48 protein-coding genes (2 of these 48 cut by a window edge) are annotated in these 57,671 nt (G+C 46.5%); 6 read left to right on the top strand and 42 right to left on the bottom strand.

Going from position 1 to position 57,671, the window contains the following annotated elements:
* From MHI37_RS03345 to MHI37_RS03335, 3 genes are all read right to left on the bottom strand, one after another.
* Positions 1-536: the start of a DUF5605 domain-containing protein gene (locus tag MHI37_RS03345; RefSeq protein ID WP_076335135.1), read on the bottom strand. Its footprint begins 1,210 nt before the window's first position; only the first 536 of its 1,746 coding nucleotides appear in the window; the start codon lies at positions 534-536; the stop codon falls past the left edge of the window.
* Positions 537-553: 17 nt separating this feature from the next.
* Positions 554-2,110 carry a DUF5597 domain-containing protein gene (locus MHI37_RS03340; RefSeq protein WP_083676069.1) on the bottom strand — a complete coding sequence of 519 codons (1,557 nt, stop codon included), beginning with the start codon at positions 2,108-2,110 and terminating at the stop codon, positions 554-556.
* Positions 2,111-2,568: 458 nt separating this feature from the next.
* The gene (locus MHI37_RS03335; protein WP_342556531.1) at positions 2,569-2,739 is read right to left on the bottom strand and encodes a hypothetical protein; all 171 of its coding nucleotides are present in this window, start codon (positions 2,737-2,739) and stop codon (positions 2,569-2,571) included.
* A gap of 98 nt (positions 2,740-2,837) precedes the next feature.
* On the opposite strand from MHI37_RS03335, the gene MHI37_RS03330 reads away from it, so the two are divergent.
* Entirely contained in the window at positions 2,838-3,707 is an 870-nt protein-coding gene (locus MHI37_RS03330) for an HAD family hydrolase (protein WP_076335133.1), read from the top strand.
* Positions 3,708-4,341: 634 nt separating this feature from the next.
* Here the strand turns inward: MHI37_RS03330 and MHI37_RS03325 are convergent.
* The 10 genes from MHI37_RS03325 to speB (MHI37_RS03280) all read right to left on the bottom strand — a co-directional run bounded on the left by MHI37_RS03325 (position 4,342) and on the right by speB (MHI37_RS03280) (position 15,772).
* Positions 4,342-5,970, bottom strand: a complete 1,629-nt coding sequence (locus MHI37_RS03325) for a family 10 glycosylhydrolase (protein WP_076335132.1) — start codon at positions 5,968-5,970, stop codon at positions 4,342-4,344.
* Between the two features lie 187 nt (positions 5,971-6,157).
* Positions 6,158-6,673 carry a DUF2569 domain-containing protein gene (locus tag MHI37_RS03320; RefSeq protein ID WP_076335131.1) on the bottom strand — a complete coding sequence of 172 codons (516 nt, stop codon included), beginning with the start codon at positions 6,671-6,673 and terminating at the stop codon, positions 6,158-6,160.
* A gap of 116 nt (positions 6,674-6,789) precedes the next feature.
* The gene (locus MHI37_RS03315; RefSeq protein WP_076335130.1) at positions 6,790-8,064 is read right to left on the bottom strand and encodes an MFS transporter; all 1,275 of its coding nucleotides are present in this window, start codon (positions 8,062-8,064) and stop codon (positions 6,790-6,792) included.
* 45 nt (positions 8,065-8,109) lie between these two features.
* Positions 8,110-8,997 carry an oligopeptide ABC transporter permease gene (gene opp4C / locus MHI37_RS03310; protein WP_144023602.1) on the bottom strand — a complete coding sequence of 296 codons (888 nt, stop codon included), beginning with the start codon at positions 8,995-8,997 and terminating at the stop codon, positions 8,110-8,112.
* A gap of 74 nt (positions 8,998-9,071) precedes the next feature.
* On the bottom strand, positions 9,072-10,022 hold the full coding sequence (locus MHI37_RS03305; RefSeq protein ID WP_076335128.1) for an ABC transporter permease: 951 nt from the start codon (positions 10,020-10,022) through the stop codon (positions 9,072-9,074).
* Entirely contained in the window at positions 10,015-11,052 is a 1,038-nt protein-coding gene (locus MHI37_RS03300) for an ABC transporter ATP-binding protein (protein WP_076335127.1), read from the bottom strand. Before MHI37_RS03300 ends, MHI37_RS03305 begins: the two co-directional genes overlap by 8 nt.
* A 20-nt stretch (positions 11,053-11,072) precedes the next feature.
* The gene (locus tag MHI37_RS03295; RefSeq protein ID WP_076335126.1) at positions 11,073-12,080 is read right to left on the bottom strand and encodes an ABC transporter ATP-binding protein; all 1,008 of its coding nucleotides are present in this window, start codon (positions 12,078-12,080) and stop codon (positions 11,073-11,075) included.
* A 30-nt stretch (positions 12,081-12,110) separates the two neighbouring features.
* Positions 12,111-13,748 carry an ABC transporter substrate-binding protein gene (locus MHI37_RS03290; RefSeq protein WP_076335125.1) on the bottom strand — a complete coding sequence of 546 codons (1,638 nt, stop codon included), beginning with the start codon at positions 13,746-13,748 and terminating at the stop codon, positions 12,111-12,113.
* 41 nt (positions 13,749-13,789) lie between these two features.
* Positions 13,790-14,767 carry an agmatinase gene (speB, locus tag MHI37_RS03285; RefSeq protein ID WP_076335124.1) on the bottom strand — a complete coding sequence of 326 codons (978 nt, stop codon included), beginning with the start codon at positions 14,765-14,767 and terminating at the stop codon, positions 13,790-13,792.
* Between the two features lie 21 nt (positions 14,768-14,788).
* Complete coding sequence (gene speB / locus MHI37_RS03280; protein ID WP_076335123.1) at positions 14,789-15,772, bottom strand: agmatinase; 984 nt, start codon at positions 15,770-15,772, stop codon at positions 14,789-14,791.
* A gap of 303 nt (positions 15,773-16,075) precedes the next feature.
* Between speB (MHI37_RS03280) and MHI37_RS03275 the strand changes: the two genes are divergently transcribed.
* Positions 16,076-16,684: an ANTAR domain-containing protein gene (locus MHI37_RS03275; protein ID WP_076335122.1), complete on the top strand. Its 609-nt coding sequence runs from the start codon at positions 16,076-16,078 to the stop codon at positions 16,682-16,684.
* Positions 16,685-16,687: 3 nt separating this feature from the next.
* A complete protein-coding gene (locus MHI37_RS03270) occupies positions 16,688-17,296 on the top strand; it encodes a transglutaminase family protein (protein ID WP_076335121.1) in 609 nt (202 codons plus the stop codon).
* Positions 17,297-17,410: 114 nt separating this feature from the next.
* On the opposite strand, the gene MHI37_RS03265 is transcribed toward MHI37_RS03270, so the two are convergent.
* The 10 genes from MHI37_RS03265 to MHI37_RS03220 form a co-directional block, all read right to left on the bottom strand.
* The gene (locus tag MHI37_RS03265; RefSeq protein WP_256709774.1) at positions 17,411-18,352 is read right to left on the bottom strand and encodes a glycosyl hydrolase; all 942 of its coding nucleotides are present in this window, start codon (positions 18,350-18,352) and stop codon (positions 17,411-17,413) included.
* 61 nt (positions 18,353-18,413) lie between these two features.
* Positions 18,414-19,238 carry a carbohydrate ABC transporter permease gene (locus tag MHI37_RS03260; protein WP_076335120.1) on the bottom strand — a complete coding sequence of 275 codons (825 nt, stop codon included), beginning with the start codon at positions 19,236-19,238 and terminating at the stop codon, positions 18,414-18,416.
* Entirely contained in the window at positions 19,235-20,116 is an 882-nt protein-coding gene (locus MHI37_RS03255; protein ID WP_076335119.1) for a sugar ABC transporter permease, read from the bottom strand. The genes MHI37_RS03260 and MHI37_RS03255 overlap by 4 nt, the downstream gene beginning before the upstream one ends.
* A gap of 71 nt (positions 20,117-20,187) precedes the next feature.
* On the bottom strand, positions 20,188-21,477 hold the full coding sequence (locus MHI37_RS03250) for an extracellular solute-binding protein (protein ID WP_076335118.1): 1,290 nt from the start codon (positions 21,475-21,477) through the stop codon (positions 20,188-20,190).
* Positions 21,478-21,588: 111 nt separating this feature from the next.
* Positions 21,589-23,100, bottom strand: a complete 1,512-nt coding sequence (locus tag MHI37_RS03245; RefSeq protein WP_076335117.1) for a response regulator — start codon at positions 23,098-23,100, stop codon at positions 21,589-21,591.
* A 30-nt stretch (positions 23,101-23,130) separates the two neighbouring features.
* Positions 23,131-24,942 carry a sensor histidine kinase gene (locus tag MHI37_RS03240; RefSeq protein ID WP_076335231.1) on the bottom strand — a complete coding sequence of 604 codons (1,812 nt, stop codon included), beginning with the start codon at positions 24,940-24,942 and terminating at the stop codon, positions 23,131-23,133.
* Positions 24,943-25,564: 622 nt separating this feature from the next.
* Entirely contained in the window at positions 25,565-25,765 is a 201-nt protein-coding gene (locus MHI37_RS03235) for a hypothetical protein (protein WP_076335116.1), read from the bottom strand.
* An 87-nt stretch (positions 25,766-25,852) separates the two neighbouring features.
* Positions 25,853-26,890, bottom strand: a complete 1,038-nt coding sequence (locus MHI37_RS03230) for an NAD(P)/FAD-dependent oxidoreductase (protein ID WP_076335115.1) — start codon at positions 26,888-26,890, stop codon at positions 25,853-25,855.
* Between the two features lie 139 nt (positions 26,891-27,029).
* Positions 27,030-28,640, bottom strand: a complete 1,611-nt coding sequence (locus tag MHI37_RS03225) for an AraC family transcriptional regulator (RefSeq protein ID WP_076335114.1) — start codon at positions 28,638-28,640, stop codon at positions 27,030-27,032.
* Between the two features lie 123 nt (positions 28,641-28,763).
* A complete protein-coding gene (locus MHI37_RS03220; RefSeq protein WP_076335113.1) occupies positions 28,764-29,771 on the bottom strand; it encodes an ABC transporter substrate-binding protein in 1,008 nt (335 codons plus the stop codon).
* A 407-nt stretch (positions 29,772-30,178) separates the two neighbouring features.
* Here MHI37_RS03220 and MHI37_RS03215 point away from each other — a divergent pair, with 407 nt between their 5' ends.
* Positions 30,179-30,337: a hypothetical protein gene (locus MHI37_RS03215; RefSeq protein WP_179090139.1), complete on the top strand. Its 159-nt coding sequence runs from the start codon at positions 30,179-30,181 to the stop codon at positions 30,335-30,337.
* Between the two features lie 20 nt (positions 30,338-30,357).
* On the top strand, positions 30,358-30,720 hold the full coding sequence (locus MHI37_RS03210; protein ID WP_076335112.1) for a hypothetical protein: 363 nt from the start codon (positions 30,358-30,360) through the stop codon (positions 30,718-30,720).
* A 233-nt stretch (positions 30,721-30,953) separates the two neighbouring features.
* Here MHI37_RS03210 and MHI37_RS03205 read toward each other — a convergent pair whose 3' ends face one another.
* From MHI37_RS03205 to MHI37_RS03165, 9 genes are all read right to left on the bottom strand, one after another.
* Positions 30,954-31,091 (bottom strand): hypothetical protein, encoded by a 138-nt coding sequence (locus tag MHI37_RS03205; protein ID WP_179090138.1) that lies wholly within the window; start codon positions 31,089-31,091, stop codon positions 30,954-30,956.
* Positions 31,092-31,872: 781 nt separating this feature from the next.
* Positions 31,873-32,316: an OsmC family protein gene (locus tag MHI37_RS03200; protein WP_076335111.1), complete on the bottom strand. Its 444-nt coding sequence runs from the start codon at positions 32,314-32,316 to the stop codon at positions 31,873-31,875.
* Positions 32,317-32,467: 151 nt separating this feature from the next.
* Positions 32,468-33,325, bottom strand: a complete 858-nt coding sequence (locus MHI37_RS03195; protein ID WP_076335110.1) for an NAD(P)-dependent oxidoreductase — start codon at positions 33,323-33,325, stop codon at positions 32,468-32,470.
* A 15-nt stretch (positions 33,326-33,340) separates the two neighbouring features.
* Complete coding sequence (locus MHI37_RS03190; protein WP_076335109.1) at positions 33,341-34,282, bottom strand: aldo/keto reductase family protein; 942 nt, start codon at positions 34,280-34,282, stop codon at positions 33,341-33,343.
* Between the two features lie 237 nt (positions 34,283-34,519).
* Positions 34,520-36,118 carry a response regulator gene (locus MHI37_RS03185; protein ID WP_076335108.1) on the bottom strand — a complete coding sequence of 533 codons (1,599 nt, stop codon included), beginning with the start codon at positions 36,116-36,118 and terminating at the stop codon, positions 34,520-34,522.
* Positions 36,093-38,006 carry a histidine kinase gene (locus MHI37_RS03180; protein ID WP_076335107.1) on the bottom strand — a complete coding sequence of 638 codons (1,914 nt, stop codon included), beginning with the start codon at positions 38,004-38,006 and terminating at the stop codon, positions 36,093-36,095. Before MHI37_RS03180 ends, MHI37_RS03185 begins: the two co-directional genes overlap by 26 nt.
* A 133-nt stretch (positions 38,007-38,139) precedes the next feature.
* Positions 38,140-39,807 (bottom strand): extracellular solute-binding protein, encoded by a 1,668-nt coding sequence (locus MHI37_RS03175; protein WP_076335106.1) that lies wholly within the window; start codon positions 39,805-39,807, stop codon positions 38,140-38,142.
* Between the two features lie 79 nt (positions 39,808-39,886).
* Entirely contained in the window at positions 39,887-40,774 is an 888-nt protein-coding gene (locus tag MHI37_RS03170; protein ID WP_076335105.1) for a carbohydrate ABC transporter permease, read from the bottom strand.
* Between the two features lie 18 nt (positions 40,775-40,792).
* Positions 40,793-41,695, bottom strand: coding sequence for an ABC transporter permease subunit (locus tag MHI37_RS03165; protein ID WP_256709849.1), 903 nt, complete (start codon positions 41,693-41,695; stop codon positions 40,793-40,795).
* 512 nt (positions 41,696-42,207) lie between these two features.
* Here MHI37_RS03165 and MHI37_RS03160 point away from each other — a divergent pair.
* Positions 42,208-43,269, top strand: a complete 1,062-nt coding sequence (locus MHI37_RS03160; protein WP_076335104.1) for a LysM peptidoglycan-binding domain-containing protein — start codon at positions 42,208-42,210, stop codon at positions 43,267-43,269.
* Positions 43,270-43,375: 106 nt separating this feature from the next.
* On the opposite strand, the gene MHI37_RS03155 is transcribed toward MHI37_RS03160, so the two are convergent.
* The 10 genes from MHI37_RS03155 to MHI37_RS03110 form a co-directional block, all read right to left on the bottom strand.
* On the bottom strand, positions 43,376-44,110 hold the full coding sequence (locus MHI37_RS03155; protein WP_076335103.1) for an SDR family NAD(P)-dependent oxidoreductase: 735 nt from the start codon (positions 44,108-44,110) through the stop codon (positions 43,376-43,378).
* 66 nt (positions 44,111-44,176) lie between these two features.
* Complete coding sequence (locus MHI37_RS03150) at positions 44,177-44,767, bottom strand: Crp/Fnr family transcriptional regulator (protein ID WP_076335102.1); 591 nt, start codon at positions 44,765-44,767, stop codon at positions 44,177-44,179.
* Between the two features lie 25 nt (positions 44,768-44,792).
* Positions 44,793-46,046 carry a hypothetical protein gene (locus tag MHI37_RS03145; protein ID WP_076335101.1) on the bottom strand — a complete coding sequence of 418 codons (1,254 nt, stop codon included), beginning with the start codon at positions 46,044-46,046 and terminating at the stop codon, positions 44,793-44,795.
* Positions 46,039-46,575 carry a sigma-70 family RNA polymerase sigma factor gene (locus MHI37_RS03140; protein ID WP_076335100.1) on the bottom strand — a complete coding sequence of 179 codons (537 nt, stop codon included), beginning with the start codon at positions 46,573-46,575 and terminating at the stop codon, positions 46,039-46,041. Before MHI37_RS03140 ends, MHI37_RS03145 begins: the two co-directional genes overlap by 8 nt.
* 869 nt (positions 46,576-47,444) lie before the next feature.
* Complete coding sequence (locus MHI37_RS03135; protein ID WP_076335099.1) at positions 47,445-50,198, bottom strand: alpha-mannosidase; 2,754 nt, start codon at positions 50,196-50,198, stop codon at positions 47,445-47,447.
* 26 nt (positions 50,199-50,224) lie between these two features.
* A complete protein-coding gene (locus MHI37_RS03130; RefSeq protein ID WP_076335098.1) occupies positions 50,225-53,350 on the bottom strand; it encodes an alpha-amylase family protein in 3,126 nt (1,041 codons plus the stop codon).
* Entirely contained in the window at positions 53,347-54,666 is a 1,320-nt protein-coding gene (locus tag MHI37_RS03125) for a glycoside hydrolase family 125 protein (protein WP_076335097.1), read from the bottom strand. The genes MHI37_RS03130 and MHI37_RS03125 overlap by 4 nt, the downstream gene beginning before the upstream one ends.
* A 32-nt stretch (positions 54,667-54,698) precedes the next feature.
* Positions 54,699-55,616: a carbohydrate ABC transporter permease gene (locus tag MHI37_RS03120; RefSeq protein WP_076335096.1), complete on the bottom strand. Its 918-nt coding sequence runs from the start codon at positions 55,614-55,616 to the stop codon at positions 54,699-54,701.
* Positions 55,617-55,670: 54 nt separating this feature from the next.
* On the bottom strand, positions 55,671-56,609 hold the full coding sequence (locus tag MHI37_RS03115) for an ABC transporter permease subunit (RefSeq protein ID WP_179090137.1): 939 nt from the start codon (positions 56,607-56,609) through the stop codon (positions 55,671-55,673).
* Positions 56,610-56,689: 80 nt separating this feature from the next.
* Positions 56,690-57,671, bottom strand: partial view of an ABC transporter substrate-binding protein gene (locus MHI37_RS03110; protein WP_076335095.1) — the 3' portion only. It continues 485 nt past the right edge of the window; only the last 982 of its 1,467 coding nucleotides appear in the window; its start codon lies off the right edge, out of view; its stop codon occupies positions 56,690-56,692.

Below are 57,671 nucleotides of genomic sequence, written 5' to 3'. Positions count from 1 at the left end.
GCAATTCCATGTAATGAACGTGCATTGCTGATCGTTTCGTAGCGCCATTCACCCTCATGCTCAGGCATGAACCGGATGCGGTATATCCCTTCGCCATCATAGAAGCCGCTGACTTGAACGGAGCGCTCTTCACATGTAAAGACGGCGCTAATAGCGACATCTACAAACGGGTTGCCGTGATTTGGCCCCTTAAGCAATATCTCGAATATGCCCCACTTCTCCGCCCAATCAGGTGCCTTCGTATAGGCCGAGCCCATAGATACGAGATCACTTTCATAGTCAGCTGACTGTCTTGGCTCTTCATCCCGTACAGCCTCGTCTTCAATTAGCGCAAGCTCCTTTAGAATGCTGCTGAGCAGCTCCGCTGGCCATATCCATGCCTCGTTGGACACGGCGAGCTGCGGCAGCGTTCTCATTTTCATAAACGATAAATACGGTGATTTTTCCAGCTCTGGAACATGCTTCAGCAGCACTTTTCGTGCCGACTCATTCGCCCAAATATGACCAATTTTCGTCTGATCGTTAAATGCTGGCATGCCTGCTTTCCTCCCGTTTATTCATATTTATAAGCTTCAATCATCAAAGCAGATGCGCTTCTCTTCACGGATATTTTGTACGCTGACTCATCACCGTTCAGCACACGCCCTCTAATCCATTGATCGTCCTCGAATACGCCCTCTTCGATGCGAATATATCCAACCTTGGCGCTCTCGCCTATTTTTGGAAGCACCTCGACAGAGAATCCAATGCCAGCCAAAATAAATTGATTGTCCGAAAGCTCTATGACCAGCCCTCCCGAAATCGGTTTCCCCTCAACCGGCTGCTTATAGCTTAGCTTAAGATCATAGTGAGTAAAGCTGAGAATACATCCGCTATCCTGATTTTGCAGGAAGCCCTTCATCTTGCCTGTTCCGCGGTACTGATGAATAATACCGAGCATATTCCCAAGCAGCTTGTAGCTTTCCGCCAGATAGGGTCCTGTACCATTCAAATGAAAGGCTGACATATTAATGTTTAATGCTGTTAGTACATTCGGATCAAATATCGTATCCGAGTTAGGGTCAATCGGAGCGAGAAAGGCTTCAATTCCAAATGGAGCAAAGCACAGCGCGTTATGCTGCCCAATCGCATAGAACACGTTGGTTGCTGACACGATATCTCTTCTTGCCTCCGGAATGAATAGCGGATTTCCGCTCGCCGTATACTCCTCACAAATCTCCGCAAAATTCGGCAAATAAATATCAGGCGCATACAAGCAGATCGTAGGTGCCGCAGCCTTCCACACCTTCATCACTTTGGCAATTGGCCCTCCGCTCGGATATGAGCCTGCTCGCCAAGGATACTGCTCTAACCAAGCATTTACGAACATCGGCAAAGGATATACCTCTGCACCTGCCTTGGCGATCTGTTCCACCGCAGAGGCGTAATGATACGCCATAAAATATTCGCCTGCTTCTTCGCCAAACACCTCGCTCCAATTGCCGCTTTTACCGTATATATCGCCTATCGTATTTGGTACAGGCTTTGAAAATTGCTGATTTGCCTCATTAGAATAATCTCTATCACTATTTAAGAAGCCCATTTCATTCTCGATCTGAATCATAATAACAGTATGCTGCTCACCATCAATTTCCTTCAAATAAGCCATAAGCGCCTTAAAAGCGGCCCTATCAGCTTTAACTGCTGCTTGGCACAATGGCGATATCGTATCTGTCGTTATTTGCCCAAGGTAGCACGCTCTAAAGTAAGTAAGACCATCTTTCTTCACCCAGCCTGGAACATAAGATGATTTCCCATTTTTCCACAAGCCGAACCATAAGAGCACCAAACGAACATTTTCAGATCTTGCCTGCTTAATAATGCCCTCAACTAGAGTAAAATCAAATTGACCTTGCTTCGGCTCAATCAATTCCCAGAAGACCGGAATAATTACTGTATTCAAATGCAATCCCCTCAGATGAGGCCATACATTCTGTTCCATGTAGCTCAAGCTTGAAGAGCTGGAATTGTGAAGCTCCCCACTCAAAGCGATAAATGGCTTATCATCCACATATAATGTGTGCACACCGTTCTCTTCTGCCAAATAAGGCAACTGCTTCATCTGTTTCATTGAATATCCCCCTGCCGCATGATGAACTGGCACGCTATCGCAATCAGTTCAAATTAGAGTACTTTTATCCATATTAAACCCTGCTAGTTTCTATCACTGCCCTTGATCCGACTCTTAGCTGCTGTTTTACCGACTTTTTTCGCCGCTATGCGTGCTGTGTTCATCAAAATAGCAGGTCCAATAACAAATGAGGCTGTCTTTCGCATAAGGCCATTGACCAAGGGCGAACAACCATGATGAGATCGAATGAGTGGCGGGAGATGGGCAGTTCGTGCGGATAAGAGCACATAGGTGCTTAATGTCACTAAGTGGCAGGCAGTCGGGGACAATAAGCACATATATGTGCTTATGAGGTGAAATTAGTGGCGGAAGGCGGCCTTTTCGTGCGGATAAGAACACATAGGTGCTTAAAGTCACTAAGCGGCAGGCAGTCGGGGACGATAAGCACATATATGTGCTTATGAGGTGGAATTAGTGGCGGAAGGCGGCCTTTTCGTGCGGATAAGATTTCTTACGAGCTGGCCATCGGTCTTGACGCAGACACCAAGCATGATCTGGATGATGTCGATTCGCTTTGCAGCCGATTGCTTATCGTACAGCAGCAGCATCTCTTCAACGATCACACTCATCCTTATGCTAAAATTATAAAATAGGATAGATTGACCATCTAATAACCATTCGAAAAGAATCAAATTCCCGCAGCCCAACCTAAAGAGGAGGAGCACTCTTGAATAAATATTTTCTTACCGATCTTGATGGAACGCTGCTGAGATCCGATGCTGCTTTATCCGACTACACGATACGGATCATTTGTGACGCTTTGAATAAAGGCATCGTCATCAGCTATGCAACTGCACGAAGCTATATTAGCTCACATAAAATTGTTTCTATCATACCTTGGAAGCATCCTATTATTTTGTACAATGGCGCAGCTATCTACGATCCGCTGACTAAGACATTTATAGGCGGCCGATGGCTCGATATGGAAACAACCAATCAAGTGATAGAGTTGGGAAGAAAGCATCGTCTGTCTCCTTTTTTGTTCGCTTTGGACCAAGAGGACAACGAACGAGTACTTCACGAGCCGCTCACCAGAGATGGGGATTTGCAATTTTTCAAAAGCCGGCCTAACGATCCACGCTTCAATGAGCTAGCCTGCTTGGAATGTCCTGCAACGATACGTACGCTTATCATTACCTATATTGGGCGGTTGGAGGAGCTGGAGCCTCTTCGGGGTGATGTCATTCAGCAATTCGGCGAGCATGTGCATGTTCACCTTATGAAGGACAATTATATTGAGGATCATTATTTTCTAGAGTTCAGTCACCAGCAGGCGAATAAAAAAGAAGGGCTTAAGCAGTGGGCTGCTCTTACCGGCTGCGAGCTTCATGAAATCACCGTATTTGGTGACAACCTGAATGATATGGGCATGTTTGAAGCCGCTGGAACCAAGGTTGCAGTTGCCAACGCCCATACCCACTTATTAGAGCTTTCGAGCCTTGTCGTAGAGAGCAACGATGGAGATGGTGTAGCTCGTTATATTGCTCGGGCCCTTGATAGCTTATCGGTGAGTCGTACCGATGGCTTCGATCAATGATTTGAACAGGTTGCTCCATTGAGGCATCTAGTTCAACGTGAAAATGAATCCCGAACTTAAAAAATGAAGATTTAGCGAAGCGCGAAGATCGCTTTGGAGAAACGAAGTGTTCGACTTGTCTCGTTGGGTTACTTTAGCTTTCTTTCTCCGGTTCTTAGATTGGGCTTGCTAGCTCGATGGGTTCAGCGCTATAGGATGATGAGGCTACGTTGCAGTTTGTACAACATAATCGACGTTGCTAGCCTAACCAAGGCACGTACACTGTAGTTTGTACAATAGATTACCTATTCTAGAACGATATTCGTTGGTTTGAAGCTCATTCTAGTGCAATAGTACAATGTAGCCGTCTGAAACAGCTCTCATGTGAGGTTTTCATTGTAATAAGTGCAGTGTAGGCACCTTTCCTTAATCTAGCGGAGACTTTAGTGTAATACTAGATCATCAGCAACTGCATTGTTTAGGTATCACTCATTATTAAAAATAAGGTCTTTCTCATCCGCAATACGATCAACTAACCTTATATTTCGAAAATAAGTGCAATGGTGGCCGCTAACATCATTCACCAAAAAAAGAAAAAACGTTCATGCTTAGCTGCGAGTTAGCAGCAAGCATGAACGTTTTATAATTCCAGCCATTATTTCGAATAATAAGTCCGCAGCGCATCCTTGATTCCTAGCTGATTATTGCGAATATCCTTGGCGCTAAAAAAAACATCGCCTTTCACTTCGGTATACTTTTTATTATATTTTAGCTGATTAACAATCTCCTGCGCGCTTTGCCAGCCCGCTTCCTTCGTTCCCAGCTTGTAAGGTGCGTGGCCGATATAGAGATCAACCCCCGTATTCTTCACCTCTTGCGCCCACCAATCAACTAACGTATCGTAACGAGCAGCCGTAAAGGATAAACTCCAATAAATTTGAGGTGTCACGTAATCGATCCACCCGTTCTTGATCCAGGTCCGTACATCTGCATACATATTGTCATAGGCTGTAACGCCCGCCTTAGTATTTGACCCCGTCTTGTCGACTGACTGATTTCTCCACACGCCAAACGGGCTGATTCCATACTCTACCTGTGGCTTAGCCTTATGGATGGATTCACCTAGCTGACGAACAAAAGCATTAATATTGCTGCGGCGCCAGTCTGCCTTTGTTTTTATTTTATCCGTGTTATAGCTCTTAAAGGCTGCATCATCAGCGAACTCCACATTCGACGGATAGAAATAATCATCCAAATGCACACCATCAATTGAATAGCCATTCACAACCTCTAAAATGGTATCGATAATATGCTGGCGCGCCTGCGGAATGCCTGGATTAATGTAGAGCTTGCCGCCTGCATTCACAATCCAATCCGGCTGCTGCTTCACCACATGATTGGCAGCGAGCAGATCTGATTTTGTATCCACGCTTGCTCGGAATGGATTAAACCACGCATGGAATTCCATACCTCGTTTATGCGTCTCCTCGATCATGAAAGCGAGCGGATCATAATTGGGCGCCAAGCCTTGGAAGCCTGACAAATATTTTGACCATGGCACGATTTGGGACGGATATAACGCATCACCTGCAGGACGTACCTGTACGAACACCGCGTTCATACCCATATCCTGCAAATCATCGAGCAGACTGATGTATTCTCCCATTTGCTTAACGGGATTTAGATAGGAGGATTGAGACGGCCAATCCAAATTATACACGGTAGACACCCAAGCCCCGCGAAGCTCCGTTCGTTCCTCCGAGCCTGTACCTGGTGGGATAGGCTCCGGATCTGGCACCTGCACTGGCGGCGAGGTGCTGCCTGGCGTATCATCAATCACAGCGCTCAGCAGCGTAATCGTCTTGTCTGCTTGGTTCCAGTTGACGATTAGACCGAGCTGCTCGCTGACGAACCGAAGCGGTACCATCGTTCTTCCTGCTTTAACCGCAACGGAAGCACCTAGACTAATGCGCGCCCCATCAACTGTCGCAAAGGTGCTGCCGCTGTTCATCGTAATGGTTTTGTTAGCTTTGCCTTTAATCGTAACGAGCCGCTCCGAAGAGCTCCAATTGACACTTGCTCCCAGCTCCTCACTGATCACTCGCAGCGGAACCATCGTTACGTTCGCCTTTGGAACAATATAAGGCGCCACTTCACTTTCAATCGCTTTGCCATTCATAAATATGCGAATATCTGCTGCCTGAGCTGCCTGACTCGTTGGCGCTGCTATCACCATGCAAATAGCTGCAAGCAGCAGCCAGATTGTCCATTTTCTTAATTTCATACTTTCCGATTCTCCTATCCTCATACGATGAAAAAAATGATCTCTAAAAATTAGACGCTACCTAAAGGGCATTGGTTGCGCTTAGCAGCAAAACAGATGTTAAAACCTCGCCTAATGCCAGCAGAGTCTAATTCACAAAAAAACAGCGCGCCTTTCCCGGTCACTATACCGTAAAGGTCGCGCTGTTTTATTTTACAAACGTATTTTTCACTCGCACAGATTTTAGGAAATAAGGAATCCAAATGGCGCAGGTTAAAAATGGACGTACAGCATCACTTATTATGGTACTATCCTCCATCTCGCGAGCAAGCGGGATTTGGTACAGCAATACGGAGTCAATAACGCCAACGATAAAACTTACGCTATAGAAAATAATCATTAAACGAGGAAAAATTGCTTTCTTACGATAAAACTGAATCAGTGAATATACTGAAAACAATATTAACAAGATATTATATACTAGCTCAAAGATAATGGCTGGTCCCCATAAGGCATGATACACCTCCGAGCTTTTTGAAGTAAGAAACTCCCACGTTTCTGGATAAATCGCTGGCAATGAATATTGAAAAAGTAGAACAAACAAGCCTACAATTGAGCCATACAGGCCTATATGTACGAGGACCAGCCAGCCTCCCAGACCGGATATTCCAAGCGGAACTTGATGCTTCTCTCTAACGATTTGTTCCGATGTACCACTTTCCAAAATAAATGTCCTCCTCCGCTATCTTCCAGAAGCACAAAAGACCGGTTCACCTCAACAAAGAGGAGCCGGCCTTCGTAAACCATCAACTAATCGATAAGGTGTTGCATTTGGGGAAGTCAAATAGAGGTGCTTAGCTTTAGCTCGGCACTTTGGTCTGAATCTTTGTTCAAATTCGCATGAATAAAGAACATGAGCAGTGCAGCGAGCGCGGCGAGCGTACCGATGAGAAATACGGGCGCAATCCCCCACCAATCGAAAACATGGCCAAATACCAAAGGACCGATCATTCTTCCGAGATTGGCAAAGCCGCCGGCTAGGCCCATATAGAAAGGAGCATACACACCCGTACGTTCAGAGAAGAAGGTCGGAATGGTAGGCAGGAGCATCATCTCTCCTAGCGTAGCTAAGATCATTCCAATAACTAAATAGAAGTAATAATCATGGAAGATGAGAACGAAGGAAAACGCCGTTACAGTAAAAGCTGCGCTTATCACCATTTGCTTGACGATATCCTGCGCAAACCGCTTTTTGATCCAGCTCGTAAGCGGCTGCCCTGCTAGAATAACCACACCGTTAACCGTCCACAGCAGACTGTAATATTTTAAGTCAAGACCCTTCTCGTCAATATACGGCGCTACGCCGGTCGACCACTGCGTGAAGGATAGCCAAAAAAACATAGAACCGAATGCCAAAAATAGATAGGTTCGAAAATTGCCAAGCAGCTGCTTCCTATTCATTACAACCTGCGGAGCGGCCTTCTTCGGCTTGCTATCCAAAGAGCCATCAATAAGATCGCTTGCTTTGCTTTCCTTCATAAAGTAAAACAAAAATATCGCAAACACCAGAGTAGTCCCGCCCGTCAGCATATAAGTTAGCGAAAACGATATTGAAGCAATTAACCCGCCTACCATAGCTCCAATAGAGAGGCCAAAGTTGTTGCACACATACATGACGTTATACAGCTGGCGTCGATGCTCCTTCCAACGAAAGCCTACGTAAGCATTCATAGAGGGCATAGATATCCCATTGGATACGCCCAGCATACAGACCAGTATCACATACAAGGTCCAACTGTCTGTCAAAGCAATCGCAAACAATGCTGACGCAGATACAAAAAATGCTCCCGTAATCATCGCCTTCGGGCCTACACGGTAATACAGATTTCCACCGATAAACTCGCCAAACACACTAAATAATGCCTGATATAATAAAACAAGTCCTGCCTCACCGTACGATTTACCCATTACATTATGGACATAAATCGTCGTAAGCGGCCACATAATCGCTTTGCCCGTGGAGTTGACGAAGCTCGCCATGAGAAAGAATATCGCATCTCTAGGCAAAGTACTCAGTCCCGCCAGCAGCTTTGGCAGTTGAAGTTTTGCTTGCATGAATGACCACCAGCTTCGATTAATTTTGCCGTTCTCTCCTTATCGTTAAGCATTGATTTTCTTCGGATCCATCGCATCTCTAATGCCATCGCCAATAAAGTTAATAGACAGCACCGCAACAACAATGATCATGCCAGGCGGAATCCACAGCCATGGCTGGCTTTGCAGCGCCGTAATCGACTGCGCAGCATTAAGCATATTGCCCCAGCTCGCCGTGGGTGGCTGCACACCCATGCCCAAAAAGCTAAGCGAGGATTCAGATAGGATAGCCGCAGCCGCTCCGAAGGTCGCATTGACCAAAATCGGCCCCATGCAGTTCGGAAGAATATGGCCGAATATTAGCCGCGGTGTGCTTAAGCCAAGCGTAACGCCAGCCTTTACAAATTCGCTCTCTCGAAGCGTAAGTACACTGCCGCGCACCAGTCTGGCAACGGAAGGCCAGCCCAGCAAAGCAAGTACAATAATAATATTGGATAAGCCTGTCCCTAGTACCGTAACTAATACGAGAATGACCATCAAGCTTGGAAACGACATGAAGATATCAATGATGCGATTAATGACCATATCTACCCATCCGCCCAAATAACCAGCAACAGCTCCCACGATAACTCCAATTACCATGTAGATTACTACCGTTACAACCCCAACCATTAAAGATACCCTTGTTGCATGAATGAGACGGCTGAGCACATCGCGCCCAACCTGGTCCGTTCCCAGCCAATGCGCAGAGGATGGTGAAGCTGAGAAGGCATTGCCAATTAAGTTCGGATCTTGCGGGGCAATCCAAGGCGCAAATATACCGATTAAGACCAGTAGGATAAACGCAACTAGTCCCGCAACCGCCATTTTATGCTTAACAAAACGTTTGGCAATCAGCTTCGCATAGCTGTCCGACTTATAGATAACAGGCTCGGGGCGTATAAACGCCAGCATCGAGTCCGATGCGTTGAGATCCTTTTGCACACTGCCATAAGACATGTACGTTCCCCCTTTCTCCTCTACGGTCCTTAATTATATTTAATACGCGGGTCCACCACAGCATACATCAGATCGGACCATAGGTTGGCTGTCAGCACCACCACTGCTGCGAGCATATTAACGCCCATAAGAAGCGGAAAGTCGCGAGAGAGTATCGCTTGAATCGTGAGCTGTCCCATCCCATTCCATTGGAAAATGCTTTCCGTAATGACTGCTCCACCGATGAGGATAGGGATGTCGAGCCCCGCTATCGTAATAATTGGTATCAGAGCATTTTTGAGCGCATGCTTATTCACAACAATGAACTCGCCTAATCCTTTTGCTCTTGCCGTGCGCAAATAATCTTGACCCAGCACCTCCATCACACTGGAGCGCACATACCGAATCATTCCACCTGCTATTGAGGTACCCAGCGTTATGGTCGGCAGCACCAAATGCTTCACCGTATCCCAAAACCCGCCCTCGCCGCCCATCGTATTCATCCCGCCCGTTGGCAAAACACCTAGCAGAACTCCGAATACATAAATGAGTCCCAGTCCCAAGAAAAAATTCGGAATAGATACGCCCATGAATGAGCCTGCCGACATAATATAATCAAACTTTGTATTTTGCCTAACCGCGCAATAAATACCGATAGGAATAGCGATCAAATAGCCAAATAGAATCGAAGAGCCCATCAATATGAGAGTCGGAACGAATCGCTCCGCTATCATATCCGCAACGGGCTGGAAGGAGCTGAAGGAATGACCGAGATCACCCTGAACGAGCAGAGCCAGCCACTTCACATACCGGATGAAATAAGGATCATTAAGACCGAGCGCCTCGCGGCGAACCTCCTTGTCCTCCTCCGATACGTCCGGATTGACATACATATCAATCGGGTCACCGGGCGTCATATTAATAAGTACAAAGTTTAGAAAGGTTACGCCAAGCAAAATGGGAAGAGCGATCAGTATTCTTCGAATAATGTAGTTAACCATAGGCAGCTCCGATCAAGCCGGCGACGGCATCGTTCTCGAGTGGAAAATGGCAGGCTGCAGCATGACCTGAGCTGCCAATTGACGGTTCATGCTCCTTACACTCCTGCATAGCCATCGGACAGCGGGTATGAAACCTGCATCCGCTTGGCGGTGAAGCTGGACTTGGCACATCACCCTCCAGTACAATACGCGGCTTGCTCCGCAAATGAGGATTAGGGACGGGATAAGCATCCAGCAGCGCCCTTGTATAAGGATGCTTGGGTGATTCAAATAACTCCTTCGCTGTGCCTATCTCCACAATTTTCCCCAGATACATCACCGCAATGCGATCACTCATATATTTGACAGCGCCCAGCCCATGTCCGATAAATAAATAAGTAAGATTGTATTGCTTCTGCAAATCCTTAAGCAGGTTCAAGACCTGCGCTTGAATGGACACATCCAGCGCGGAGACCGGCTCATCACAAACGATGAGCTTCGGCCTAAGAGCAATTGCTCTGGCAATGCCGATTCGCTGCCGCTGTCCGCCCGAAAACTCATGCGGATATTTGCCAAGGCTAGCTACCGGCAAACCAACGACCTCCATCAATTCAGCGGCAAGCCGTATGGCATGTGCTTCGCTCATTCCAAGCAGCAGCTTCACCGGCTCTGTCATGAGATCAATAATCCGTTTGCGCGGATTTAAGGAAGAATAGGGATCTTGAAAGATCATCTGAATGTCGGTGCGAAGCTTGCGCATTTGGGATGACTTTAGCGGCGCTAAATCCTGTCCCTTAAACATAATGCGCCCTTCCGTCAGCTCCTCCAGCTTAATTATGCTTCGCCCAAGCGATGATTTGCCGCATCCTGATTCGCCAACCAGCCCTACCGTCTCGCCCTGATAGACGGAAAGATCAATGCCGTCTACCGCTTTGATATGGCCGACAGTCTTGGACAATATGCCCCTCTTGATGGGATAGTACGTCTTAATCCCTTCCAACTTTAGCAACGGCTCTTCGGACGCGTTATCTACTCGTTTGGTCATCAGCATCTTTATATCCCTTCTTTCCTTTATAATGGTATGGCATTTCGAGCTTCTATGCCGTGCTTAAGCGCTGCGTCATTAGCTAGCCAGCATCGTACATGGTGGCCGCTCTTCACCTCTACGAGCGGCGGCGCATCCCCGCAAATTTCCTGTGCCATCGTGCATCTCGACTGATACCGGCACCCGCTCGGCATATTTTGCAAGGAAGGCACCGTGCCGGGAATGGAGCGCAGCGGCTCATTTCCTGAATCAATATGGGGTATGGAGCCCATCAGACCGACCGTATAGGGATGCTTCGGATGATCGAACAGCTCATACACATTCGCCTCTTCCACCACTTGACCGGCATACATGACGATAATGCGGTCAGCATTTTCGGCAACGACACCCAAATCATGAGTAATGAGCATGACTGACGTGTTCGATTCCGTGCGAATATTGCGAATAAGCTCAAGAATTTGCGCCTGTATCGTAACGTCCAATGCCGTAGTTGGCTCATCTGCAATGAGCAGCTTCGGCCGGCAAGCAAGCGCCATAGCGATCATGACGCGCTGCTTCATTCCTCCGGACAACGTATGCGGATATTGATCCATCATCTGCTCTGCACGCGGAAACCCTACCTTTTTGAGCAGCTCAATGATGAGCTCCCGCGTATCCTTCCGATTAAGGCCCAAATGGATGCGAATCGTTTCAGACAGCTGATTGCCGATCGTATAGACAGGATTCAGTGAAGACATCGGGTCCTGGAACACCATCGCGATATCCCTACCACGAATCGAACCCAGCTCCTTCTCAGGCATCGTCGTCAAATCAGTCCCATTAAAACGAATCGAGCCGCTTTTAATATAGCCGTTGCGCCCCAGCAGCTTCAGTATCGAAAGCGACGTTACACTTTTGCCGCAGCCGGATTCCCCAACGATTCCTAGCGTTTCTCCTTGCCGCAATGAGAAGCTGACATCATCAACAGATATGACCTCCCCGCCCTCCGTACGGAAAGCCGTTCGCAGCTGCCGAACCTCCAAGAGCTGGTCCATGGCGTCTCCCCCCTCTCTCCTATCATTCAATTAACGCGACCAAATATTTACGTCATAATGCATTCCGTCAATTACTCCGCCCTTGCCCTTCACATCCTTGGCAAGCGCCATCAGATTGTATTCCGAGTAAATGGTAACGACTGGAACCTCCTCTTGAATGATTCCTTGCAGCTCCGTATAAATAGCGCGTCGCTTCGTAGCGTCCACCTCATTCATCCCTTGTTGAAACAGCTCATCCACTCGATCATTAAAGAAACGCATATCATTGAGCGCACCTGCTGAGCTGTACACCGTCGACGGCCCATCCGGATCCATTAGACTGGAAGCGCTGCTCAGTACGAGATCGAAATCACCTTTTACAAGATAGGAGACCGTCGTTGGAAAATCATAATTCACTTGCTTCACATTAAGTCCAATCGCTTGCAGGTTTTGCTGAATAATGTTCCCTGCCATCTCACGAGTACGATCACCGGTAGGTACGATAAGCTCGATCGGTTTTTTCAAATCAAAGCCTGAGCTCTTCAATAGTTCCTTGGCCTTTTCAGGATCATAGCTGTAGCTTTTTACATTTTCATCATGGTAGGGATGAGAATTGGAATACGGTCCATCCTGCAGCTCGCCCGCATTTGGCATCAATTGATCTACAATCATGCTGCGGTTTATCGCATAGGCAATTGCCTGGCGTACTTCTTTATCCGGGAAACGCTCCATATTGATTTCAATGGAATTATACCGTCTGGTTTGTGCCTCGCTTGTCGCAACGTTGTCAAAGGTTTTTACCGTTAACCATTCAGCAGCAGGTATATTACCTGTGCCTTGCGCCGCATTCATGTCCAGCTCGCCAGACTGCAGCTGTGCTACGATGTTTGCAGCAGGCATGATTTTGATAAATACTTTAGCAATTTCCGGAGCTCCTCTGTAATATTCCTCATTGGCTGCAAGCTCGACATACGACTTGTTCTCATACTTTACAAACTTATATGAGCCTGAGGTCACATTCGGATTTCTCCAAAATGCACTTTGATTCAACTGCGCAGGATCAACGTCCTTCAATATGTGCTTCGGCACGATCAGAATATCAGAGAAGCGCTCATAGATGAGGTTGGCATCCACTGGACTGCCTGTCGTAATCTCAAGGTGTTTCTCATCAATGACCTTGATAGAGCTGAGCGAGTCAACACCCTCTGGCAGCCTGCCCTTCGCATCAAGCCCGCCTAACGCTTTAATAGAAGTCCGCTGCGTCGTAATCGTCTTCGGATTAGCAATCAAATTGATTGTAAATGCAACATCCTCAGCTGTGACCGGCTGTCCATCCGTCCATTTGGCATCTGGATTAAGCGCAATTCGGAAAGTCTGATTATCATCCGTCTCAAAGGATTCTGCGAGCATCATTTGATAATCCAGCGGTCCGACTGTCTTAACCAGAGAGTCAAATAAGTAGCGGTAAACGAATACGGCGCCGCTTGAGCCGCTTCCATCTGAATCGATAGGATTGAACATTAGAGGAGGATTTGTAATCCCGATAGTTAATTGATTTTTTGTCGTCGTGCTCGTACCCTCGGCAGCCCCTGAGGCACCCCCGTTCTTCTGAGCGGATGTACCGCAGCCTGTAACCAAAATTGCACTAAGTATGGCTATCGCAGTTAGTTTTCCAAATACTCTCCCCATGTTCCTATCCCCTTATCGTATCTAATTTTATTTTGTAGCTCTTATATGGAAACGACTGATTCCTCTATGGACTCATTCTCGATACGTCGCTTAACCGCAAGCAAACAAATGAATTCAAAAGCAATATTAGCGGCATTTAGAGCTGTAATTTGATTAGTGTCTCGGTCTGGAAGCACCTCTACTAAATCAAAGCCGATGAAATCAAGGCCAGCTAAGCCGCGAAGCATTTGCTGCGCTTCGTAGGTTGTGAAGCCCCCAACTTCTGGTGTTCCCGTCCCTGGCGCATACACCGGATCAAGAAAATCAACATCGAAGGTCAAGAATACTGGACGGTCGCCTACCCGCTCCTTAATTTTCGCGCACAGCTCTGGAATCGTCAGCTTGCGAACATCATCGGTAGTCATGACTTCAAAGCCCATCGCACGAGCATCATCGAGGCCGCTTGCCTTGAAGGCACTGCCTCGCATCCCCATTTGAATCGAATGATGCGGATCAACTAAGCCTTCATCGACTGCGTAGCTGAACACCGCACCATGAGACCACATCCGTTCTGGGAACTGGCTTCTGCCTGTATCCGAATGAGAGTCAAAGTGAACGAGCGCTACAGGACCATGCTTCTTTGCGGCTGCTCTCAAATGCGGCAAGGAAATCGAATGATCGCCTCCCAGTATTACAGGAACAATTCCTGCTTCAAATATTGGTGTTAGCTGCTCTTCAATAATTTGATAAGACTGCTCAATGTAGCCTGGATACACTCGAAGATCGCCGTAATCAATCCCGGACAAGTAATCGGAGATATTAATGTTATGAACGACGGATATCGGCCGAATACGCTGGGACATTGTGCGAATGGAGCTGGGACCGAACCTTGCGCCTACCGCATAGCTCACGCCTGTATCAAATGGATTTCCGATTACGGCAAAGTCTACATTTTCCAATGTTTGAATATGCGGAAGATGCATAAAGGTATGAATTCCAGAATAAAGCGGCTTACCCATTTCGATTTGCGGACGGTACATAATAATCTCTCCCTTATTGGTTTATATAGCTTCTGCTTGATTTTCTTCTAGAACATGAAGTCTGCGGCTTGCAGCAAGCAGGGCAACAAATTCAAAAGCGATATTAGCCGCGTTAAGCGCTGTGACATAGCTTGCATCTCGATCAGGCAGCACCTCTACAAGATCAAAGCCAATGAAGTCGATGCCCGCGAGTCCACGAAGCATTTGCTGAGCCTCAGATGTGGAGAAGCCTCCCACCTCCGGCGTTCCAGTGCCTGGTGCATACACGGGATCTAAGAAGTCAACGTCAAAGGTGAGAAACACTGGACGGTCACCCACTCGTTCTTTAATTTTCCGGCATAGCTCCGGGATGCTGATTGTCTTAACATCATCAGTCGTCATAACTTCAAATCCCATAGCCCGTGATTCTTCAAGCATATTAGCTGCATAAGCGCTTCCCCGCATACCCATCTGAATAGAATGATGAGGATCAACTAAGCCTTCATCGACCGCGTAGCTGAATACACAGCCATGATTCCACATTCTCTCCGGTGTGGCCGAACGCCCTGTATCCGTATGTGAGTCAAAATGAACGAGCGCCACAGGTCCGTGCTGCTTAGCTGCTGCTCTTAAATGCGGAAGGGAAATGGAGTGATCGCCTCCGAGCATAATCGGTACGATCCCCGCTTCAAATATCGGCGTCAGCTGCTCTTCGATAGCCTTATAGGTTTGCTCAATATAACCTGGATAGACGGTTAAATCGCCATAATCGATCCCTGATAAATAGTCGGAGGTATTCACGGCATGATGCCTGGAGATCGGCATAATTCGTTGTGACATCGTCCGTATGGCCGATGGCCCAAAGCGTGCTCCAATGCCGTAGCTTACACCCGTATCGAAGGGAACACCGATAATTGCATAGTCAACCTCTTCGAATGTCTTCACATGTGGGAGATGCATAAAGGTATAAATACCTGAATATTGAGGCTTTCCCGTCCCTACTTCTATAAGAGGCTTATACTTCATTTGAAACCAACCCCATTTCCTCGATATTTATCAAAGCGCGCAGAAAGAGGCCTGCTTATATTAAGCGGCCTCTTTGCCATAGCAAATTTTCAAGTGTGATGCGTTATTTGCTGTATGCAGTTGTTTGATAGGGCTATTATACGATGACCAAAAACTATATGTCAACTTACCTAACACAAAAAAAATAATTCATTACACAATATTGACATGATTGCAAGCTATAACAGATACTAGAGTTGTGCATTACTTATTTACAGCAGCCCGCGTACTAAGACATTATTTTGTGAGTGAGGTGATGACGGGATGATTACTCGTGCTTTGTATGCTTATGATATTCCAACTGAAGAATGTAAGGTTGATGATAGGTTAAGAGAGCTGAACTATCGACTTTCCTCTACGGATGCCAATTTAATGGCGAACTTTAAGCACATTCGATTTGATATTGTCGTATTGGATACACCGGCTTCTCGTCTAAAGCAGTGGCTGTCTGTAGCTAATGAGCATTATAACGTCCCTCTTCTATGGTGGTGCCAAGAATGGAAGCCGGCAACACAGGTCCCGCATAGCAAGGTCGATGGCATTTTATGCTGCGGCATGAATACTAGCGAGCTTCAATGGGGAATTTTGCTAGGCATCAAAAATTATCAACGAAGGCTGCATCTTGAACGCGAATACTCCTTTATGGTGTCCAAGCTCGAAGAAAGAAAGCTGCTCGATCATGCCAAGTATATCGTTAGCGAAAAAAATAACATAAGCGAATCAAAGGCTTACGAAATGATGCGGCAAAAGGCTATGCAGGAACGCAAAAAAATAATTGAGGTTGCGCAATCGATTTTAACGTGCTCAAATGATAGTATCGAGGAAAAGAAACGCGGAGCGAGCAAGCAGCAAGCTGCTGAGAGGAGACACTAACGTTTGAAGCTTATTATTGATTCTCCATTACTCCAGCATTATCTAGGAAATACAGAAGAAATCAACTACAACGATCCTGCCATAACAGAGTTAGTTCACAGCCCTGAGCTTTCCGGCCATACGGAGACAGAAAGAATCGAGCGAGCCTTTCTATTTGTGCGAGATAAGATTGCCCACTCCTGGGATATTCAGAGCAAGCGCATTACTATAACGGCAACTGAAGTTCTTCTGTATAAAGAGGGGATTTGCTACGCAAAGTCCAACTTGCTAGCTGCACTGCTCCGGGTACAGGGCATCCCGGCCGGTTTTTGCTATCAGAGGTTAACGATTGGCGATACGCCAGATAGCGGCTACTGTATTCATGCGATGAATGCCGTTTACTTAAGCGAGCATGAGCGATGGATACGTATGGATGCGCGCGGCAACAAGGAGGGCGTACACGCTGAATTTTCTGTAACGCAGGATGCACTTGCATTTCCTGTACGGCATTCGATGGGAGAGTCCGAGTACCCAACTGTTTTTGCACATCCACACACAACTACGCTTGCTGCATTACGAAGAAACAGCGATGCTCTGCATATGTATTTACATGATTTACCCACCAGCCTCTAATGCAAATAACAGCTGCCTCGTTTCGCTTTCGTATCGTCTCTCCTACAGACAAAAATGCGACAAGCCAAGGACACTGCATCCGTTAGCTTGTCGCTTTTCACCATTCTACTTTACTTACTCTTCAGACAGCAATTCAAGCTTAAACGGCTCATCGCGATTGCACACAAGCACACCATCCACAACGTCCAGCTTTGCCGCTTGTACCGAAGAACGTCGGCTCTCATATCGTTTTTCTTGCCCTTCTTGATTAAGTGCACCTTCTCTGCCCGGATGCGTGAAGTAGAAAATATAAGCGTTGTCCCCTTGCACAACTACGTCCGCATGAAGTCCAATCGCTCCATCATCCTCGCGCGTTCCCGGCTGATCTAGAATAAGTCCGTTGCGTTCCCATGACTCCAAATCATCGGAGCGGTACACTCCCTGCCCTCTCCATTCGTCGACAATCATCCAGTACGAGCCCTTGAGCCAAAATACATTCGGCCCTTCATGGCCTCTTCCTGTAATGACTGGTCCGATGACGCTCCACTCGAACAAATCCTTGCTGTCTGCCGCATAGGTAAAGGAGTCGTTATCTTCATCCTTGTACCACATCCGAAAGCCTCCGCCTGGAAGCTCATGAATACAAGAATCAATTACTCTATTGGAGCTTAGCGCAAGCTTGGAGCGAAACGTCCAGTCGAGCAGATTCGGGCTTGTGTAATGCATAATATCGCGGCGATGGTCCGGCCAGTCAATAGGCACACCTTGAATATAGCTGACGTACATATGATAAAGACCATCATGCCAATAAATTTCGGGTGCCCAAAACGTATTGCGGCCCCATTCGATATCAAGACCTCGCAGCGTGCCGCGGTACAGCCAGCTGTTCCCGCCATCACGCGAGGAGGCAACGCCTAGGTCCGTACCATGCACCCAAGAGAATTTAGGTCCCTCAGCTGTCGCTCTGCGATTCGTATAAATCATCCACCACTCTTTTGCTTCGCGGTTCCAGACTACTACAGGGTCTGCCGCGCCGTCATAGACGGGGTCTCGAAATAAAGGTGCATTCATACTCATTATCGTCCCTTCGGATATAGAAGTCATTTTTGCATATGGCCACTCTATGCCTCGGCTGAGCTTAACCCTTCACAGCCCCGCCAACGATGCCTTTTACGATTTGTTTTTGCATCAGAATAAAGAATATAAAAATCGGGATAAGCACGATAACCGTTAATGTCATAAACAACGGCCAATCCACGGCAAACTCGCCTTTTGCTTTATACACCTGCAATACAAGAGTAGCATTATCGGATGAGTTTAGAAACAGCATTGGTGCGAGAAAATCGTTCCACACCCACATCGTCTGATAAATAATCGCAGTCACTGTAATGGGCTTCAGCAGCGGGAATATAATTCTCCAGAAAATACCCCATATGGTGCATCCGTCAATAACAGCCGCTTCCGGAAGCTCTTTCGGAATCGTCTTCATATAACCCATCATGAGGAAGAAAACGAATACTGAGCCGCCCATATAAATAAACATCAATCCATATAACTTGTCGACCAGGTGAAACTGTGTCATCAGCTCAAAGAGCGGAATCAGCGTTGTCTGGAAGGGTATTAGAAATCCAGCCAGCAAATACGCCATAATCATTCGGTTGGTCTTGCCCGCATTGAATACGATAGGATAAGCAGCCATCGCACCAATCAGCACCATGAGCAGTACGGATATTACCGTGATGATCAGACTGTTCCCAAAGCTTTGCAGGAGCGGCACCTCTTTGAATACACGAACATAATTATCAAAATTTAGCGACGTCGGAAGACTCATCGGGCTTTTTGCTGTTTCTGCCGGCGTTTTCAGCGTGTTCACAATGATTAAATAGAAAGGAAAAAACGTAATGAGACCGACCGGCAGCATGAGAATATCGAGAATCCAATTTTTGCGATTCGTTTCTGTCATAGCATTTTCTCCTCTCTGCGCTGCATCACCGACACTTGGAAGTACGTCAGCGCCAACACGATAAGGAAGAAGACAATGGACATAGCTGATGCAAGTCCGAACTGCACCTCCGAAATTCCGCGAAGCACAATAACCTGCGTAATCGTATGGGTCTCAAAGCCCGGCCCGCCCTTGGTAAGCGCGAATGGAATTTCAAATACCTTTAGACCTCCGGTTAAAAGCAGCATAACGCTTATCGTCATAGCCGGTGCAAGCATAGGCAGCGTAATGCTGCGAATTTGCTGCCAGCGGTTCGCTCCATCGATCGATGCCGCCTCATAATAATCCTTGGAAATGCCCTGTAAAAAAGCGAGATAGAGCACGGCATGCCAGCCAGCTCCCGCCCATACGGCGACAAGAATCGTGGACAGCTTGGCAAGCATAGGCTCCGACAGCCACGGCTGCGGCCCCGCGCCAAAGACATCATGGAGCACGGTGTTGAGCACGCCTGAACCGATTGGCGATAAGATAAAGCCCCATACATAAGCTAGAATCAAACCGCTTGGAATGGACGGAAAGAAGAAGATAGCACGGTGAATATTTTTCGTATAGAAATTCCGGTCTAGCACCAGCGCAAGCGCGATAGCAAGCAGTGTAGTCAGAATCGTTGTCGATATGGCAAAAAGCAAGGTGTAGGATATACCCGATACGATTGCGGCATCCTTAAAAATTTTCACGTAATTCGTCAATCCTACGAAATCGTATTCCTTTGAATAACCATTAAAGTTCGTCAAGCTAAAAAAGAATGACTTAATAAGCGGGTAAACGGTAAATACGGTATAAAAAAATAAAATGGGCAATAGGAACACTTGGTATTGGAAAGATCTAAGCAGCTTCATCTCGCAGGCTCCCTCCCTTAAACAGCAGGAGGGAAGTCAAGCTCCCCTCGGCTGCCGTTCAATATCTCTTTTTATTTGCTTTCCATCTCTTTAAGCTTTTGGTCCAGTGCTTTCGTTACATCATCCGTCGTTCCTTTGCCAACGAGCAGATCCTGAACGGATACAACCAGCTGGTTCCGAAGCGCTTCCTGATGTCTAGGCCATGAAACCATAGGGAGATAAAACTTTCCTGCAAGCAAGCCTTCTTTGTAAGCTTTCTCTAGAGCCGGGTGCACCTTGCTCTCATAGCCGTCAATGGTAATGATTTGACCTGTACCCTTCTCGAATTGCTCCAAGCCTTCAGGTGTAGACAAATATTCAACAAATTTAATAGCTGCGTCTTGATTCTTCGATTTGCTGTTAACCGCAAATCCTACGTTTGGAGCACCTGCATAATACTCTTGTCCAGCTTCAATACCTGGAATCGCCATCATGCTGAATTGAAGATCCGGATTCGCTTTTTCAATTGCCGGAATGTTCCACGGTCCGCCTTGAATCATCGCTACGTTGCCTACTGCAAATTCATTTACGATTTGGTCGCCCGTAAGTCCGATCATGCTGGACGTAATAATTTTGTTGTCAATCATGCCTTCCTTCCACAGCTGAAGCGGCTTCGCCCAGCCTTCTGCGAAGGTAGTCTCGCCTGCAAACAATTTGTTGTCATACTCAGGATCTGCGGACAAGGTCAAGCTTGCAACTAGTGCGCCTTGAATCGTTGAAATATCTCCTGCATTATCATAAAGCGGTACGATTCCTGCGTCCTTCAGCTTGATGCAGAGATCAATAAATTCCTGCCAAGTTGTCGGCTCGGTCGTTACACCAACCTTAGCAAACAATTCCTTGTTGTAATAAATGCCGCCTACCCAGCCTGCTTGGGAGAAAGCGTAGGTTTTGCCCTCGCGAGTGAACATCCCTTTGCTCGCATCGGTCATTTTCGCCATAAAGGGCTGGTCTGTCAAATCAAGAGCGTATCCACCGTCAATCAGCTCATTCCGGTTTTCGGCTGCCATGATGAACACGTCAGTTGCCGAATTGGATAGCAGCATCGTTTGCAGCTTAGAAATATAATCTTTAACGGGTGGAGCAGTTTGGAAATCGATCGTAATATTCGGGTATTTTGCAGTAAAGCCGTCCATGACCGGCTTCATTTCTGTTTCATTATTCCACGAAAGCAGGCTTAGCTTTACCTTTTTGTCTGCCTCTGCTCCCCCGCCGTTTGCGCTGCCCGCTTGATTTTCATTGTTTCCGTTCCCGCCGCAAGCGGAAAGAATAAGTGTAACGGCCATCATGACGACTAAAAGCATATAACTTGATTTTCTCATGCTGTGTTCCCCCTATATCGTTTTTGTAAGCACTTTCACTATGATGATAACGCTTTAACGGGAGTTGATGAATTTACATCGTTGCGCGACTTTTTGTACTTTATTGCACGCTTACATAGAAGCTGGCTGCTGCTTGCCGGCGCGGTACTCTTTTGGAGATAGGCCATTATGCTTCTTAAACGTTTTGCTAAAATGACTTTCGTCAACAAAACCCGTCATTTCTGCGATTGCGCTATTTTTCAATTTCGTCCCGGCGAGCAGCTCCGCTGCCTTATCCATCCTTATTTGTGTTACATACTGCCAATAGTTAATGCCGAACTGCTGCTTATATAATCGACTAAGCTGATACTTGTCGAGCCCAAAGGCGTCCGCAACACTCTGGAGCGACAAATCCTCCGCATAGTGGGAGTCCACATACAATTTAATTCTCCCGATGATTTCTTCTGTTCGATCAGCTGCAGGGTCCGATCGTTCAAGAAGGGTGTCGATTAACGAGTGAATAAACAGCTCCAATTCATTTGCTTTATGAAACAGTCTTAATCTGGACATCGTAATTTTTTCATATTGGGCGTCTAAACGATTCGATGACTTCATGATCTGCTCCGCCATATCTAAATAGTGCATACATAAGCTGTACACCTTGCCCGGGTCAAGCTGCATCTGTTTGAACGTTGTGAACAGGCTGGAAACAAGCTCCTTCAATGCCACCTGTGAAAAAGAAAGCGAAAACTTCTCCTCGAATTCCTTATCGAATTTTTGTGAATGCTGCAGCGTCCACGGCTTTGCCACAGACTGCTTCGTTTGCGAGTATACCGTTCCCTCCGCATAGAAACCAGTCGCAGCAGCTTGCTTGCTTTCGTATAGTAAATCGATGAGCCTCTCGGGAGAGTCTCCAATTACGCTAACCCCAATGGAAATATGCCCCTCTGGCTGTTCCCCCTGCCATGCAGAAGCCATTCGCTCGCAAAGCGGCAGCAGCTCATCTAGCCGCATATTAGCAGGTACGCCAAGCAGCAGAGCATACTGTGAAGAACTGACAGGGTAGACGATTGGCACAATGGATGGCGCCATCTGCTTGATTGTTGAAGCAATCACAGCACGATCAGGAAGATCGCCAATAAGGGAAAGAACAGCATACTGACTGATCCCAAGCGTTTGAAATACGGAAGGCAGAGTGGTTAGGACTTCTTCGTTCATAGGCTCCTGCCTATGCAAATCCTCAAGTACTGCTTCCAGCTTGTTTCGATGATCCATCCATATCAGCTCTATAAGCTCCTTTAAGGCAGCCTCAAGCAAGGCTGTATCGACTGGCTTGAGCAAATATTGCGCAACGCTAAGACGCAGCGCATCCCGAGCGTATTCGAATTCGTCGTACGCACTCAAGATGATTGTTTTCGGCTTATGAGGCAGCTGCTGAATTTGCTTTAATGCTTGAATGCCGTTCAAATAAGGCATCTGAATATCAATAATAAGCAGATCCGGCAAAAACTGCTCGGCAAGCTCGACCGCCTCCTTGCCATCATAGGCATGCTTAATTTCAGTAACGCCGAGCGACTGCCATTGGACCATTTTGTCCAGAAAGATATGCAGTGATTGTTGATCGTCCGCGATGAGCAATTTCATAAATGCCTCTCCCCTTCTGTAGCTCGCAACTCAATTAATGTTAGGCAGCAAAATCGAAATTCTCGTGCCTACCGCTTGTCTGCTGTGAATTTGTATGCCATATTCGTTACCGTATTTCAGCTTGATGCGCTGACTTACATTGTATAAGCCGATATTGTCCATCTTCTGAGTTGAGCTGTTAATATGACGGCTCAGCGTTTTCACCTTGGCGCTCTCCATGCCTTGCCCATTGTCTGAAATGACGATCAATAAACCTTTGCGGCCAGAAACCGCCAGAATCTGAAGCTTGCCTTCTCTAACATGATCGCCAAAGCCATGACGGATCGAGTTCTCAACAATAGGCTGGAGTGTGAGCTTCGGAATTTTGCAGCGCAGGACATCACGATTCGGGATATGAAAGGATACGGCAATTCCGTTATTGTATTTTTTGTTGAGTATATATAAATAATCAGACACATTATTAATTTCTCGCTCCAGCTCCACCTCTTCCTCTGACCGTTTCATCGAATAACGGAACAAATTGCTAAGTGAAAGCACGATATGGTTCGACTCGGTCGTATTGCCGCAAACGATCTCCGTCTGCAGTTGCTGCAGCGTATTAAAAAGAAAATGCGGATTAATTTGCGCCTGGAGCGTCTTCAACTCCTCTTCCTTCAAGCTGATTTGGGTCAAATAATTTTGTTTAATCAGCAAATCGATTCTGCCCATTAAATCCTTGAATTTGTTCCCAATATAATTAAGCTCTCGATATCGATAATCACGCGGCTTTACATACAGCGAATCATCCTCGCCCATCCGGTCGAGCGCTGCCAGCAGCCTTCTCACAGGCAGCGATATGCGAAGCGTAATGAGCAGACTAATCAGCGTATTCGCAATTAAGCATACATAAAGAATACGGCCGAGATTCGATTTAAGCGGCTGCGATTGACTCGTAATGTCGGACATCGGGACAGTCGATAACATTTTCCAACCTGCAACAGCCGTAGGCTGATAAATAACAAGCGTTTCAACCCTATCAATTTTTTCTGTAAAATGGCCTGAAGGCTGCTCGTACAGCTTCTCCTCAGCAGGAAAATCCAACGTCTGACCAATTTTGCTGCTGTCCTTGTGAACAATGATTTTACGATTCTCGTCGATGAGAAAGATGCTGCCTTTATTTTGATAGGTGCTTTGCTCGAACATGCCATTAATTTTACTTAGATCCAAATTCGCGATAACGGCTCCCAGCACCTGTCCCTGATAACCCTTAACTTGCAGTACGACAGATAATGAAGGCTGATTATAGCGTGTAATATTAGTAGACAGATAATAATCCTGCTTATGCACCCCTATGCTGAAAAAGCTGCCCTGCGGATTGGTCTGAAACGTTTCTTGAACCCAAGGCTGCGTTTGGAACGGATAGTCCCATTGCAATGTCTTGCGGCCATCCAAATTGTTGACATACCCTGTCTTGCCCAGCATAAGCACGTCGCTGATCAACGTTTGATACGTGCTCACACCCTGTGAAATTTCCGCAATGTTGCGTTCATGCTGCAGTCGGTTCGTGATAGCGATCGTATTATTTTCCTTCATCATCGTAATGACCGAATAATTTCCTGCCAGCATAACGAGAGAGCGCTTCGATTCCTCTAGGTTAAAGCTCAGTCCCAGCGCTGCCTGCTCCATAACCTTATTGCTCGAATGAATAATTTCGTCTGTAATCATCTTCGTGGAATCCTTAATGGAAAGGTAGCCTAACAGCAGCAATAGCAATACATTAACGAGTAAATACGATAACAAAATCGTTCTCACGATCGTTCGATCTAGAAAGGTATGCCGCAAAAACAGTATTATTTTGTTCATGTTATCCCCCTTGACCAGCTGCTTCTTGCTTTTTGTAATTTCATAAAGGGTATTATAGCATGAGTTTGTAAACATACATCCCCCTTCATGGAGAGGCTTTGAGGTAAGTGTAGGATAGGTTAGGTTGGAGACCCAGAGCTAAACAAATAAACTAAGCCCGCCTCCCTGACCTCCCTACCTTCCACATTCCACCAAAGAGCCCTCAAACACTGCTCCCTGAAGGAATAGATCTAATATATAGATCTATTCCTGTCAAACCATCCCAAAATAAAAAATTTAGTCTAAAAAATAGATCTATTATCATGAATTTTAGTCAAATCGCCGTGTAAACACCGTTCTAAGAAGAAATTGGTCTAGAATGTAGATCTATTTTTCCCAAATTAGAACAATAATCAGAATTAAGTCTAAAAAATAGATCTATTACATAGGTCTCCATCCGATGGGGGCTTAACGCCACTGCGGGGGAGAGCCATAGAATCAAAAAAAATAGCCGATCAGGTACTGGAACCCTGATTGGCTATTTTTTCGAAAATGACTCGATTGCTCAATTTCATAAAGTCCGATCCCCACTTAAACAGCGGTGACCTGACTCCCTTTGTGTGACAACGCCCTGCTGGCTAAATCATTCAGGCGAGATTTCCGGAGGTATGTCAGGCACGGCTTCAGGAGCAGCATCTGGCTTAATCTCAGGAATCCTCTCCGGAGCAATTTCTGGAATGGGCTGGTCCGGCTTAATCTCAGGCGATGCCGGAGGGATAATCTCCGGCTCGTTATTGGGGTTAATCTGAGGAATTTCTAGTTCCTCGTTACCGTAATCGGACATCGTTCAACATCTCCCTTCGTCTATAAGTATGATTACCCCAAACCAGCTTATAAATAACGTATGAGTATGTTTTTTTTCAGACTGCTGCTATTCTTCCACAATACCAAGCGCTTTATTCTTCTCCTTAAAGCGTGCATTATGAGAGGAAACATAGGCCATTCGAGGCGCCTCAGGGTCCATATACAGCTTCGCGCTGTTCACAGCGAGCGCCGCATCGGTGAATGCTCCTGCGATAAGATTTAATTTGCTCTCAAAAAAAGCAAAGTCGCCTGCGCCAAAAATGCCTGGCAGATTTGATTCCAGCTTAGCATTAACGAACACATTCCAATCATCCATGCTAAGGCCCCAGTCCTTAATGCCGCTGAAATCTGATTTCAGCCCATGGTTGACGATAACCGCATCTACGGAAAGCTGCTCATATTCCCCAGTCTCCACATGATGCAGCGTTACACGCTCAATTGTCTCTCCGTTGTTGCTGAACAGCTGGCTTACCTCGTAAGGCGTACGCACGTCTACGGAAGAGCTTTTCATCCTTTCAATATGCTTCTCATGTCCGCCAAACTGATCGCGCCGGTGCACGACCGTCACCTGCTCAGCAATCGGCTCCAGCTCATTAGCCCAATCCACTGCCGAATTTCCGCCTCCGGAAATAAGAACCCGCTTCCCTCTGAAAGGCTCAAGCTCCTGAACTGTATAGTGCAAATTAGAAACCTCGTATCGTTCAGCTCCTTCAAGCTCCAGCTTCGCCATCTTCAATATTCCTCGCCCAATAGCAACAATAATCGTCCGCGTCCAGTGCCGTTCTCCATTAGTCGATTCCAGCACATACGTACCATCCTCCAGCCTCTCCAAGCCGTATACTTGCTGGCCCAGCACAATGGTCGGATCAAAGGTTTGCGCCTGCTGCTCCAGCTGAACGATCAGCTTCTCACACAGTATCGGCGTAACTCCTCCAACATCCCATATCATTTTCTCCGGATAAATTAACATACGCCCGCCAAGCTTATCATTCGCATCGATCAGCTTCGTCTTTAAATCTCTCATTCCGCTATAGAAAGCAGCATACATCCCCGCAGGGCCGCCGCCGATAATCGTCACATCATATAATTCCAGTTGCTCCGTCAAGTCTTATTCCTCCCGCATTATCACATGATATTCATTCTCAATATAATAGTAGGCTTAAAGCAAATACAAGCGCAATGGACAAACTGCAGTGAGTTTTTGTACAAATACTACACTTTCTGCATGCCGCTCAAGCAATTCACTACGCTAGCACTTGCAATATATCATCAATTTTTTTGGTATTGGAAATAACTCCGTGATTCATCCATGTCAAGAAATCGACCTCATATACATGATTTCTTCTTACAGCCGGAAGTGTCGACCAGATCGGATGCTTGAGCAGCCCCCGTTCCGCGCCATCAACCTGACTGTGCCATTTATCAAACGTGATAAACAAATGATCTGCCGTCATGGCTGACAGATCCTCCAGCGTAATTTCTATCATTGACGCATGATCCGCAGCATTTCCAGAAGCCAGATGCCCATTTAGACCAAGATCACCATATAACACAGCTGCAGCAAAGCCACGACTCCCTGTCGTGTACTGATGAACATGATCAGCCGAGATTCGAAGAAAGGCTACTGTCTCTCCATTCATACAGCGGTTCAACGTCTGACGCGCCGTGTTCGCCTTGGCCTCATAATCGGCAATAACCGCTTCTGCCCGCTCTGAACGCCCAAAATAATCACCAACGATACGCAGCAGCGTTCGCCAATTTTCACTAAGCTCACGAACAATATAGGTGCTGGAAATGTTGCGGCATTGCGAATACTCGTTATCATGATATCTGTCCAGCAATACGATGAAGTCCGGACTATAGGTTGAAAGCGTCTTGAAGTCACCGGCCTGCTCATCAAACGTGGGAATATGATTCAGCGCCAAATATTCCTGCTTCCCCCATTTGGCATGAGAGTACTGAACGACAGGCATAATATCGAGCGCCACCAAGAAATCCTCCAGATAAGGAGCAACAACTCGAGGCTGATCCCGGTGACTGCGGCGGTATTGGCCAGGCGTTATTCCGACACTTTGCTTAAAACGACGGTTAAAATAATACTCATTCGTAAAGCCGGCATGCTGCGCGATATCAGACAGCTTTTCTTCACCGCTCATTAAATATTTTTTGGCCTGAGCAATACGTGCGCTATTCAAATATTGAAGCGGCACTTGCCCGGTTGCTTCCTTAAACAGTCGGGTATATTTCCATCGTTCAATGTTTGCTATGGCAGCAAGCTCCTCAACGGTAAGCACCTCACAATAATGCTGATGAATATGCCGAATAGATCTTTCCACACCGTGCTGCTCAGACGAGTCTGAGCCTCTCTTTTCCACTGCAGCGTTCGTATTTTGACTGAATAGCAGCAGCAGAAGCTCTTGAAAGCGAACATAACAATAGTATAGCTGCAGCTCATCAGCCTCATGACTATTTCGATAAATATCCTCAAGCAGCTCCAGCACTTTAGCAAATGGAGCACAAACCAAATCCAGCTTTTCTGGAAGGAGGCTGTGCGAGTGTGTATGCTCTTCCTCAGCACTAAGATTAAATTCAAGCAGATAATAGGAGCAGCCGTCTGATTCCATAGCCAATGTCATTTCTGGTCTCAGAAGCAAACATTTCCCTTGCTCTAGAACCAACTCCTCATCCAAAGTACGAACCGCAGCTCTGCCTTTCGTAAAGATCAACAGCGTATAGCTGCTTGCTTTCTCCAGCGCAAGCTTGGCATTAGGAGTGTAAGGAACAAATTGAATGGACTGCAGGATAAATAAAGTGATAGGCGGAGGAAAAGCCCGCTTTCTATTCTGTTCTTCCATATGCTTAACCCCATTCTTTAAATGAGAACAATTATCAAGTATAGTTTAACGCAAATAGAGCCGCTCTTCAACCATCGTTGAAAAGCTGCCCTATTCAGGGAAGAAGATATTCGCTTTTGTCTTCTATGGAGCGAGAAGCTGCAGCAGTTCATCCATTTTTTTGAAATTAGCTGTAATAGCTCCAGTCTGCCAATAAGATCTTTCGACAGGATAAACCTGTCCCTGCTGCACGGCTGGAACAGCCTTCCAAATCGGACTATCCAGCATTTCCTTCAACGCTTTAGCGTTAGCCTCTTCTTCCCATGTGCCATTCGATGGAAGAAAGATAATATGGTCGGCGCCAAGCTCGGGAATAAACTCCTCAGACAATACAACATTGCCCTCGGTCATAGCCTCAGCATATGCCGGAGCCTTGAGCCCAAGATCCTTATACAAAATCTGGCCTATAAATGTATTGTTGATGCCAAAAATATTAATCGACTGGTCGACCACATTCATTCTTAGTACAACAAGCTTCTGATCGCCAATTGCAGCGGTAAGCTTGGTCTTGACCTCAGCAATCCGGCTCTCGTAATCCTTTAACACCTGCTCCGCCTTCTCTGGCATACCCATAAGATCGGCAATTGTAGTCAGTGTTTGGCGTGTATCCGCAAGCACCTCATCCGGAAGGCGATAGGTAGGAGCAATCTTTGAATACAACTCATATTGGGCCGCGTCAACCTCTCCCGCTCCAATAATCAAATCAGGCTCCGTAACGAGCAGTGCTTCTATACTTCCCGTTACATCAAATAATGGTACTTCAAGCTGCAAATAATCCTGCTTGCCCCACATCGGATTATAATATTGCACAATTGGCGTTATGCCCAGCGCGACCAAATAGTCCTCCCGATATAACGCGGATACCCGTTTGGGATGAGCGGGAATTTCTACCTCGCCGAATTGATCGGTAACGATTCTAGTTTCCGCTTCCGTCACAACTGTTTCTGTATTTGTTGCTTCAACCGTAGTGCCTTGCTGCTGATTTGCAGTGCTTTCCCCCACATTGCCGTTGCCTGCTCCGCATCCCGACAGTATGATTACTGCTGCAAATATCGAAACCCACCCTGTTCTTAAATAAGCTAACCGAACCATTACCCCATCCACTCCTATAAGAAATATACATTTCCACCAAAATACAATAATGATTATCATTATCATAATGTCTAAATAGATTGTACCGCAGTCTCTCCAATTCTCTCAATGCACATTCTCGACAAGCCGTTTATACAAATTCTCCACTGCTACGCGAATACTTCGTTTCTCCTGAACGATCTTGTCGCTTCCTTTACATTACATTTGAAGTTCATCTTATATAATTGCATTGTAATTGAGAAACGTTATCATTATAATTAGAAAAACATATCGCTTTAGCCTATCTCTTCTCGTCTATTTGGTTGAAGCTTATCAGGGAGAAGAAATGGAGGATATTTCGTCATGAAGCTTGAAGAGCATATCTACAAAGAGTCGTCGTGCTCTACTTGCTGGGCGACGTGGTCGCCATGGGAATCAAGCCTATCGGTGTCTCCGAGGTTTCCGAAGGAGCTGCCTTCGAGAAAGAGCTTGTTGGAGTAGAATCGCTGGCATCTGGTTTGAGACGAATCCCGAAGCGGTTATGGCGCTTGAACCGGACCTTATTATCGTTCCTTATGACACCATGACAACGGAATAAAGACTTGCAATGCTTGGACAAACGTTCGGCAATGAGCAAGAGACGCAAGCGCTTGGCTCCCAAATTGTTTATGAGTATTTAGATATGAAGGCACCAGAGATTGTTCAGAAAAAAATTGATGTAGCCACAGAAGCCTCAGGCGATAGCGTATCTATGGAAGTATTGCCGGAATATATCGGAGATTACGTCATCCGCTCTTCCTATGAAGGAATGGACGACCTGACAACCAACCAGATTTGGAATAGTATCCCCGCTGTCAAGGAAGGCAGACTGATTGAGCTTAGCTTCAGCTTGTCCTATTACAGTGACATCTTCACTCTCGACAAACAGCTCGACTTTATCGTTGAACAGCTGCTGGCTGCGAATAGCTAAATCGGCATATAGTAGTAAAAAATACTTCGGATGAAATGTCTGACGAAGCGTATTCGTCGATGAATTTTAGCGTTAGATTCAGACGCTGTGCTCCTCCTGATCGCTTGCATGCCTTGCAAGCGCTCCCCCAGCTGAGCTAAGTCTCCTTGATAATTCTAAAATTCAGGTATTTATTTTTTCTTGGGGTGTGTAACCAAACAGCTCGTACTCGTTCTAGCAAACCAATCCTGTACTCACGCATTATCGCTCGTCGTTTCAGCTCTTTTCCAGCCGTCTTGTCTCCATGGTTGGCAGCTATGCTGCAAATGCACAGGAACGTCTACTTTATTGGCTGTCACGGGCAGAGCTCGTGCTGCCTTTGTTCTAAGCATGTTTGTATATCCCCCCTATACTTCACCACACACACATCGTCTTTTCCCTCAACTTTCCCCACGCTCGATGCCGCTCCTCAAATCCTCACTTCTCCTACTCCCAGCGCGAAAGCTATCCTGCACTTTTGCAGTAACTTCATGCGTTTGGGACGCTCTAGCTAACCTATCCTGCACTCACGCATTATAGCTCGTCATTTCAGCTCATTTCCAGCCATCTGATCTCCATGATTGGCAGCTATCCTGCATACGTGCATGATAGCTGTCCTAAATCATTAAAAAGAGTAGGCTACCCTGCAAATGTGCAGGGTAGCCTACTACTACTCATTCTTATGATTGACTGTCACGGTAAAGCTCGTGATGCTGCCGCCTTTGTTCTAGGCATGTTTGTGTAGGTTCCATATCCTTCGCACAAACGAACACACGCATCTTCTTTTCCCTCAACTTTCCCTATGCTCCATGCCGCTCCTCAAATCCTCACGTCTCCTACTCCCCGTGCTGAAGCTATCCTGTACTTTTGCAGTAACTTCATGCTATTAGGCGTCTCCCTGTTCCGTTAAAATGTGACGCTAACCAAAAATGAAACTTTAGCATCTCTGGCTTCCGTTAGCTTTCGTTATCTGCTTACTGGCTGCTGCCGCAGCATCATTATCAACAGGTTCGGAGAATGCATAGTTTCCTATATAGCAAAAAAAAGGTGGTTGAAGCTGTAAGCTTCAACCACCTTTTTGGGCTATAACGAGTTTCGATTGCCCTTAGGATTCCATTATTCTTCTAGTCGGGATTAGCCTTCAATAATAATACTTTCCAATTTAACATTAACGGGGTTTGCAATAGTGTCTCCAACTGGACATTTGCTTTCCAAAAATCTCACAAACTCTTCTACCTTTTCTTTAGGAGAATCCGTTTTGATATGAAAGGTATAGCGAATGTCAGAGTAGCCCGGACGGACATCAGCTTTGTCAAAGAAACCATCCAGATCGATGTCTCCCTCAACCTCTACTCTGAAATCTTCAAGCTTAACATCAAACTTTGGTGCATAAACTCTGGCCACAATCGATTGGCAAGCCCCTAGCGATGCCAAAAGTGCCTCTACTGGATTCATGCCAGTATCCGTTCCTCCCAAGCTTTTTGGCTCATCGATCGTTAACTCAAAATGTCTGGATTTAGTTTTAACTTTCACGCCATCTTGCAGATGTGCAGATGCTTTAAAGGTTTGAACAGCCATTCCATAGTCCCCCTCAAATGATAAACATCATAAAAACCAACCACTTTACTTGGTATTATAATGATAAATTTCTATACTGTCAATTAATAGAAAAACAGAGCAATGGCGGCTTGTGGCTCACCATGCTCTGTATTCAGAAGCTATGAAGACTTTATTCGCTCCAGCCGCTAACATAATCCCGCCAAGCATGCTTAGGCTGCCAATTTAACAATCGTTTAGCCTTCTCATTGCTCAGAAGCGATTCATGTCCTTCAAGCGGCTCACGGAAATCAAGCACCTCTGGAAAGCGTGCGGCCATTAATGCTCGACTCGAAACTGCCATACTGGAATCATCAGCCGCAAGATTAAGAGCAACGCTCCCTAGACCCTCAGCTTCAATTGCCAGCCGGCAGGCTTCTGCTGCATCTCTTGTATCAATATAACTCCACAAAATGCGCTCGCGCTGCTCTGGATCATGAATGAATGTCTTGAAGTTCTGATACGCCTCAGGTGTAATAACGTTGCCAAGCCGGAAGGAAACGACCTGCATCCCCGAACGGCGGCTCATCATATCCGCGGTCTGCTCATTCACAATCTTCGACAAGCCGTAGCTGTCCTGCGGAAGCTGTGGATGCTCTTCGTCAACAGGGACATACTGCGGACCAAATCGCTCCAAGGCGAATACAAGGCCGTAGGAGGACTCGCTTGAAGCGATAACCGACTTGCGAATGCCAAGCCCTGCCGCCGCTTCCAATACATTATAGGTAGACATAACATTATTGTGAAACGTCACTTCATTCGGATGTGAATAGGCCACAGGTATTGCCGCCAAATGCACAACGGCATCTGCCCCTGCCAGCACACCATATACCTCGCCCAAATTATTCAAATCTACAATAACTGTGCGACAAAGCGGTTCAGCTGGATGCTTCACATCCGCATTTACGACCTCGTATCCCTGCTCCACAAAATGTTTCACTACCCATTGGCCTAGCATTCCGCTACCGCCTGTTATGACTACCTTTGGCACGATCTCCACTCCTTCTTATGAGCCTAATATTTGTTCAATCCGCTCTATGATGTCAGTGCTCAGCTTAACACCTGCTGCCTTCGCATTTTCCTCTACCTGCTCGGGACGACTTGCGCCGATGAGAGCGCTTGATACATTCGGCTGCCGCAAAATCCAAGCTAATGCCAATTGTCCTACAGACAGCTCAAGCTCAGCTGCCACTTGGCTCAGCTCACGCACCTTAATAATTTTCTCTTCAGTAACTCCCTTTCGCATACCGTCGAGCTTTGCCGCCCTGCTGTCAGCAGGCAGTTCATGAGCAGAGCTGTACTTTCCGGTCAACAGCCCCTGTGCGAGTGGAGAGAATACGACTTGTCCAATGCCGCCGCGCTCGCCGTAAGGAATGACTTCTTTCTCTATATATCGATTAAACATATTATAGATCGGTTGATTGACAATGATCCGATCTAGCAGATAACGATCGGCTATCGCATGCGCTTCAACCATTTGGGCGGTTGTCCATTCGCTTACGCCGATATATAATACCTTTCCTTGGCGCACCAGATCGTCAAGCGCCCGCAGGGTTTCTTCCATAGGCGTACTCGGATCATGACGATGACAGTAATACACATCCACATAATCGGCTCCTAGCCTTGTAAGGCTGGCATGGCATTGCTCTATAATATGCTTGCGCGATAGCCCTCGGTCATTGGGTCCGTCACCCATCTGTCCGAATACCTTTGTCGCCAACACGTAGGATTCGCGAGGAAACGGACGCAGCGATTCACCCATCAGCTTCTCTGCCTCACCCCGCTCATATACATTTGCCGTATCGAAAAAGTTAATTCCCAGCCCATACGCCGTTTGTATCGCTTTCACGGCATGATCTCGTTCTACATATCCTCCGTATGTTAACCAGCTTCCCAGACTAATTTCGCTAACTTTCAATCCGCTCTTCCCTAAATTCCGAAATTGCATCTCTACTCATCTCCTCTTGATCTATTGAATAAGCTGTACAATCCTGACTTAAGCTTGCTTCTCTATTCTAGATAGATTTGTATCTAATTGAAAGTAGTGAAAATATTGTCACTATATTATATGAAATATAGATACTATACATGAAGTAACCAGGTTGAGGTTAGACATCGTGGAGTGTGGATGACCCAGGTCCGCTCAAATAACAACGCATTCGGAAGGAGCCAACGGCTCCTTCCCTTAAACCTGATGATCTACAGCTTCCTTACTTTGTCCCTCATCCGATCTAACCTTAATCCGATATTCCTGAGGCGAGATTCCCTCCAGCTCCTTGAACACACGCGAGAACTGCTTGCTGTTCTCGAAGCCTACGGCACTTCCGATCTCCTGCATCTTCTGATTCCCTTCGAGGAGCAATTCCTTGCCTTTGCGAATACGCAGCTTCTTGAGGAACCCTACAAAGTTTTCACCAGTATGTGCCTTGAATGCTTCACTGAAGTACGAGTAATTCAAGCCCACATGATTGCTTACTACAGCCATATTCAACGGACGGAAATAGTTTTCCTCCATATATGAAACAGCCGTCTTAATATCCGAATGCTGACTATAAGCTGAGCGAATACCTCTAACATAGTCATTTACGCTCGACAGTAACAGCTCTAAACTTCGGTAATAATCGTGAAAGCTGCGGAAATTATCCATGCTTCCCACCTTGCGATACAGCTTCAGAACCTCAATGGACTCTTCGCCATAAATACGGAACACCTCATCCAGCACCTGCTCATTAATCATTTTCCCAATAAGCCTTAGATATCGAATATCAACATCAGGGATGTCCTCTGTATGAAAAACCTGTTTTAACAGCTCCTGAACTTCACGTTCACGGTCTGTTCCCAGCATATTCCCGAGCTTGCGAATTTCCTCATCCGGCACCGGATAATACTGCCGCTTCTCACCAATATCTTCATGCCGCAGCAGACGGCAGTTCGAATAAATGAACGAATATTGAAGCGCTTCTGAAGCCTGTTTATAGCAATAATAAAGCTCCTCCAGTTCGGTACCCTCCGAGCTGATTCCCATGCGCAAGCCGTCCAGCTCTTTAACACCTGCCTGTCTAAACAGCTCAACGAATTGAAAGGCCGGACTTCCAATTAGAACAAGCTGACTCTCGTTATCCAAGAAGGATGCATTCAATACACCCTCCATGGGCTGCAGCATTTTCTCTACGAGCAGCTTGAACTCCTCTTTATTCATCGAGTCACCGCTCTCCGATTTATAGCTCAAGACGGCTACTGTGAACGGCTTTGTGAATTGCTCAAAACCAACTTTAGTTTCAAGATCCCCTTTGCTCTCCAGCAATGGCTCATCTTGCCTAAACCATTCCTTGAAAGCATTTATTCGCAGCTGTTCACGATAAGTATCACTTACTGCAACCCTCTCAGCGAATTCAGCTTGCCTTTGCAATGTACTCTCACTTTTTCGCAGCGATTCGAACAGCTCATCTCGGCGAATGGGCTTTAACAAATAATCTTTAACTTGATATTCGATAGCGGCCTTCGCATAGGCAAAATCGTCATATCCGCTTAAAATAATAAATATCGGCTTCTGCTCAGCGTCGGTTTCGCTCGTTAGACGTTTAATCAGTTCAATTCCATCTATGCCCGGCATCCGAATATCGGTAATCATAATTTCTGCTCGCTCGTTATGAAATTGCGTTAAGGCATCTTCTCCATGAATAGCTGTCCGAATCTCATACGATTCGGGAAATTCTCTTTCAATCATCGTCTTGAGCCCTAGCCGGATATTTTTCTCATCATCTACGATTATCATTTTCCTCATATCCAGAACTTCCTCCCATTAACAGCACCTTGGGAAGGGTAATAACCACCTCTGTGAATTGCCCCTCGCTGCTATACACTTGTAATCCATATTGCTCCCCATAATAAAGCTGAATACGCTGATGAACATTTTGCAGCCCAATTCCAAACGTCTGCTTTACGTTTATATTCTCTTGAGTCAAGGACAACTCGTTATTGCGATCAAGATGAATCCTCTCATTCAGCTGCTCCAAGCGACTAACCGAAATGCCTCTCCCGTTATCTCTCAGCGTTATAACAATATTTGCTTCCTCATTCTCTGCCACATCAATTCGAATAGTGCTATTACTTGCCTCCGCGCCAAATCCTGCATGCTTTACTGTATTTTCAATGATGGGCTGCAAAGACATTTTGAGCACTTCAATTTCGAGCAGTCTTGGAGGGATATGAAGCTCAAGATGAATCGGCTCGTCAAATCGTATATTCATGACGGCAATATAGTTCTGAATGTGACGAACCTCATCCTGTAAACTGACGTACTCCCCAGACCATTTGAAATTATAACGCATCATTCCGCCAAGTGAGGTGAGTGAATCGGATATTGTTCGCTGGTTTTCCATCTCCGCCAGCATCTTAATATTCTCAAGCGTATTATATAGAAAGTGTGAATCGATCTGACTATGCAGAGTACGCAGCTCGGCCTCCTTCGTCAGCGCTTGCTTCCTTACTCCCTGCGCGATCAATTCATTAATGGTATGAATCAATTTGTTGAAGTGATGGGCGAGCTCTCCAATCTCTCCCCCTCCCCCTAAAGGAAGTCCGGTTGGCATTTCCCCTCTTCTCACCTTCTTCATCGCTTCCGTCAGGCGTCTCAGATTTTTGAGAATAAAGGAATTCATGATATACATAATGATGGACAACAAACCTATCGATATCACATTAACAGCTATAATTTGTTTCGCTGCTTTAGAGATCCTTTCACTCGAAGCCTGCAGCGACACTACATTCAAAATATGTGCATCTACTTGCTCCAGATCGGTCGTAACAAGCAAATAAGGAAGCTGGTTTACAATGAAACGTTTTTCCGTAATGTCCTGCTGCTGCATTTCGGCAAACTCTTTCACAATGGCTTGGCGAAGCTCCAAATTACCGCTTGCAAACGGCTGATTCTCATCTAGAAAAACAGTTCCGCTTCCATCGGCGATCATCATCTGCGAGCCCTCATCCTTAATACTTGCAAAAGCTTTGGGCGAAAAATGCTTCAGCAGCATTTCCACTTGAATACTCGCAACGCGCCTGCCGCCGGATTCTATGACCCTAACAAGAGATACCTTCGGCATTTGGTCAGTGCCCTCTGTGACGTTGCGATGCAAAATATCGGGGTCCTGATCGCTAAACATCCATAGCTCCTTGCCTGCGAGCTGATCTAATTTAGCGAACCATGACTCGTTTTGAATCCGACGCTCATGAAATATAATAGGCCAAACCTCGGACAAATGAACATTGTCTGCATACAGCCGAAGATGGATGATATTCGGATTATTAATTTGAATATTTATCATGTCTGTAAACGGCCCCCGATATAGCTCGAGCAGCTCCTCCACCGGCAAATCTTCTTCCCTAGACACATATTCTAATATTTCATGCTCGGATATAGTGAGCTGGGCAGCCCGCTCCATCGCTTCAATCTGATTCAATATATTCACTTTTTCCATTTCAATGGAGTACTGGCCTTGTTTAAGCGAATCCGTAATATAACTATCCTCTATCTGACTAAAGAGATAGTTCGATATGCCAATGCTTGGAATTAACAAAATGATAATGCAGGCAGCAACCAAACGGGCCTGCATCGATCTGCGGCCCAACCAATTGACAATAGATTGAACATATGCCCTACATTTTCTGCCCATTTATTTCTCACTTCCACTTCGAATATAATTCACCTAATACAACTCTCCTATGCGACAAAAAGCACTCCATGCCGTATTCACGGCCTTGGAGTACCTTTCGTTGTAAACCCATCTCCTTAATTTGCAGGAGCTCTTATTTTGTTGCTGCAGCCAATTTAGCTACATTTTCTTCATATTTTTTCTGTTTAAAGGCTTGTACCTTGCTAAATCCAAGGTCTTCGCGTTTAATCATATACGCATCCCAAATTTTATCGAAATCAGCTTCCGTCTTAGCAAGCAATAGCTTAGGAAGCACCTTACCAAATTCTTGACCTATCTTCGTGTTCATAATGCCTTCTTCTGACGTGCCTGTTGGATTTAGCTGATCAAATTCCGATAAGCTCTTCGACTTTCCGCGTGTCCAGTCTTCCAATTGTTTGAAAGGCTCAACCGCTGCTGGAGACCAAATTGGCGTTAGGTTTGTATCCATCATCATCCAGAACGTATGAGATGCACCAATCTGCTTATCAAATGCTCCACGATCTGTATTCAACTGATTCAATACTTCTGGCAAGAACTGATCCTTACCATCAATAGTATCCCAAGCAGTCCCTTTTTCCCCGAAGAATGTATCATGTTGTCCTTCTTCTGAGATCAAATAATCCAGAAAACGAATAGCGCGTGCTTTATCCTTCACGTTTTTGGAAATCAATGTAACCGTCCAACCGGAGATGGATGGCCCAGCAAGAGTTGGTTGATCCAGATTGGCATTAGCAGGACCATCTACTGCGACATAAATGGAGTTTGGATCATTGGCATAGAGTGCATTTTGTTGGTTTGCAAGATCAGTTCTGGCATAGAGCATCGCGAAATAACGGCCCTGTGCAATTTTTTCTTCCATTTGTGGACGTTTGTCAATAAACACATCCTTCGACAATAAACCATTCTCGTTGGCTTGACGCATCGTTTTCAACCATTTTACATATTCAGCATCCGTATCGCGATCATAGAGTTGGCCATCCTTATCGTAAGGAACAGCAAGGAAATTTTGAATATAGTGCTGAAGAGATGCGTTGCCTGTATCGTTAAAATCATACATGCCCAGTGGAATAAGCGGCTGGCCATTAACATCTGGATACATTTTTTTCGCGTCCGCTAGTGCTTTCAAGAAGCCTTCTGGAGTTCGCATATCCGGACTTCCGAGCGCTTCATACATATCCTTGCGTACTAGAAAGGTCTGAGATGATGTGATATTATCTCCGAGCTTCTCGTAGTCCTTAGGCGATGAAGATGAGTTAGGATAGCCGTACACATTGCCATTCTCCTGCGTATACCAGGATAGCTTTGCCGGATCCGTAACTTTGTAGAAGTATGGATCGTATTGGTCAGCAAGCTCGTTCAATGGAAGCACCAAATCGCCCTCTATCATTTTTTTAACAGCCTCTTCGGACCAGCCCAGCGTAATAAAGTCAGGCAAGCTGCCAGATGCCATCATCGTATTCATTTTCTCTGCTTCGTTGCCAGCAGGCACTATGAAGTTTATATTAACCCCTGTTTTATCCGTAATATATTTCGACGTAGCATCAACGCCCCATTTGTTAGGGAACCAGGAAAAATTGATGTACCAGTCAAATGTAATTGGGCTTTTATCAACTTCCCAGCCCTTATCGTCTTGCGTAAGCTTTACTGCTTCAGCAGGCGTCCCATTGCCCTCATCCTTCACAGCATTGTTGTTTGCGCCTGAGGAACAAGCAGTTGTTAGCACTAGAACCGCAGCGGTCATCATCATCAACATGTTTTTGAGCTTAGGTTTCTTATTCATGTTTGTATTCCCCTTCTCTGTATAAATGATTATATATGCAAGCTTCTGCCCTATAAAGGGCAGCAGATATTGCTATAGGTTAGCCTTTAATCGAACCAATCATCATGCCTTTAACAAAATACTTCTGTAAAAACGGATAAACGAGAACAATGGGAAGCGTGGTGACGACCATCGTAGCCAGCTTGATGGACTGCGTAGTAACCGATTTGCCGATTCCTCCAGGAATCGCGGCCAGCATTTGGCTAGAGCTGGACTGGGCAACCACTCGATACAAATAGGTTTGAATCGGCTGCAGGTCCATATTGTTCATATAAATAACGCCTGCAAAATAATCATTCCATTGGTATACCCCGTGGAACAAGGCGATCGTAGCAATAACCGGCATCGATACGGGCAATACGATTTTTATAAAAATCAACCAGTCATTAGCCCCGTCAATTTTGGCTGCTTCCTCCAGCCCGTCCGGAATTTCACGGAAGAAGGTCATAAATATGATGAGATCGAAGAAGCTGAACATCGCAGGTATAATATAGACCATAAAATTATCCAGCAAATGCAGGTCTCTCATAAGAAGATAGGTGGGAATCAGTCCGCCTCCAAAGAATAAGGTAACCGTGCCGAAGAGCATGTATATCTTCCCGCCAATTAGACCTTTTCGAGAAAACGCATAAGCAACCATTGCCGTAAAAAACACATGAAGCAAGGTTCCAAGCAAAGTCTTTGCTACTGTAATACCCATAGCAGTCATAATTCCCGTGCTTTGGAAAACTGCGTCAAAGCTCTCGAAACTAAACACTCGCGGCCACCAATAGATCCCTCCACGCATGCCGTCCTGACCCTCATTGAAGGCATTAACCAGAACATACCAAATGGGATATAAGGTTGCGAAGCAAACGAGCAGCATGCCGAAATTATTGAAGAGGTCGAAGATTGCTTCTCCCTTTGTTTTGCGTTTAATATTTAACACCGTTAACTGCCTCCTTTTCTAGAAAAGTGATGTATCGTTCATTTTTTTCGTTACTCGATTCGCTATTAACAAGAGAACCAGCGCGATCACAGACTTGAACAGCCCTACTGCAGTCGAATAAGAATAGCGCCCTTGCTGCATCCCCGTCTGATACACATAGATATCAATAACGTTACTTGCGCTCTCATTCAAAGAGTTTCTCAGCACAAGCACCTGATCGAAGTTGGAGTTAAGCACGCCGCTCACGGCAAGAATAAATAGGATGGAGATCGTCGCTTTGATGCTAGGCAAAGTAACATACCACATTTTCTGAAAGCGTCCTGCTCCGTCAATCGTTGCCGCTTCATACAGCTCTGGCGATACACTGGAGATAGCCGCTAGATAGATAATCGCGGACCAGCCCAATTCCTTCCATATATCGGATGTAATGATGATGCTCCAGAAGTAGCTTGGCTCTGCCAAATAAGAGATCGGCTCATCAATGAAATGCAGGGCAAGCAGCACATTGTTAATAATTCCTACATCCGCGAGCCAGGTCGTCAAGATCCCGCCGAGAATGACCCATGACAAAAAGTGGGGCAGATAAGAAATCGTCTGAATCGTCCTCTTGAACAAGACAGATCGGACCTCGTTTAGAAATAATGCAAAAATAATAGGAAGTGGAAAACCGATCACGAGTTTAATGAGACTAATGCCGAGTGTATTCCTCATTACATCTATGAAGCTCTCATCCTTGAAAAATTCCAAGAAATGCGTGAAGCCTACCCAAGGCGCTTCGCCAATCGATCTGACGATATTAAATTCTTTAAAAGCAATAATGACACCATACATCGGAATGTAGTTAAAAATAATGATCCATGCAACACCTAGTAACGCCATAATCTGAATATGTCTTTGGCTGTACAGCTTCTTAAACCACATACTTCTGGGTGCCTTGTTATCCCCAGCAAACAAGGAAGCTGGTGCTGAATTGCTTTGTGTCTTCAAAATAATTACCTCCATGCTGTTGTGAATCTAAATGTAAGCCCTTGCAGTTCTTATCTATTTATTGTAGATCGTTGTCCCTCATCTCGTAAGGCTTGAGATTTCGTATTCCGGTCACCATTTTTCGGTTTTCGTTATTAGAATCGTTTTTGGCGCACAAATAAATGTGATACATCCGAAATATGAAGCAAGCAGCCGAAAGGCGAGAACCCGCAAACGATTTCTGCAGTCGCTGGCCCTATGTTTAGTTTTTGTCCAGAATAATAGTGTAATATAGTTATCATTAGAGTAATTTCCCAAATCTATCAATGCTTGTTGAACCACACTGCATGCAAAAAGGATCGTGTTTTAGGCGCAACGCAGAAAATGGCTGTTTAGGCCCATTCCACAGGTTTCGACAAGTCGGATAGAATAGGAATAAGTTCAGAAACAAGGGAGTAGATCACGCTTTGAATAATGCAACCGAACGCAGCAACAAACGTCGAAATGGCAGCTCTGTATCTTTAAAGAAAACAACCCTCATCATCTATCTAGCTATCCTCATCATTCTCGCAAGCGTTTGTGGAGTATTGTACAGCAAATATACGAATCTCGTTGATGCTAATAGCCAAGCGGCTGCTGTTGAAAGCAGCGGGAGCACAAATGAGCAGACCGAGAATAACGGATTTGACGGAAAAGTATCGTTAGAAGACGATCCCGTACCGGCTGGAACGATAGATGTCGAAGAAGAGCCTAAGCCAGCTGAGGATATCGAGGAAAACACCAATTCTTCCAATCCAGCAGCAACGGATGCTCCCGTCAAACAAAATAACGAACAAGCCGTGCCTTCCGTGCCCAAGCAAACGGAAAAACCGATTCAAGTGCCAGAGAAAAGCGATGACAAGACAACAGCTCCCTCCAGCAGCACCGTGAAGCTTCCTACGACCTATGTGGTTCAGAAAGGCGACACGCTTAGCTCCATATCGGAAAAATTTTATCAATCCAAGGAGCACTACGCTTTGTTAGCGGAGTCTAACCAAATTTTATTTATTAATGATATGAAAGCAGGAGATACGCTAACCATCCCTGCGTTACCCTCAAAACAAAGTACAACAGGCGGCGGACAGGACGCAGCAAAGGACTATTCGAAAATTACGCTGCCTGCTACCTACTTGATTCAGGCTGGCGATACGTTGTCCGGCGTTTCCAGAATGTTTTACAAATCGGCGGAATACGTAGATTACATTGCTGAGGAAAACAAACTCGACAAAACAAAGGGCTTGAAAGCAGGCACCAACCTTATCATCCCTTCACTTAAAAACTATAAGCCGGATACTATAATTACTCCGGAAGATAACCTACCTGTAATCGCGGCAACTAATCATACGGTGAAAGCTGGCGAAACGCTATACAGCATCTCCAAAATCTATTTTGGCTCTAATAAATATGCCCTATTCATTGCGGACTACAATCATATCGTCGATATTGATAATGTGAAGGCAGGCACAGTGCTGAAAATACCAAAGGAATAGCATAGCGCCTTGCCAAGCACAGCTGCAGCAAAAAAACGCTTCCGACTAAGCAGTCTCTTATGAGACGCTTGTCGGAAGCGTTTTTTTAATACTATTTGATTCCTCACTACCCGTTCTTCAACATTCGATACGCCACACTCGGAGCAATCCGATGAAGTAAATATAGCAGCTTCGTCTTGCCAATCCGCAAAACAACTCGATTTCGAGCCAAGCCTGCAACACATTCCTCGGCAAATGCCGCAGTACTCATTTTCCCTCGGCCTCTCCCCTGCGTCATGCTCGTATCAACAAGAGGAGCCAAAACCTCGAACACCTGAATCGGAGTATGCTCCAACTGGTACCTAAGCGACCTTGTAAAGCTCGATAAGGCTGCCTTCGAAGCGCAATATATGGGTGCTCCTGCCTTCGGAGCAATGGCTAGCCCAGACGAAATATTAATAATGGCGGCCTCCGGTTTATTTTGCAGAAGAGGAATAAGCAACGAGCTCAGCCGAACGGCTGCGATAAAGTTGGTCTCCATTTCTTGATGAATCTCCTGTACAGAAGGAGGATCAACATCGAACCTGCACTGATATTGAATGCCGGCATTATTAATTAACATCGTTAAATCAGGATATCGCTCTGCCAGCAAGGACGCTAGAGCTACACGCTCGGCCTCTAAGCTAATATCATAGGAGAGCGTCACCAATTCAGGAACCTCCGCACGGGCTGCCTCAAGCTTCCCTTGATCCCGTCCAACGATAATGACCTTATTGTTCATTTGAGCCAGCTTCTTTGCTATCGCAAACCCTATTCCAGATGCGCCGCCTGTAATCATAACCGTGTGTCCCTTCAGCCTCATTGCTGCTTCTCCCCCTTCACTCTGCTTATTGTAGCTTAGAGGAACGGGTCCGCTCATTAACGTATGTTAATTTCTTTTCTGATTGATGATGCGGCTTAGCGAGACGGGGCTTATCCCTAAATAGGAAGCAATTTGATACTGGGGTATTCGCAGCTCCAGATCAGGGTACTTCTTTCTAAAAGCTTCTAGCCGCTCTGCTGCGCTTAAAAAGAGCAGTTCGCGCTCACGCTCTTCTTTCTTCAAATAGAGCTGTTCCACACTTTTGCGAACAAACCTTTCCCACTCATGGCTTCGATCCGACAGCTCTTGCAGCACAGCATATGGTATTTCAATGACTGCCGAATCCTCTAATGCCTGTATGGAAAAATAGGATGGCTCTCCACTAATCATGGCACCATAGGAGGTAACAAATTCATTGGACAGCGAGAAGCTCTTAATAAATTCCTTCCCATCCTCCAGTGTGTAAAATAATCGAAACAATCCTGTGATGCAAAAATAAGCGTAAGAAACCCGCTCACCGGCGTTCACCAGATACGCCCCCCGCTTCACTTGTTTTCGCTCTGTCCGGTGAATGAAAAGCTCCCACCCCGAATCACTGACTGCCGGTGCATGCCGCAGCCTTTGGATACATTCATATTGCTCTTTGTGCTCGCTCATGAACTGAGTTTCACTCCTCCTGATGTTAAGGCTTAATCAAGATCTCCCAAGGCCCCCTTATGACGACCTCCGGCCTTTCAAGTGTAAGCTTTACCTTCTTCTTTCCCGGCTCGATATCAAATTCGATGTATTCCAAGACATGTCTCCCTTCACTTAGCTTAGCCATATGGCCTTGCCGCTTCAACCTGAACATGACTAGCGAGCTCGGAGCGCGATCATCATAATCCATATCCACATAAACTCGAAGGGCGTTGTCTTCAATTAGCTCTGTGCCTGTAATCATAAAGGGAAAACCAGCAAGCTCAACCTTCCGGTTCAAATCAACATTCGTCTCGGCTTGCAATACGACTGTCGCTTGGTCATCGTAAGCAGCAGTGATCGCCGGAATCCTCAGCGTATAGGAACGATTCGAGCTCTCTGGCAATTGGACATAAAAATCGTTTGCGGGAGCAGATATTCCATGAATAAGTTCGATGTCAACCGGTGTTCCTCTATCGTCCTGAATTGATAATTGGGTTCCAAAGCTCTCATGCAGTCCGAAGCTGCTAATTCTGAATTTACCGGAATGGCGAGCAGCCAAAAATATTCTCGTCTTCGCTTCTTCCCGCCCTAATGCCGCGGTCACCGATATCCCGTTTGCCGTTACGGTGGGACCGACATCTTCATAGCTAGCGAAGGAGTCTGCCTCTTCCAATACAATAGGAATGGTAATTTCCTTTCCGTTGCTGTCTATTTTCAGCGAGGCTTTGCCTGTATCCAGCTCCAGCCTGCCATCGTACCAGTACAGCGCCGTCCACGCCGCATTCGCCATTTGTGCCATGTTGTGTTTTACTTCGAAGGCCTTCCCTTCCTGATATAAAGTAACAAAGTCTCCGAACCTCGTTCCTCCATTGCCACTCATCATAATCAAGGTCTGCTCCGAATCAATCGTTAAGCTCGTAATATCGATCTGGACTCCGTCTAGCTCCCAATGAACAGGCTGCTTTAGCACAAGCCTCGTATCGTCTGCTTCATGACTCACTACCCCAAAGCCCGGAAGGAATTGCAGCGCCTTCTGAATGGAGGCCCGCACCTCCGTATTCCATACGGTCATGCTAAGTATGATAATGCCCGCTAAGGAAGCAGCTATGCACCCTAGCAGCAAGCTTCTTTTTCTTGCATATGCTTTCCGCTCTTCAGCAAGCTCCCCCGCCGCACGCGCAATACCGATTCGTGTGCTCTCACTAAGCGCCTGGGGAAGCTCCATCGTCGACATGGCTTGCTTTACTTGCTCATTCATAATAGTCCTCCTCCCTTACGAAGGTCCGCAGCTTGCTTAGCGCCCGGTACAATAAGGTTTTCGCTGTCCCCAGCGGAATATTCAATATTTCCGACACCTCTCGAATGGTGTAATCCTTATAATAACGAAGCAGGATGACACCTTTCTCCTCCTCATCCAGCAAATCCAGAATTGGCTGCAGAGACAGCGAAACGGTGACCACATTCTCCTCTACAGCGGTAGTATGATAGTGAGCCCCTTTGCTATCCTCCATAGGCGTGATCTTATTACGCCTTCTTAGCAGATCAATGGCGCTGCTAATCGCAATCCGGATGATCCATGTCTTGAAATAGGCCGGCTTCTTCAAAGCAGCTATGCCCTTAAATGATCGGTACGCTGTCTCCTGCACCACGTCCAAGGCATCCTGCTCATGACGAACATAAACGAATGCGATGCGATAAATATCGGCTTCATTTTGGACAAACAACCGGGTAAAGGCATCGGTGTCGCCCTTCTGCGCTTTTTTCACCAGCTTATCAATTAATCTCACCTGCTTCTTTGTCTCTTCTATTCATTAGACGTACGAATACCGTGTTTGGCTTTAAAATCAACGATAACAATGTTTGATTATGGAAGCAAAGCACTAAAGTCTTCGCTAGATGAAGGAGCAGCACCTACACTGCACTTATTACAATGGAAACCTCACATGAGTGCTGTTTCAGACGGCTACATTGTAATATTGCACTAGAATGAGCTCCAAACCAACGAATATCACCTTAGAATAGGCATTCTATTGCACAAACTACAGTGTACGTGCCCTAGTTAGGCTGGCTGGCAACGTCGATTACGTTGTACAAACTGCAACGCAGCCTCTTCCTATAGCGCTGAACCCATCGAGCTAGCACAGCCAATCTAAGAACCGGAGAAAGAACGCTAAAGTAACTGCTCAGCTCCTTGATTACATTTACGTTTTGGTCGCTGCGCGAGTAGATCATTCTGATGACCCTTGCGGGTGATTGGAAATCGCAGATGCGTCAGCTCACATTTCCGGGTGATTGGAAATCGCAGATGCGTCAGCTCACACTTCTAACGGAAATCAGAGACGCTATATCGCCTTTATTGTTCGTTTCAAGATTGTAACGGAAACACGGGCCTCTATTTGTACCAAATATACACGATATCGCTTCATTTCTGCGTAATAGCGTCTCTCACTTCCGTTAAAATGTGATTCTAACCAAAAATCGAACTTTAGCGTCTCTGGCTTCCGTTAGCTTTCGTTATCCCCTCTCCGGCTGCTGGCGCAGCATCGTTATCAACAGGTTCGCAGAATGCATAGTTTCCTATAAATTAAAAAAAGAGGTGTCTAATAGACACCTCTCCTTACCATTATAAATATACTGCCATTCATCAGATATTAAATCATGATGCGCTGCCTCTAGGACCCTTAATGCCTACAGTCAAAATCTCGCAAGGCCCAACCGCCACTTGCAGAGATGATTGTCCATTTAGGACAAGTCCTTTCACTTCCTGCTCCAGCACATTGCTTTTGTAGGATTGCTCGAGTGATATAGCAGCAGCCTGGGAAAGCTTCAGCTCCGTCTCATCAGGCTTCATATTAAACCATCTAAGCATGAAATCACCCGATTGCTCATTTACCTTTATTGAGGAAAACGCAAGTCCCGCGCCCTTCCAATCGAACAAGGATAAAGCTGGAGCAAGCTTGCCGGCATGGACACCAGTCTGACTGACTGTCCACGGCACCTGGAACTGATAGCTTCGCGCGTAAGCGCCGGATGCAGCGCCGTCTCCGTTATGCGGAAGGATAATCAGGCTGAAGCTTTGCTCTCCCAGACACTGTGCTTCCGGCGTTGGGAACACGCCCCAATCGCCAAGCTCGGCTACTGAGCGAAGCAAAGTGATCGCAATGGAATTGCGTCCATCACGCAATACTTCGTATTCGTTTAGGCCAAGGTTGGAAACCGTCAGACCCGCTTGCTCACCGCTCACATCAACGAATGCCTGCTGATGCTGTGCATTGCTAGGATTGATCCACTCGGCTGCCGGCTCGATATTGCGCGTGGCAATCTCGAAGATCGAATCCGCTTGATGAACAGAAGTCTCAAGATCAGTTGGGAATACTACACGAACCCGGTGATCCTTCGCTTGGTTGTTGAAGGAAGACTTCCATTCCACACCTTGTCCAGAGCGGCTTATCGCAATTTCCGTGCGGATCGTAAGCGGAACAGTAGCCTCTGTGCGCTGTGACTTCCGATTAGGGAAATACACCGCCTCTTGCTTCTCGATCTCGAAATAAGGCTCAGCCGAAGCAGGCACTGCCCATTCATGCACGATTTCGAATGCGGCACGGTAAGGCGTATTCTCGACAAGTCGAATGCTGGCTGGAAGCCCCTTCGTCGTCAACGCTTGCTCGTTAGTTGGCTGCTTGTACATGTATTCATTGCCGATATCGCCTGTATTCTCATACACGCCAAGGTCGCGGTAAATTTGACCGCTCTGTTTATCGGTGAGAATAAATGATCCGTCAGCCTCCACTTCAACTCGAACCCATTCATTCTCAAGTGCATGCTCTCCTGAGACTAGCGATACCAGCGGCAATTCAGCTGTCTTAGCGTTACGAACATAAGCAAATGCTGCCAAACCAAGTGCTGCTACCTGCTCTGCTTCAAGCGTCAGACGCACCTTGCGGCTCATATATGGCTGGCGGAACTTATCATCCGGCAGATCATAGCCAAACTGAAGTCCCAAATCTACAGCTGAATGAGCGATTGCTGTACCACGATGATCAACAAGCGTTCTTCCGGTTATATCAATGCTGTACATTTTCTGATTCATCTCATCAAGCGACAAGCCATCACGGAAATAGATACGCGCGATGTCAAGCTCGACTTCAATGACCCCACTACGCTCCCAGCCCGTAGTATTATAGACGACAAATGGAAGGGCATCCTCACCGTATTGCTCGAATACGGTCGTGTCGACTGCATCAGCAATGACCGCTTTGCTGTCATCAATAATCGCTTCCGCTACATGCCGGCTCTTATCAAAGCGGGTAACCATCTCACGGTGAACCTCGTCCACGCTGCAGCCGCAAATGCTGTCATGCGGATGGTTCTGCATGAGTGTTTTCCACGCATACGTAAACAAATGATGCGGATATTCATGCCCAAGCGAATACGCTAGCGTTGCAAGCGGCTCTGCTACCTTCTCCAGCATAGCTTGACCGAGCTGATTCATTTGTTTCAAATAGACGCGTGCGGAGGCTGTATTCACAAGCGTTGACCAGCCGTCCGTCCGCTGGCTGCGAAGCTCGCCCTTCACGACAGACAACTCATGCTTCAATGATTCGTTCACAGATGCTAAGTAATCCTCGAAATTAGAATGAATAAATTCCGTATCCGGGAAGAGCTGTCTTGCTGTATCCAGTGCAGCAGACAAATCCTGTTGAATCGGCTGATGGTCGCAGCCGTTCATGAATAGCAGCTGACCAGTAGCGGCATATTTCTCCGCTTCTACAAGCTTGCGCTCCCAATATTCTTTGGCAGCTGCTTCATCCGTTGGCACTTCCATACCGTTGCAATACCAGTTGGCGAATAGAACGCCCAGTACGCGGGAGCCATCCGGCCCCTCCCAAATAAGCTCGGAGAAGGACGATTCATAATCCGAATCCGCTACCGTGTTATTAAATCCAGTTGGCTTAACGCCTCTTCCGAATACCGCATTATCAATGCCTGCCTGCTGCAAAATTTGCGGAGCTTGGCCGATATTGCCGAACGTATCCGGAAAATATCCGACCTTCGCGATCGTGCCGAAACGGCTCGCATCTTGATGCCCGATTTGCAAATTCCGAAGATTCGCTTCACTGCTCGTCAGGAAGGCATCCTGCAAAATATACCAAGGCCCAATTGGAATACGGCCTTCTTTAATATAACGCTCAAGGCGCTCCCGGTTCTCCGGTCGTACCTGTAAATAATCCTCTAATATGATCGTTTGCCCATCCAAATAGAAGCTTTTGAAATTCGGATCGGTATCAAGCGTATGAAGCAGCGTATCCATTAATTTCACAAGCAAGACATGATGCTTCTCATAAGGCAAATACCATTCCCGATCCCAATGCGTATGCGAGATAATATGGGCAGTGCGTTTGTAGGTCATCGTTCAACACCTCTTCTTGTTCGTCATTATAATACTGCTATGCTCACTTGATTTGGTCGGTAGACAGCTAACAGCTGACCTGCTTTATCCACTCCGAATAGAACAGACCTTTCCTTTTCCAGCACAAAAGAATATCGAACGCCAGTCACAGGGTCCTTCACTTCAATATCTGCATTATGGCTGTACTCCGACACGAATACGTACAACGCACCTTCTTCGAAAGTCAGCTTGCGGCCATAGACGCCTGGCAATTGTCCACCTGCTGCCCACTCCAGCTCCTCCGAACAACCCGCGGAGGCTAGTGCGTATTGGTACAATGCCGAGATCGGCTCGATACGATCATTCAGCTCCACCGGCAGCGGACTCCAAATAATGCGTCCTTTGCCGTGCGGCAGCTCGATAAGCTGATCGTTGCCAAGCTCAGCATCGCTTACCTTGGCTTCCTTCCATACCTGCGCAATGCGGCGGTTGCCGTAAGAAACAGGCAGCACGCGATCTCCGATACGAAGTTGTTCCTCACGGAGCACATTCACAAGCTCTCTTGCGCCGAACAGTTCCGCATGGCGATCAACTGGACGCCAGTAAGCGTCAAGACCTGTTGGCCCTGTCAGCAGAAGCGTCGCACCCGTTTTTTCAATATAACCAAGCAGCTGCTCGAACGCAGTATCGTCTATATTATGGGCACTTGGCACAATGATGAGCTTGACAGGGTTTGCTTCAAGCTCCTCCAGATGATATTCCGAAGCACCGCGAAAAGGTTTATTCAATTCGTACGCGAGCACGCGCGTTGCTTTCGTAGTTGCATCAAACGCCAGCTTGCGATTAGAGAAATCGTTCGAATAAGGGAAAATAACAGCGGTATCCTCAAGCTCCCGCCCTTTGAACAAATCTCTGATTTCTTCCATAAACCGTCCAAAATCGTAGGACACGTCAGCCTCCGGCTTCTCCGTGCCGTCCGCACGAAGCGCACCGATATGCGACTCATTGGCATTATCCATATAGAAGTTGGTGTTCCAAATCCACTGAACCGCACCAGCCCCGCCAGTCGCAAAGGCATAAGCATATTTGCGCTCAAGCATGTTTCGCAGCTCTGCCTCCGAACGTTTCGCGCGGCCATCCGGCGTCTCTACGTACATGATGCCAGTTTCCTGCACAAGATTAGGCTTGTCAGCTGTCTTCGCGAAGATGCTGTCCCATACGAGCTGATCATTCAGCCACCACGAATGGACGGTTGTATAATCAACAGCTTCGCCGTAGAAGAATGGAGAAGGCCTTTGCGCACCCAGCGCTTCATCCTGTCCAACCGTAACCATATGGTCAGGGCATTCTTCTTTGATCGCAGCGTACAGCTCCTGCGCCCATCGATTATGCATATCCATAGAGAACAGCACATAATCGAGCCAGCGCGTTCCTTTCTTGCCTTGGTGCATATCTTGCACGTCGAAGTTGATTTCCTCTGGCTCCGGCGGCACAGCCGCTTCAAAGCTTGGCAGTTGCTCCGGTGTCATGTTCCACAGCTTTTGCAGCCTCACAATCGACCCGTGACGCTCCTTCAGCCAAGCTCCATAGGCAGCCTTCTCGAATGGATCTCGCATTGACCTTGGACCATCAGAGAAAATACGCGGCGGATCGAACATGGACGGCTCATTAATTAAATCCCAGTCCACATGCTTAGACTGCTTATGTCTGGAGACAATCGCTCTAATAAACCGTTTCTGAGCCTCAACGCTTCTTGGGTCGAGATATGGATTTTGCCCTTCCCACGTTTCTGGTGTGAAGGAGAAGAACGTAAAGGTTACCTGCAAATCATTCCGCTTCGCTGTGAGCAGAAATGCGTCAATGGCGCGAAGCGCCTCCTCTGAAGCATGGCCGTCCACCTGCATCACATTGCGATAAGCGGTCCATATGCCGGTTCTGATCCAATTAATGCCCGCTTTGCGCATTTGAGCCATATCCCGCTCCCATACGGAAGCGTTCGGCAGGAACAAAAACTTTCGTGCCACATCCGAGGTCATGTAGGTCATGCCCACAACCGGCATCGGCCGGCCGTCCTTCATGAAATAATCGCGTTCAGCTGTAACAGGGCTGCCTTCCGCAAGCAGCTCGCGGTCAAAGCCCCAGAAACCTTGACGGAGAAAACGAACTTCTCCCTCAGAGGATTCCGCTTTGCATTCCACGCTGTAATAGCCGCTCACAAGCTCAAGCGGAACCGGAATACGAACGATCATCTGTTTGCTTGCAACGTCCTCTTGCAGGCTGGCGGTAAAGCGCTGCTCAGGTATGCTGTCATGCTGAACTACAATAGAGAAGCTCCAGCTTACAGCAGATGCGCTCTCGCTTTTTAAGGCAAAACGACTAAGCTTCTGTGCTTGCAGCGTCAGCATAGCCCGCTCTCCTGGCTCGAAGGAAGCATAGTTTGGCTTTAGCCAAAGCTCCGTTACCCCTTCACTGCAAAATGCCGCCCAGCGGCGAAGCTCCTCAGCTCCTCCGCCTTGCCAGAATTGTTCGGTAAGCGGCTGATTTACGAATAGCCAGCGTCCACCCGCGAACGAACCTTTTGTATTTTCCCAAAGCACGACAGGAGCGGCAACCTCTCTGCCCTCCGCAGAAACCCCTTTTAGAAGCGGAAACAAATGGGCGTCCATCGGTCCTGCCGATCCCATCTGATGAGGCAAATCGCTTGTCTTTGTCACATGCGGCACTAGATTCCAAGTGTTCGCTATTTCAAACATCGATTCCTTGCCTTGCAGCAGCGGAATGTCAGAAAGTGCAGTCATACTCTTAACCTTGGCTGCATCCACAGGCAGCACTTCATGGATATGAAGCTCGCGGTGATAAGCCGTTTGCTCAGATTCCGCTTCCCATGCACCAGCTTCATTTTTAGAAACGGGATATTTAAACGGAGCTCCGCCAATATTGATCAAGCTGCCTCCGCGCTTCAGATAGGCTAAGATGTCCGCCCAAGCTTCCTTAGGAAAATAGGGGGCGTGCATGTTTACGAAGCAGCCTCCGTCCGCATCACGAAGCGCCTTACCTAAAGCATTCCCACGAACAACATTGCCGATTTGAACAAGCTGCCCTTCGGAATCAGAGCTTAAGCGAGAATGCAGCGGAAACGACGGATCATAAAAAATAATGGTGCTCATGCTCATAGAATGTCATCCTTCATCGCCTGATAAACAAGCTGTGCGAATAAGCTGTTCGACCATGCGAACCATTTGCGCGTGAACAAAGTTGGATCATCCGAATGAAAGCCCTCATGCATGAATCCTGTATCCGCATCAGTCGCTTCCAGCATCGCAATCAAAGCCAGCTTTTCTTCGCTGCTGGTTGCCGTAATCCCTTGCATCGACAAAGCCATATGCCAAATGTATCCAGGCGGCGTATGCGGACTGCCGATTCCTTTCGCTGCCGTGCCTTCGTAGTAGAACGGGTTATGCTTGCTAAGAGCAAATTTTCTCGTATTTTGATAGATCTGATCATCAGCAGTCGTATAGCCAAGATAAGGAATCGACATCAAGCCGGGCGTGCCTGCATCGTCCATCAGGCAATAGTTGCCGAAGCCATCTGTCTCGTAAGCATAGATAGGTCCAAATTCCGGATGCTGATAAATACCGTACAGCTGAATGCCATGATCGACATCATCCTCGAGCTTTTTCAGCTCCTTTACGAAATCCATGTCACGGAATACCCACTCCGCTATTTCTCTCATTTGACGCAGCGCAACTACCGCGAACATATTGGCAGGCACGTTATAGTGGAAATCACAAGCATCATCGCTCGAGCGGAAGCCCGACCAGATCATGCCGGTATAGTTGATTGGCATGCCTAGGCCATCATTGCGAAGCGAGTCTGTCGGAATGCCGTTATCACGGATAAAACGGTATGGGGAACGCTCGAAGTGACGCTGCTCCGTCTTCCATAGCTCAACGATGCTGCGCATTGCTGCCTTGAAGCCGGAATCAAAAATATCTGTCAGCTCTGTTTCCTTCCAGTAAGCATGCGCAAGGCGCATCGAGAAGCAGATGGAATCAAGCTCGAATTTGCGCTCCCACACCCAAGGAGACATGTCCGTCTCATCCGTTGTATTCCAGTGCCAATCATTGTCCGTTTCATTAAAAGCATTCGCATAAGGATCGATTTGAATATAATCGATATGGCGCTTGATCAGACCGCCAATGATGCGCTGCAAGTCCTTATCATCCTTCGCAAGCGGAACGTAATGAATGACTTGCTCTACGGAATCGCGCAGCCACATCGCAGGAATATCGCCTGTGATCACAAAGGTAGTGCCATCGTCCATCAGTTTCGTCGTCGTTTCCAGTGTATTGGGAAAGCAGTTTTTGAACAGCTGCAGCAGCTTCGGGCGGTGCGCTAGCTTCTGCTCTGCTTCCTTCAGCACATCGTGAACGGACTGCGGCAGCGGCAGCTCAGGCATTGAAATTTTCGGTAATCTAAATTGCTCCATGATCATTGCTCCTTTAGGAAACAGATTTGTTATTATTCTTTAACGGCACCAACCGTCAAACCTTGAATGAAATATCTTTGGAAGAACGGATAAGCGAATACGATTGGACCGGTTGCAAGCACCACCATCGCCATACGCGATGTATCCTGCGGCATCGACTGCAGCACACCTACGCTGAGCGAAGCATTTTGTGAGTTTTGCATAATAAATTGCATACTATTTTCAATCCGCATCAGCATCGATTGCAGCGGCACTAAATTCGGCGTGTTAATATACAGCAGCGCATTGAACCAATCGTTCCAATACCCGAGCGTGCTGAACAAACCAATGGTAGCAAGACCTGGAAGCGACAAAGGCAGCACCAGCTTAAAGAAGATGCCAAACTCTCCAGCGCCGTCTATTTTACCTGATTCGATAATAGCATCCGGTACCATAGTTGAGAAGAACGTACGCAAAATCATAATATAAAATGCGTTGACCGCAAGCGGCAATATTAGTGCCCAAATCGAATCTTTAAGTCCAAGAAGCTGCGTGACAATAATATAAGTCGGTACAAGGCCACCGTTAAACAGCATCGTAAAAAAGGCGAAGAAAGCGAAAAAGTTACGATATTTAAAGCTGTGGCGCGAGATGGCATAAGCAAATAGTGCCGTAAATACAACACCGATAACCGTACCAATAACCGTAACAGCAATCGTTACCCCATAGGAGCGGAGCAACTGATCTCCAGCTTTAAACAAATAGCTGTAAGCCTCAAAGCTCCATTTTTCCGGGAACAGCTGATAGCCATTCTTGGCAAGCGTTGACTCATCCGTAAAGGAGATTACCGTAACGAATAAAAAAGGAAATACGCATATTAATGCAAAAATACCGGCTACAGAATGAAAAATGATATTCCAAGCTGGCGTCAGCCTATGAAAATCGCGGCCTTTCGTCGTTTGAGCGGACACAGCGGTTTTCCTCCCTTCGCAATGCTTGTCTCTATTGGCTATAAGCCACTCTGACTAGAACAAAGCATTGTCTTTGTTGAATTTGCGAACGATTCCGTTCGAAGTAATGACAAGAACGAAGCCGATAAGCGATTGATACAGGCCTGCTGCCGTACTCATGCCGATTTCACCGGTCGTTTTGAGACCACGATATACATAAGTGTCGATAACGTTCGTTACGCTGTACAACGTTCCGGAATCGCGCGGTACCTGATAGAATAGTCCAAAATCCGCGTAAAAGATTTTCCCGATTGCCAAAAGCGTCAATATGGTAATAAGTGGCGTTAACATCGGAATTGTAATGTTGCGAATTTGCTGCCATTTGTTGGCACCATCGATCATCGCTGCTTCATAAAGCGATTTGTCGATACCCATAATAGCCGCCAAGTAGATCACGCTGTTATAGCCAACCGATTTCCAAAGAAACACGACTACAATAATGATTGGCCAGTAGGTTGGATCTGAATACCAGTTCACTGGATCAATACCGAACCAGCCGAAAACTTGGTTAACAACGCCCCGATCTAGGCTCAGGAAGCTGAATACGAAGTAGCCTACGATAACCCATGACAGGAAGTACGGCAGAAACATTCCAGTTTGGTATACTTTTGCTAATCTTTTGTTCGTAATTTCTGCCAGCATAATCGCCATCGCAACAGCAATGACTAGCCCAAGCACGATAAAGAATATGTTATATAACACCGTATTGCGCGTTATGATGTAAGCATCGTTCGTACTGAATAGAAATTTAAAGTTTTGCAAGCCAACCCATTTGCTTTCGATAATGCTTGCCAAGAATCCATCTCGGCTATAACGGTATTCCTTAAACGCGATAATCATACCCGCCATTGGCAAGTAAGAGAAGAAAATAAACCAAACTGTAGCTGGCAATACCATGATCAGCATCGCTGTATTTTTGTTAATATCTTTGAGAAAACGCCCTATGGCTCCCACATGATCACCTCTCTGCAGTCAGATTAATGAGAGAAGGTATGAATCGAATGCCGCGCATTCGCCTCATACCTTCCGCTTGTTTACTTGTTCGCGGCTCTCCACTCGTCAAGCTGACGCTGAGCCTCAGCCATGATTTTTTCAAGTCCAGCTGCCTTAAATTTATCATTCGCACGCGTCAGATAGGTTTCAGGATCAACAGTTCCTGTCATAAGTGCCGCCCAGAATTCTTCCCTCACGTTGTTTACGGACGCGATTTCCGTTGTTACCTTCGACGTATCGAAGTTGAAGCCTAGAAGCGGAGCTTCTGTTCCTGCATCGTTAAACTTCTGGAACTCTTCCCATTTGTTCGTAGGATCCGTTGTGTTCAAGTAAGTGAGCAAAACATTACCCAGCGAAAAGGTTGGCATATCATAGTTTTTGGATTCATCAAGATTATCCATCACATTGTCGCTTGCTTTCTTGTAGTGAACGCCTTCGATGCCTGAATCAACCATGTTGCGAAGTACAGGATCTGTGTTAAGCAGGTTCAAGAATTCCATTGCTTTCTCTGGGTATTTCGAGTTAGCTGAAATTGCTTGCATAGAGCCCATTACAGACCAGTTATAGATAAGTGCATCGCTTGCTGGCGTGGATACGACTGGGTAGCCGTAGCTTGCCGACCAAAGGTTGTCAGCGAAAGGCTGCGATGTCGCACGGTCAGCGAACCATTTGCCTGTCGTTTGAACATCTGTCATCGAATCCATAGTAGCGGCTTCAGTCGGGATGTAGCCTGCTTTGTAGTACTTGTGCATCGTGTTCAAAATTTGTTTCATTTCAGGTGTCTCTAGTACGTTGACGATTTTGAAGTCCGTCGTATCAAGTTTCACAGCCATAGGCAGCTTCTCGATTACGTAGTCGTAAGGTACGTATGGCATTTGGTTTTTATCAACGGCAAATGGATATACGCCTGGCTCATTTTCTTTAATGATTTTGAGCATAGGCTCTAGGCTTTCAAACGTGTAAACTTTCGAAATGTCCAGATTGTATTTGTCTACATACTGCTTGTTGAAGCGCCATACCTCT

It is taken from the genome of Paenibacillus sp. FSL H8-0548 (genome assembly GCF_038630985.1).
GTDB lineage: Bacteria > Bacillota > Bacilli > Paenibacillales > Paenibacillaceae > Pristimantibacillus.
The sequence above is the reverse complement of the archived record's forward strand: the minus strand, read 5'-3'. Positions and strand labels throughout refer to the sequence as shown.

Excerpts from the sequence above, each read along its gene's own strand:
- MHI37_RS03340 (WP_083676069.1), bottom strand. The coding sequence starts at position 2,110 with ATGAAACAGATGAAGCAGTTGCCTTATTTGGCAGAAGAGAACGGTGTG.
- MHI37_RS03335 (WP_342556531.1), bottom strand. The coding sequence starts at position 2,739 with ATGAGTGTGATCGTTGAAGAGATGCTGCTGCTGTACGATAAGCAATCG.
- MHI37_RS03325 (WP_076335132.1), bottom strand. The coding sequence starts at position 5,970 with ATGAAATTAAGAAAATGGACAATCTGGCTGCTGCTTGCAGCTATTTGC.
- MHI37_RS03315 (WP_076335130.1), bottom strand. The coding sequence starts at position 8,064 with ATGCAAGCAAAACTTCAACTGCCAAAGCTGCTGGCGGGACTGAGTACT.
- opp4C (WP_144023602.1), bottom strand. The coding sequence starts at position 8,997 with ATGCTGGCGTTTATACGCCCCGAGCCTGTTATCTATAAGTCGGACAGC.
- MHI37_RS03305 (WP_076335128.1), bottom strand. The coding sequence starts at position 10,022 with ATGGTTAACTACATTATTCGAAGAATACTGATCGCTCTTCCCATTTTG.
- MHI37_RS03300 (WP_076335127.1), bottom strand. The coding sequence starts at position 11,052 with ATGCTGATGACCAAACGAGTAGATAACGCGTCCGAAGAGCCGTTGCTA.
- MHI37_RS03295 (WP_076335126.1), bottom strand. The coding sequence starts at position 12,080 with ATGGACCAGCTCTTGGAGGTTCGGCAGCTGCGAACGGCTTTCCGTACG.
- MHI37_RS03290 (WP_076335125.1), bottom strand. The coding sequence starts at position 13,748 with ATGGGGAGAGTATTTGGAAAACTAACTGCGATAGCCATACTTAGTGCA.
- speB (WP_076335124.1), bottom strand. The coding sequence starts at position 14,767 with ATGTACCGTCCGCAAATCGAAATGGGTAAGCCGCTTTATTCTGGAATT.
- speB (WP_076335123.1), bottom strand. The coding sequence starts at position 15,772 with ATGAAGTATAAGCCTCTTATAGAAGTAGGGACGGGAAAGCCTCAATAT.
- MHI37_RS03275 (WP_076335122.1), top strand. The coding sequence starts at position 16,076 with ATGATTACTCGTGCTTTGTATGCTTATGATATTCCAACTGAAGAATGT.
- MHI37_RS03265 (WP_256709774.1), bottom strand. The coding sequence starts at position 18,352 with ATGAGTATGAATGCACCTTTATTTCGAGACCCCGTCTATGACGGCGCG.
- MHI37_RS03260 (WP_076335120.1), bottom strand. The coding sequence starts at position 19,238 with ATGACAGAAACGAATCGCAAAAATTGGATTCTCGATATTCTCATGCTG.
- MHI37_RS03255 (WP_076335119.1), bottom strand. The coding sequence starts at position 20,116 with ATGAAGCTGCTTAGATCTTTCCAATACCAAGTGTTCCTATTGCCCATT.
- MHI37_RS03250 (WP_076335118.1), bottom strand. The coding sequence starts at position 21,477 with ATGAGAAAATCAAGTTATATGCTTTTAGTCGTCATGATGGCCGTTACA.
- MHI37_RS03245 (WP_076335117.1), bottom strand. The coding sequence starts at position 23,100 with ATGAAATTGCTCATCGCGGACGATCAACAATCACTGCATATCTTTCTG.
- MHI37_RS03240 (WP_076335231.1), bottom strand. The coding sequence starts at position 24,942 with ATGAACAAAATAATACTGTTTTTGCGGCATACCTTTCTAGATCGAACG.
- MHI37_RS03235 (WP_076335116.1), bottom strand. The coding sequence starts at position 25,765 with ATGTCCGATTACGGTAACGAGGAACTAGAAATTCCTCAGATTAACCCC.
- MHI37_RS03225 (WP_076335114.1), bottom strand. The coding sequence starts at position 28,640 with ATGGAAGAACAGAATAGAAAGCGGGCTTTTCCTCCGCCTATCACTTTA.
- MHI37_RS03220 (WP_076335113.1), bottom strand. The coding sequence starts at position 29,771 with ATGGTTCGGTTAGCTTATTTAAGAACAGGGTGGGTTTCGATATTTGCA.
- MHI37_RS03215 (WP_179090139.1), top strand. The coding sequence starts at position 30,179 with ATGGGAATCAAGCCTATCGGTGTCTCCGAGGTTTCCGAAGGAGCTGCC.
- MHI37_RS03210 (WP_076335112.1), top strand. The coding sequence starts at position 30,358 with ATGCTTGGACAAACGTTCGGCAATGAGCAAGAGACGCAAGCGCTTGGC.
- MHI37_RS03205 (WP_179090138.1), bottom strand. The coding sequence starts at position 31,091 with ATGCTTAGAACAAAGGCAGCACGAGCTCTGCCCGTGACAGCCAATAAA.
- MHI37_RS03200 (WP_076335111.1), bottom strand. The coding sequence starts at position 32,316 with ATGGCTGTTCAAACCTTTAAAGCATCTGCACATCTGCAAGATGGCGTG.
- MHI37_RS03190 (WP_076335109.1), bottom strand. The coding sequence starts at position 34,282 with ATGCAATTTCGGAATTTAGGGAAGAGCGGATTGAAAGTTAGCGAAATT.
- MHI37_RS03185 (WP_076335108.1), bottom strand. The coding sequence starts at position 36,118 with ATGAGGAAAATGATAATCGTAGATGATGAGAAAAATATCCGGCTAGGG.
- MHI37_RS03180 (WP_076335107.1), bottom strand. The coding sequence starts at position 38,006 with ATGGGCAGAAAATGTAGGGCATATGTTCAATCTATTGTCAATTGGTTG.
- MHI37_RS03175 (WP_076335106.1), bottom strand. The coding sequence starts at position 39,807 with ATGAATAAGAAACCTAAGCTCAAAAACATGTTGATGATGATGACCGCT.
- MHI37_RS03165 (WP_256709849.1), bottom strand. The coding sequence starts at position 41,695 with ATGTGGTTTAAGAAGCTGTACAGCCAAAGACATATTCAGATTATGGCG.
- MHI37_RS03155 (WP_076335103.1), bottom strand. The coding sequence starts at position 44,110 with ATGAGGCTGAAGGGACACACGGTTATGATTACAGGCGGCGCATCTGGA.
- MHI37_RS03150 (WP_076335102.1), bottom strand. The coding sequence starts at position 44,767 with ATGAGCGAGCACAAAGAGCAATATGAATGTATCCAAAGGCTGCGGCAT.
- MHI37_RS03145 (WP_076335101.1), bottom strand. The coding sequence starts at position 46,046 with ATGAATGAGCAAGTAAAGCAAGCCATGTCGACGATGGAGCTTCCCCAG.
- MHI37_RS03135 (WP_076335099.1), bottom strand. The coding sequence starts at position 50,198 with ATGACCTACAAACGCACTGCCCATATTATCTCGCATACGCATTGGGAT.
- MHI37_RS03130 (WP_076335098.1), bottom strand. The coding sequence starts at position 53,350 with ATGAGCATGAGCACCATTATTTTTTATGATCCGTCGTTTCCGCTGCAT.
- MHI37_RS03125 (WP_076335097.1), bottom strand. The coding sequence starts at position 54,666 with ATGGAGCAATTTAGATTACCGAAAATTTCAATGCCTGAGCTGCCGCTG.